The 57,671-nt window shown below is 43.8% G+C and carries 55 protein-coding genes (1 of these 55 running past the window's edge); 42 read left to right on the forward strand and 13 right to left on the reverse strand.

Going from position 1 to position 57,671, the window contains the following annotated elements:
- Position 1 precedes the first annotated feature (1 nt).
- Genes lepA through acpS form a run of 6 tightly spaced genes read left to right on the forward strand, consistent with a single transcriptional unit; the run spans position 2 to position 5,441 of the window.
- Entirely contained in the window at positions 2–1,783 is a 1,782-nt protein-coding gene (lepA, locus tag DKT73_RS15955) for a translation elongation factor 4 (RefSeq protein WP_232827906.1), read from the forward strand.
- A gap of 51 nt (positions 1,784–1,834) precedes the next feature.
- A complete protein-coding gene (gene lepB, locus DKT73_RS15960) occupies positions 1,835–2,659 on the forward strand; it encodes a signal peptidase I (RefSeq protein WP_111639550.1) in 825 nt (274 codons plus the stop codon).
- An 18-nt stretch (positions 2,660–2,677) separates the two neighbouring features.
- Positions 2,678–3,361, forward strand: a complete 684-nt coding sequence (rnc, locus tag DKT73_RS15965) for a ribonuclease III (protein WP_111639551.1) — start codon at positions 2,678–2,680, stop codon at positions 3,359–3,361.
- Complete coding sequence (gene era / locus DKT73_RS15970) at positions 3,354–4,256, forward strand: GTPase Era (RefSeq protein ID WP_111608047.1); 903 nt, start codon at positions 3,354–3,356, stop codon at positions 4,254–4,256. The genes rnc and era overlap by 8 nt, the downstream gene beginning before the upstream one ends.
- A 5-nt stretch (positions 4,257–4,261) precedes the next feature.
- Positions 4,262–5,002, forward strand: a complete 741-nt coding sequence (gene recO, locus DKT73_RS15975) for a DNA repair protein RecO (RefSeq protein ID WP_111639552.1) — start codon at positions 4,262–4,264, stop codon at positions 5,000–5,002.
- A 25-nt stretch (positions 5,003–5,027) separates the two neighbouring features.
- Positions 5,028–5,441 (forward strand): holo-ACP synthase, encoded by a 414-nt coding sequence (gene acpS, locus DKT73_RS15980; protein ID WP_111639553.1) that lies wholly within the window; start codon positions 5,028–5,030, stop codon positions 5,439–5,441.
- Here the strand turns inward: acpS and DKT73_RS15985 are convergent.
- Complete coding sequence (locus DKT73_RS15985; RefSeq protein WP_232827907.1) at positions 5,404–8,085, reverse strand: response regulator; 2,682 nt, start codon at positions 8,083–8,085, stop codon at positions 5,404–5,406. The two genes, acpS and DKT73_RS15985, sit on opposite strands and share 38 nt — an antisense overlap.
- Positions 8,086–8,576: 491 nt before the next feature.
- On the opposite strand from DKT73_RS15985, the gene cysM reads away from it, so the two are divergent.
- From cysM to DKT73_RS16035, 9 genes are all read left to right on the forward strand, one after another.
- A complete protein-coding gene (gene cysM / locus DKT73_RS15995; RefSeq protein ID WP_111639556.1) occupies positions 8,577–9,470 on the forward strand; it encodes a cysteine synthase CysM in 894 nt (297 codons plus the stop codon).
- 168 nt (positions 9,471–9,638) lie between these two features.
- Positions 9,639–10,955: a 23S rRNA (uracil(1939)-C(5))-methyltransferase RlmD gene (rlmD, locus tag DKT73_RS16000; protein WP_111639557.1), complete on the forward strand. Its 1,317-nt coding sequence runs from the start codon at positions 9,639–9,641 to the stop codon at positions 10,953–10,955.
- Positions 10,956–10,971: 16 nt separating this feature from the next.
- The gene (gene relA, locus DKT73_RS16005; RefSeq protein WP_111639558.1) at positions 10,972–13,221 is read left to right on the forward strand and encodes a GTP diphosphokinase; all 2,250 of its coding nucleotides are present in this window, start codon (positions 10,972–10,974) and stop codon (positions 13,219–13,221) included.
- Positions 13,218–14,021 (forward strand): nucleoside triphosphate pyrophosphohydrolase, encoded by an 804-nt coding sequence (mazG, locus tag DKT73_RS16010; RefSeq protein ID WP_232827908.1) that lies wholly within the window; start codon positions 13,218–13,220, stop codon positions 14,019–14,021. Before relA ends, mazG begins: the two co-directional genes overlap by 4 nt.
- A 59-nt stretch (positions 14,022–14,080) precedes the next feature.
- Positions 14,081–16,711: a phosphoenolpyruvate carboxylase gene (gene ppc, locus DKT73_RS16015; RefSeq protein WP_111639560.1), complete on the forward strand. Its 2,631-nt coding sequence runs from the start codon at positions 14,081–14,083 to the stop codon at positions 16,709–16,711.
- A gap of 227 nt (positions 16,712–16,938) precedes the next feature.
- Positions 16,939–17,595 (forward strand): adenylate kinase, encoded by a 657-nt coding sequence (gene adk, locus DKT73_RS16020; RefSeq protein ID WP_111639561.1) that lies wholly within the window; start codon positions 16,939–16,941, stop codon positions 17,593–17,595.
- 7 nt (positions 17,596–17,602) lie between these two features.
- Positions 17,603–18,310 (forward strand): tRNA (adenosine(37)-N6)-threonylcarbamoyltransferase complex dimerization subunit type 1 TsaB, encoded by a 708-nt coding sequence (gene tsaB, locus DKT73_RS16025; RefSeq protein WP_111639562.1) that lies wholly within the window; start codon positions 17,603–17,605, stop codon positions 18,308–18,310.
- A 4-nt stretch (positions 18,311–18,314) separates the two neighbouring features.
- Positions 18,315–19,115: an undecaprenyl-diphosphate phosphatase gene (locus DKT73_RS16030; protein WP_111639563.1), complete on the forward strand. Its 801-nt coding sequence runs from the start codon at positions 18,315–18,317 to the stop codon at positions 19,113–19,115.
- A 66-nt stretch (positions 19,116–19,181) separates the two neighbouring features.
- Positions 19,182–19,976 carry a class I SAM-dependent methyltransferase gene (locus DKT73_RS16035; RefSeq protein WP_111639564.1) on the forward strand — a complete coding sequence of 265 codons (795 nt, stop codon included), beginning with the start codon at positions 19,182–19,184 and terminating at the stop codon, positions 19,974–19,976.
- Between the two features lie 7 nt (positions 19,977–19,983).
- On the opposite strand, the gene DKT73_RS16040 is transcribed toward DKT73_RS16035, so the two are convergent.
- The gene (locus tag DKT73_RS16040) at positions 19,984–20,196 is read right to left on the reverse strand and encodes a SlyX family protein (RefSeq protein ID WP_111639565.1); all 213 of its coding nucleotides are present in this window, start codon (positions 20,194–20,196) and stop codon (positions 19,984–19,986) included.
- A 288-nt stretch (positions 20,197–20,484) separates the two neighbouring features.
- Here DKT73_RS16040 and DKT73_RS20430 point away from each other — a divergent pair, with 288 nt between their 5' ends.
- Positions 20,485–20,955, forward strand: a complete 471-nt coding sequence (locus DKT73_RS20430) for a cold-shock protein (protein WP_111639566.1) — start codon at positions 20,485–20,487, stop codon at positions 20,953–20,955.
- A 26-nt stretch (positions 20,956–20,981) separates the two neighbouring features.
- Positions 20,982–21,479, forward strand: coding sequence for a thiol peroxidase (gene tpx, locus DKT73_RS16050; protein WP_111639567.1), 498 nt, complete (start codon positions 20,982–20,984; stop codon positions 21,477–21,479).
- 94 nt (positions 21,480–21,573) lie between these two features.
- Here tpx and panD read toward each other — a convergent pair whose 3' ends face one another.
- Genes panD through dapE form a run of 4 tightly spaced genes read right to left on the reverse strand, consistent with a single transcriptional unit; the run spans position 21,574 to position 23,808 of the window.
- Complete coding sequence (gene panD, locus DKT73_RS16055; protein ID WP_111639568.1) at positions 21,574–21,954, reverse strand: aspartate 1-decarboxylase; 381 nt, start codon at positions 21,952–21,954, stop codon at positions 21,574–21,576.
- Positions 21,955–22,004: 50 nt separating this feature from the next.
- Positions 22,005–22,379: a hypothetical protein gene (locus DKT73_RS16060; RefSeq protein ID WP_111639569.1), complete on the reverse strand. Its 375-nt coding sequence runs from the start codon at positions 22,377–22,379 to the stop codon at positions 22,005–22,007.
- Between the two features lie 4 nt (positions 22,380–22,383).
- Positions 22,384–22,650 carry a hypothetical protein gene (locus tag DKT73_RS16065; RefSeq protein WP_111639570.1) on the reverse strand — a complete coding sequence of 89 codons (267 nt, stop codon included), beginning with the start codon at positions 22,648–22,650 and terminating at the stop codon, positions 22,384–22,386.
- 12 nt (positions 22,651–22,662) lie between these two features.
- Complete coding sequence (gene dapE, locus DKT73_RS16070; RefSeq protein ID WP_111639571.1) at positions 22,663–23,808, reverse strand: succinyl-diaminopimelate desuccinylase; 1,146 nt, start codon at positions 23,806–23,808, stop codon at positions 22,663–22,665.
- An 80-nt stretch (positions 23,809–23,888) separates the two neighbouring features.
- Here dapE and DKT73_RS16075 point away from each other — a divergent pair, with 80 nt between their 5' ends.
- Positions 23,889–24,092 (forward strand): hypothetical protein, encoded by a 204-nt coding sequence (locus DKT73_RS16075; RefSeq protein ID WP_111639572.1) that lies wholly within the window; start codon positions 23,889–23,891, stop codon positions 24,090–24,092.
- Here the strand turns inward: DKT73_RS16075 and DKT73_RS16080 are convergent.
- The 5 genes from DKT73_RS16080 to map form a co-directional block, all read right to left on the reverse strand.
- Positions 24,084–24,431 (reverse strand): ArsC family reductase, encoded by a 348-nt coding sequence (locus DKT73_RS16080; protein WP_111639573.1) that lies wholly within the window; start codon positions 24,429–24,431, stop codon positions 24,084–24,086. The genes DKT73_RS16075 and DKT73_RS16080 overlap by 9 nt on opposite strands.
- Positions 24,432–24,515: 84 nt before the next feature.
- Positions 24,516–25,553, reverse strand: coding sequence for a 2,3,4,5-tetrahydropyridine-2,6-dicarboxylate N-succinyltransferase (dapD, locus tag DKT73_RS16085; RefSeq protein WP_111639574.1), 1,038 nt, complete (start codon positions 25,551–25,553; stop codon positions 24,516–24,518).
- 29 nt (positions 25,554–25,582) lie between these two features.
- Positions 25,583–26,770, reverse strand: a complete 1,188-nt coding sequence (gene dapC / locus DKT73_RS16090) for a succinyldiaminopimelate transaminase (RefSeq protein ID WP_111639575.1) — start codon at positions 26,768–26,770, stop codon at positions 25,583–25,585.
- Positions 26,771–26,775: 5 nt separating this feature from the next.
- The gene (gene glnD / locus DKT73_RS16095) at positions 26,776–29,469 is read right to left on the reverse strand and encodes a [protein-PII] uridylyltransferase (protein ID WP_111639576.1); all 2,694 of its coding nucleotides are present in this window, start codon (positions 29,467–29,469) and stop codon (positions 26,776–26,778) included.
- Positions 29,470–29,562: 93 nt separating this feature from the next.
- Positions 29,563–30,420 (reverse strand): type I methionyl aminopeptidase, encoded by an 858-nt coding sequence (gene map, locus DKT73_RS16100; RefSeq protein ID WP_198666646.1) that lies wholly within the window; start codon positions 30,418–30,420, stop codon positions 29,563–29,565.
- Positions 30,421–30,750: 330 nt separating this feature from the next.
- Between map and rpsB the strand changes: the two genes are divergently transcribed.
- The 21 genes from rpsB to DKT73_RS16205 all read left to right on the forward strand — a co-directional run bounded on the left by rpsB (position 30,751) and on the right by DKT73_RS16205 (position 54,124).
- Positions 30,751–31,485 carry a 30S ribosomal protein S2 gene (rpsB, locus tag DKT73_RS16105; protein ID WP_012068986.1) on the forward strand — a complete coding sequence of 245 codons (735 nt, stop codon included), beginning with the start codon at positions 30,751–30,753 and terminating at the stop codon, positions 31,483–31,485.
- An 85-nt stretch (positions 31,486–31,570) separates the two neighbouring features.
- Positions 31,571–32,431 carry a translation elongation factor Ts gene (gene tsf / locus DKT73_RS16110; protein ID WP_111639577.1) on the forward strand — a complete coding sequence of 287 codons (861 nt, stop codon included), beginning with the start codon at positions 31,571–31,573 and terminating at the stop codon, positions 32,429–32,431.
- Positions 32,432–32,564: 133 nt separating this feature from the next.
- The gene (gene pyrH, locus DKT73_RS16115) at positions 32,565–33,287 is read left to right on the forward strand and encodes a UMP kinase (RefSeq protein ID WP_111639628.1); all 723 of its coding nucleotides are present in this window, start codon (positions 32,565–32,567) and stop codon (positions 33,285–33,287) included.
- A gap of 7 nt (positions 33,288–33,294) precedes the next feature.
- Entirely contained in the window at positions 33,295–33,852 is a 558-nt protein-coding gene (frr, locus tag DKT73_RS16120; protein WP_111608020.1) for a ribosome recycling factor, read from the forward strand.
- A gap of 49 nt (positions 33,853–33,901) precedes the next feature.
- Entirely contained in the window at positions 33,902–34,633 is a 732-nt protein-coding gene (gene uppS / locus DKT73_RS16125) for a polyprenyl diphosphate synthase (protein ID WP_111639578.1), read from the forward strand.
- Between the two features lie 2 nt (positions 34,634–34,635).
- Positions 34,636–35,439 (forward strand): phosphatidate cytidylyltransferase, encoded by an 804-nt coding sequence (locus DKT73_RS16130; protein WP_111639579.1) that lies wholly within the window; start codon positions 34,636–34,638, stop codon positions 35,437–35,439.
- Positions 35,439–36,614 carry a 1-deoxy-D-xylulose-5-phosphate reductoisomerase gene (ispC, locus tag DKT73_RS16135; RefSeq protein ID WP_198666648.1) on the forward strand — a complete coding sequence of 392 codons (1,176 nt, stop codon included), beginning with the start codon at positions 35,439–35,441 and terminating at the stop codon, positions 36,612–36,614. Before DKT73_RS16130 ends, ispC begins: the two co-directional genes overlap by 1 nt.
- Positions 36,611–37,957, forward strand: coding sequence for an RIP metalloprotease RseP (rseP, locus tag DKT73_RS16140; protein WP_111639581.1), 1,347 nt, complete (start codon positions 36,611–36,613; stop codon positions 37,955–37,957). The genes ispC and rseP overlap by 4 nt, the downstream gene beginning before the upstream one ends.
- Positions 37,938–40,283: an outer membrane protein assembly factor BamA gene (bamA, locus tag DKT73_RS16145; protein ID WP_111639582.1), complete on the forward strand. Its 2,346-nt coding sequence runs from the start codon at positions 37,938–37,940 to the stop codon at positions 40,281–40,283. Before rseP ends, bamA begins: the two co-directional genes overlap by 20 nt.
- Positions 40,284–40,312: 29 nt before the next feature.
- On the forward strand, positions 40,313–40,807 hold the full coding sequence (locus tag DKT73_RS16150) for an OmpH/Skp family outer membrane protein (RefSeq protein ID WP_111639583.1): 495 nt from the start codon (positions 40,313–40,315) through the stop codon (positions 40,805–40,807).
- A gap of 3 nt (positions 40,808–40,810) precedes the next feature.
- Positions 40,811–41,842, forward strand: coding sequence for a UDP-3-O-(3-hydroxymyristoyl)glucosamine N-acyltransferase (gene lpxD, locus DKT73_RS16155; protein WP_111639584.1), 1,032 nt, complete (start codon positions 40,811–40,813; stop codon positions 41,840–41,842).
- A gap of 6 nt (positions 41,843–41,848) precedes the next feature.
- On the forward strand, positions 41,849–42,286 hold the full coding sequence (gene fabZ / locus DKT73_RS16160) for a 3-hydroxyacyl-ACP dehydratase FabZ (protein ID WP_111639585.1): 438 nt from the start codon (positions 41,849–41,851) through the stop codon (positions 42,284–42,286).
- Positions 42,286–43,062 (forward strand): acyl-ACP--UDP-N-acetylglucosamine O-acyltransferase, encoded by a 777-nt coding sequence (gene lpxA, locus DKT73_RS16165; protein WP_111639586.1) that lies wholly within the window; start codon positions 42,286–42,288, stop codon positions 43,060–43,062. The genes fabZ and lpxA overlap by 1 nt, the downstream gene beginning before the upstream one ends.
- A gap of 65 nt (positions 43,063–43,127) precedes the next feature.
- Complete coding sequence (lpxB, locus tag DKT73_RS16170) at positions 43,128–44,288, forward strand: lipid-A-disaccharide synthase (RefSeq protein ID WP_111639587.1); 1,161 nt, start codon at positions 43,128–43,130, stop codon at positions 44,286–44,288.
- Complete coding sequence (gene rnhB, locus DKT73_RS16175; RefSeq protein ID WP_111639588.1) at positions 44,288–44,887, forward strand: ribonuclease HII; 600 nt, start codon at positions 44,288–44,290, stop codon at positions 44,885–44,887. The genes lpxB and rnhB overlap by 1 nt, the downstream gene beginning before the upstream one ends.
- A gap of 4 nt (positions 44,888–44,891) precedes the next feature.
- Positions 44,892–48,368 (forward strand): DNA polymerase III subunit alpha, encoded by a 3,477-nt coding sequence (dnaE, locus tag DKT73_RS16180; protein ID WP_111639589.1) that lies wholly within the window; start codon positions 44,892–44,894, stop codon positions 48,366–48,368.
- Positions 48,369–48,492: 124 nt separating this feature from the next.
- Positions 48,493–49,440, forward strand: a complete 948-nt coding sequence (accA, locus tag DKT73_RS16185; RefSeq protein ID WP_111639590.1) for an acetyl-CoA carboxylase carboxyl transferase subunit alpha — start codon at positions 48,493–48,495, stop codon at positions 49,438–49,440.
- 92 nt (positions 49,441–49,532) lie between these two features.
- Positions 49,533–50,840, forward strand: coding sequence for a tRNA lysidine(34) synthetase TilS (tilS, locus tag DKT73_RS16190; RefSeq protein WP_111639591.1), 1,308 nt, complete (start codon positions 49,533–49,535; stop codon positions 50,838–50,840).
- Positions 50,841–50,998: 158 nt separating this feature from the next.
- Positions 50,999–51,202, forward strand: coding sequence for a DUF1656 domain-containing protein (locus tag DKT73_RS16195; RefSeq protein ID WP_111639592.1), 204 nt, complete (start codon positions 50,999–51,001; stop codon positions 51,200–51,202).
- A gap of 4 nt (positions 51,203–51,206) precedes the next feature.
- Positions 51,207–52,067: an efflux RND transporter periplasmic adaptor subunit gene (locus tag DKT73_RS16200; protein ID WP_111639593.1), complete on the forward strand. Its 861-nt coding sequence runs from the start codon at positions 51,207–51,209 to the stop codon at positions 52,065–52,067.
- A gap of 20 nt (positions 52,068–52,087) precedes the next feature.
- On the forward strand, positions 52,088–54,124 hold the full coding sequence (locus DKT73_RS16205) for an FUSC family protein (protein ID WP_232827914.1): 2,037 nt from the start codon (positions 52,088–52,090) through the stop codon (positions 54,122–54,124).
- 35 nt (positions 54,125–54,159) lie between these two features.
- Here the strand turns inward: DKT73_RS16205 and DKT73_RS16210 are convergent, their stop codons facing one another.
- Positions 54,160–54,837, reverse strand: coding sequence for a nucleoside/nucleotide kinase family protein (locus DKT73_RS16210; RefSeq protein WP_111639595.1), 678 nt, complete (start codon positions 54,835–54,837; stop codon positions 54,160–54,162).
- Positions 54,838–54,964: 127 nt separating this feature from the next.
- On the opposite strand from DKT73_RS16210, the gene DKT73_RS16215 reads away from it, so the two are divergent.
- A complete protein-coding gene (locus tag DKT73_RS16215) occupies positions 54,965–55,261 on the forward strand; it encodes a DUF6482 family protein (RefSeq protein WP_111639596.1) in 297 nt (98 codons plus the stop codon).
- Between the two features lie 10 nt (positions 55,262–55,271).
- Here DKT73_RS16215 and DKT73_RS16220 read toward each other — a convergent pair whose 3' ends face one another.
- Positions 55,272–55,997, reverse strand: coding sequence for a GntR family transcriptional regulator (locus DKT73_RS16220; RefSeq protein WP_111639597.1), 726 nt, complete (start codon positions 55,995–55,997; stop codon positions 55,272–55,274).
- A gap of 278 nt (positions 55,998–56,275) precedes the next feature.
- On the opposite strand from DKT73_RS16220, the gene DKT73_RS16225 reads away from it, so the two are divergent.
- Both DKT73_RS16225 and DKT73_RS16230 read left to right on the forward strand, forming a co-directional pair.
- On the forward strand, positions 56,276–57,397 hold the full coding sequence (locus DKT73_RS16225) for an aromatic ring-hydroxylating dioxygenase subunit alpha (RefSeq protein ID WP_111639598.1): 1,122 nt from the start codon (positions 56,276–56,278) through the stop codon (positions 57,395–57,397).
- Between the two features lie 73 nt (positions 57,398–57,470).
- A protein-coding gene (locus DKT73_RS16230; protein ID WP_111639599.1) for a PDR/VanB family oxidoreductase crosses the window boundary here: on the forward strand, positions 57,471–57,671 show its start. The gene runs 756 nt beyond the window's last position; the window shows 201 of its 957 coding nt (coding positions 1–201); its start codon is at positions 57,471–57,473; its stop codon lies off the right edge, out of view.

Consider the following 57,671-nt stretch of genomic DNA (forward strand, 5'->3'; position numbering starts at 1 on the left):
CATACGCAATTTCAGTATTATCGCACATATCGACCATGGAAAATCGACGTTAGCAGACCGCTTCATTCAGGCTTGTGAAGGCTTGAGTGAACGTGAGATGTCTGCTCAAGTTCTTGACTCGATGGACATTGAGCGTGAACGTGGCATTACCATCAAGGCGCAAAGTGTCACCCTCGATTACCACGCAAAAGATGGACAAGTGTATCAATTAAACTTCATCGATACTCCTGGGCACGTGGATTTCTCTTATGAGGTATCTCGTTCTCTTGCGGCTTGTGAAGGTGCGTTATTAGTTGTTGATGCGGCTCAGGGTGTGGAAGCGCAGTCTGTCGCAAACTGCTACACCGCGATCGAGCAAGGTCTCGAAGTGATGCCAGTTTTGAATAAAATCGATTTGCCGCAAGCAGAGCCTGAGCGCGTCAGCGCCGAGATTGAAGAGATCATCGGTATAGATGCAATGAATGCTGTGACCTGTTCTGCAAAAACAGGCATGGGCGTTGATGATGTGCTAGAACGTCTGATTGCGACGATTCCACCACCAGAAGGCGATGTGGATGCTCCGCTTCAAGCGCTTATTATCGACTCTTGGTTTGATAACTACTTAGGTGTGGTTTCTCTTGTTCGTATCAAACAAGGTACTTTGCGTAAGAAAGACAAGATTTATATTAAATCTACCAAACAGTCTCATCCAGTTGATATGGCGGGTATTTTTACGCCAAAACGCAAAGAGACTGGCGTGTTGAGAGCGGGTGAAGTAGGTTTTGTTGTTGCAGGTATTAAAGATATTCATGGGGCACCAGTAGGTGACACCATTACTCATGCATCGACACCAGATGTTGCTCAGTTAGCGGGTTTCAAAAAAGTTAAACCACAAGTTTACGCCGGTGTGTTCCCTGTTAGCTCTGATGACTATGAAGATTTCCGCGTTGCTCTTGATAAGTTGACACTGAACGATGCCTCTCTGTTTTTTGAACCAGAAAGCTCTGATGCTTTGGGTTTTGGCTTCCGTTGTGGCTTCTTGGGTATGCTGCATATGGAGATCATTCAGGAACGTTTAGAGCGTGAATACGATCTTGATTTAATTACCACGGCGCCAACCGTAGTGTATGAAATTGAATTAAATAATGGCGATGTAATTAGCGTAGACAGTCCATCAAAAATGCCAGACCCTGGTACGATTAAAGAAATGCGCGAACCGATTGTGGAAGCGAATATTTTAGTGCCACAAGAATACTTGGGTAACGTCATTACTTTATGCGTGGAAAAGCGTGGTATCCAAAAAGACATGCTATATGTTGGCCGCCAAGTACAGTTGCGTTATGAGTTGCCAATGAACGAAGTGGTAATGGACTTTTTTGATAAACTAAAATCTTGTAGTCGCGGTTTTGCGTCTTTGGATTACAGTTTCTCCCACTTTAGTGCTGCGCCTTTATGCCGATTAGATATTTTGATCAATGGTGAGCGCGTTGATGCTTTAGCGCTCATTATGCACAAAGACAATGTGCAGTATAAAGGCCGAGCTTTGTGTGAAAAAATGAAAGATTTAATTCCTCGCCAAATGTTTGATGTGGCGATCCAAGGTGCGGTCGGCGCGAAAATTATTTCTCGTACAACGGTCAAGGCGTTACGCAAAAACGTTATTGCCAAATGTTACGGTGGTGACGTAAGCCGTAAGAAGAAATTGTTGCAGAAACAAAAAGAAGGTAAAAAACGTATGAAGCAGGTGGGCAACGTTGAAGTGCCACAATCTGCTTTCCTTGCCGTTTTGCAGCTGGATAGCTAAAGCCAGAACAACAACAGGCGTGCTCAGCACGCCCTGATGGAGAAATGAAGTATGGGTTTTGATTTCGAATTGATACTGGCCATTGCGTTTTTAGTGACAGGTGTCTTCTGGGTATATGATCGTGTTGTTTATTTTCCCAAGCGCAAAGCTGTATTGACAAATATGGCAACAGAAACGCGAAAGGCACTTAGTAAAGACGCTCAGCAGCGACTAGCGGAAACGCCTAAGTTCGTGGTAGAGGTAAAGTCTTATTTCGTTATCATTGCGGTCATTTTTGGTCTGCGGTCTTTTGTGGTGGAGCCCTTTCAGATTCCGTCTGGATCTATGCTGCCAACGCTAAAGATAGGCGATTTTATTCTGGTGAATAAGTTCGACTATGGCCTTCGTTTGCCTGTTTTGAATACGACCATTATTCCGACTACAGAACCAAAGCGCGGCGACGTGGTCGTATTCAAGTACCCACTAGACCCCAGTTTAAACTATATTAAACGCTTAGTTGGTTTGCCTGGCGATCAAATTCGTTACCAGAATAAAGTTTTGACGGTAAATGGTGAGCCCGTTAGTAAAGAGTTTTTAGCCAAATTGCCTGTGTCTCTGAATCCAAATCAAGAGCCTGTTGATGTATTTAGTGAACACCTAGGTAAGGCACAACACGAAATCTATAATAGTTATCGATTTACCCCGCACGAAGGTGAGTGGACTGTGCCTACAGGACATTATTTTGTGATGGGAGACAACAGAGACAACAGCGCTGACAGTCGTTTTTGGGGCTTTGTCCCAGATGAAAATATGAAGGGGCGTGCCTTTTATGTGTGGCTGCATTGGGATCAATTTTTCAGTATCCCAAGCTTTAAAAACAACGGTTTGATTGAATAAGTATTTTTTGGAGACATTTTGAGTTCATCGTATCAGAAGCTGAGTCAGCGAATAGGGTATTTTTTTGCTGACCTTGGACTGCTTGAACTGGCGCTAACGCACCGTAGTTTTGGTGGGAAAAATAATGAGCGCCTTGAGTTCTTAGGTGACTCTATCCTTAATTATGTGATTGCGGAAGATCTTTTTCACCGTTTTCCAAAGGCCAAAGAAGGCGAATTAAGCCGTTTGCGAGCGTCGCTAGTAAAAGGCGATACCTTGGCTGAATTAGCAAGAGAGTTTGAATTGGGTGATTATCTCAAGTTGGGCGCTGGAGAATTAAAAAGCGGTGGATTTAGGCGCGATTCTATTTTAGCCGATACGGTTGAGGGCATTATTGGTGGTATGTATCTTGATGCCGGCATGGAGGTGTGTCGTCAGCATATTTTAGCATGGTACAAGGAGCGCCTGGATGCGACATCATTAAAAGTGGTTACTAAGGATGCAAAGACGCGACTTCAAGAGTATCTTCAAGCCAGAAAGCATGCGCTACCTCAGTACGATGTTGTGAATATAGTGGGCGAGCCTCACGACCAAACTTTTTTTGTACATTGTCACATTGAACTGTGTGAAAGTGCTATAGAAGGTAAGGGTAACAGTCGTCGCATTGCAGAGCAAAACGCGGCTGCCAAAGCATTGAAAAAATTGGAAAAGAAAGATGTCTGACGTTGAAGTTACACACTGTGGTTATATTGCCATTGTCGGCCGCCCAAATGTGGGTAAGTCGACTTTGCTTAATCATATTTTAGGCCAAAAATTATCCATTACTTCGCGTAAGCCACAAACCACCCGTGATCAGATTCTTGGTGTAAAAACGGAAGGTCATGTTCAGGCTATTTATGTGGACACACCCGGTTTGCATTTGGGTGAAGCAAAAGCCATTAATCGTATCATGAATAAAACGGCTGCGGCGGCATTGAAAGATGTCGATGTGGTTCTATTTGTCATTGATGCGGATCGCTGGACGGAAGAAGATGAAGCGGTGTTGCAAAAAGTGAAGCACGCCCGTTGCCCCGTTATTCTAGTGGTCAATAAAGTCGACCAGCTGGATCAAAAAGAGGATCTTTTGCCGCGTCTGGCGAACCTAGCCGATCGAATGGATTTTGCACAAATTGTTCCCATATCAGCTCTGCGTAATAATAACTTAGACCGTTTAGAGCGCTTGGTTGAAAGCTACATGCCAGAGGGGACGCAATTTTACCCTGAGGATCAAATAACCAATCGCAGTTCACGCTTTTTGGCCGCCGAGATTGTTCGCGAAAAAATTACTCGTCAACTTGGGCAAGAAGTGCCTTATGAGGTCGCGGTACAAATTGAAGAATTTGTTTATGAAGAGTCTGCTATTCACATTAGTGCGTTGATTTTAGTTGAGCGAAATGGACAAAAACGCATCATTATTGGCGAGCGTGGCGACAAGATTAAGTTAATCGGTAAAGAAGCGCGAATTGATATGGAAAACCTATTTCAACATAAAGTGATGTTGAATCTCTGGATTAAAGTTCGTTCAGGCTGGTCAGATGATGAACGCGCCTTGGCGAGTTTAGGTTATCAGGAAGAATAGCTTTAATGCGCGTTTCTGCGTATGTCATTCACACCCGTCCCTTTCAAGACGGTAAGATCCTGCTTGATGCGTTAACGTTAGAGCAAGGATTGGTTCGAGGTGTTTGGCGATTACCCAAAAAAGAGGCTCGGATCATCCCCGGGCCTTTTTTATGTTATGAAATGGAGCTTTCGGGTCGTAGTGACTTAAAAACCGTGAAAAGTTTGGAGTCGGTAAAATCGGCGTTTGTGCTTGAAGGGTTGCCTTTGTACGCTGCTTTTTATGTTCATGAGTTGCTTGAAAAACTGCTACCTACCAATTTGCCTTTACCTGATGTTTTTGAATTGTATCAGTGGCTGATTGAGAGTTTGCATTCGGGAGTTCCCATCGCCCCTTTGTTACGTCGCTTTGAAGTAGGATTATTTTCAGAATTGGGTGTGGGCATCAACATGATATCTACCGGTCGTGGGGAGTCAATCGAGCCACGTCAGCTTTATCAATTCCATTATAAGTTTGGTTTGCGGCCGTATTATGGCGAAATACCAAAACAACTCCCCATGTTGTTTGTGGAAGGTCAGGTGGCATTGGATTACCACGCTGGTCAATGGATGGATAAGCAAGTGTTGAGCCTCGCTAAGGAATTGCATCGTAATTGGTTAGACAGTTTATTAAATGGTAAGCCTATTGTATCAAGGCGATTATTGCCAAAGCAGCCCTTTCAAGGCGATCGGCATATGGGGGTGCCGATTTTTCGGGCTTTGCGATGATTTATTCGATTAAAGAGGTGAGAAGTTGATTATAGGTATTGGAACGGATTTGGTTGAAATTGCCCGAATTGCTCAGTCAATTGAGAGTTTGGGTGAGCGTTTTATTGATCGCATATTAACGACTACCGAGAAAAAACGCTGGTTAGAAATCCGTAATGTGGATAAAGCCAATGCTTATGTAGCAAAACGCTTTGCGGCTAAAGAAGCTGCGGTAAAGGCGTTAGGAACAGGCATTGGTTCTGGTGTGAGCTTTCAGCATTTTAGTGTTGGTAATTTGCCTTCTGGTCAGCCTATTCTCTGCGTGGATGAGAGTATTACTGAGCGTTACAACTTTCCTGTGTCATGGCATTTAAGCCTAACGGATGAGAAAGTGTATGCTCAGGCGTTTGTTGTTCTGGAATCTAGGGAGTGGAGTCCAAAGATTGAGGCCAAGGAATAAGTTGCCTGTGAGTTAGAAGTTCTTCAATGGTTTCAATAAAGTCTTCGGCTACTCCGTCTACTTCTTCTAAACCTAATTCCTTTAAGTGTGTTTCTAAAAAGCCAGCATGGCGCGCGATATTAATGGTGCCTGTGTATTTGGAGGCACCATGAATTCTATGTACTACCTCTATTAGCTTTTCAGTGTCTTGGTTTTCTAGGTGGTGTTGAATCAGCTTTTTTTCAGCGTCCAGTGAATCTGCCAGCATATCAAACATCTCTTTTGCAATATCGGCCTTACCATCCACAACATCAAGTGCTTTTTCTAAATCGAAAATATTGATTAACTTATCATCCACTTGGTCTTGGAATGTTTTGGTATTATTGCGCCAAGTTTCAATCGTGTTAAATAGTAGCTCTTCATCGATAGGCTTGGTCAAATAAGCATTCATACCACTGGCGAGCATTTGTTGTTGTTCTGATCCCAGCGCATGGGCTGTGAGTGCAATAATGGGAATGTTTTTGCAGTGTTCTAATTGGCGTAACATTTGGGTTGTTTCCATTCCATCCATTTCAGGCATTTGAATGTCCATAAAGATCAAGTCGAATGTGTCATGAATGGCCATGTCTATGGCCTGTTGTCCGCTGTAAGCAGATGACACCACAACTCCAACGGGAGTTAGCCAATGATTAAGTAACTGGAGATTGATTGGTGAATCATCTACCGCCAATATCTTGAGGCCTTTAAAATGCTCGTAATTGGCTGGTTCGGGTGCCTTTGGCGGCGCTAAGTGGACGGAGGCTTTGTTGATGTTCGACAGCGCCTTATACAGTCTGTCTTGGCTGATGGGTTTAAGCAGTATGTCGCTGCATACGTTTTTTAAATCGGAGTGGTGAGCTATTTGACCCGGTGGCTGAACCATCATTATGCTGGGGATTGAATGTTGTTGCGCACAATAGTGAATGAGTTCACGGGCTTCAGCAATACTTTGATCGTCAGGATTGACGCTCAATAAAATGGCATGAATAGTGTCATTCCGTTTGTTTAATGTAGACACGATCTGCTCTATGTCTGAGCACGCCGTAGAGCGAACCCCAATACTTTCTAGGTAGTTAGTCAGGTAATTTTTATAGGCTGTACTGGGTTCGAGTAAAAGCACATGTCGATCCAGTTTTTGTATGTGTGGGCTTACCTTATTTGATTTTTTTAGAGTGATCGTAAAGCGAAAGGTTGAACCGATGCTTGGGTCACTACTGACTTCAATTTTCCCTTTCATTTGCTCAACCAGCTTCTTCGTGATGACCAGTCCCAATCCTGTTCCGCCAAATTGGCGTGTGGTACTGGTGTCTACCTGAGAGAAAGGTTTAAATAAACGGTGGATTTTATGTTCCGGTATGCCTATGCCAGTGTCGATAATGTGGAATGACAGGACGATTTCTTGTGAGGTCTGTGAGGCGATAGATACTTTGGTGCGCACCGATCCTTGGTGGGTGAATTTAATGGCATTACCAATGAGGTTTGTCAAAATCTGACGAATTCGAGTGCTATCACCAATAAACCATTCTGGGATGTCTGTACCAAACTCTGGAACCAAATCAATTTGCTTTTCTTTGGTGAGTAAATTGACACTGAGTATCTGATAAACGTCATCTACTAATGCTTTTAAGTTGAAGTGATTGTTTTCGAGATTTAATTTTCCTGCTTCGATTTTAGAAAAATCTAAAATATCGCCAATAATTGCCAATAGACTGTTTGTCGACTGTTCGATGGTGTCTATATAAAGTCGCTGCTGGGTGTCTACAATGTCTTTTTGCAGGGTTTTTGTGTAACCCAATATGGCATTTAAAGGGGTGCGAACCTCATGGCTAATATTGGCAAGAAATTGCGATTTTAATCGGTTTGACTCCATTGCTTCTTTATTGGCAATGTGAAGTTGAGCGCTTTTTTCCTCCATACTGTCCATACTACGGCGCATGTCTTCTGTTGATTGCTCTATGCCTATGATGAGTTCTTCGTGGTGGTGTTCTAACCTTTCCGTCAAATCAAGAAGATCCTTTTGGATGTCAGCGTATTCGGGTGGCAGCTTCATCAATTTAGCGGCTGAGAACTGACCTTTGACGAGTTTGTTTAACGCCACACCAAGCTTACTTATTGGTTGTGTCAGGTGTTTTGATACCTGGTACGTGGTCAAAATCGTCAGTATGTTGATTAGCATTAAAATAAAAATTATTAGGCTGGCGTACTGGTATTTTGCTATTTTTATCGCAGATTTGTTGGCCTCAATTTTAACCCAGCCGATTAAGTTACGTTGATTGCTTGGATTGAAAAGATCTGTTTGCGCATTGAATACACCGTCGAGTGAGTTGTTAGCGTAATGAATGGCGCTCATAGATTCTAAGTAGTCGTCATGCTCAAGAATCTGGCTTTCTTCCGCAAAAGATAGGTTGTTTTGTGTCGGAACACTGCCCAGCTCTGCAATGATTTTTTGTTCGCTGTTAAATAGTTGTACGCTGCTGATGTCATGGTGGCTAAGTGCATTTTGCAGTATTCGATACATCATGTTTTGATCAGAAAAAACAATGGCATATTCGCTAGAGGTGGCCACTTGTTCTGTTATTTGTTTGGTACGCTCATACAGCTGGTGATTTAAATCACTAAAGCGCATTGATAACAAAAAAAGGCTGGTGAGTATTGAAATGATACACACTGGTGTGAACAGCGCCCAAAAAAGTTTACTGCTTAAACTAAGGGGAGCGAGTTGCTTAAAAAAAGGCGATTTCATCTTAGTGTTAATCTGACTAATGGGTTAATAGCAGACCAAATTACCTTTGTCTTTGCGATCGTTGCATTCTTTTTCATATTGATTGCATATCTGTTTTTGGTTATTAGATGGGCTGCTTATGTAGGCACATTCACGCCACTTTTTCCTAAGCTCAATGGTATTTAGTTCTGTCGCATCTTGCATGGTTTTTTCGCAGCTGATGAGCGAAAATAGTAAAAAAAGCAGGATTAAAATACGTGTTACCAGCATACTGATACCATAGAATGTCAAATTGACACTAAGTTTATAACGCTTTTTTATTGTACTGTTTGCTCTTAGTGTTCTTAAATAGTTAAGTTTCATTCCCTAACTCATCAATGTCAACGAAGTTTTTTATGATCCAGTATCCTAGTATCGAGTCCTTAATTGGCCACACTCCTTTGGTTCGCTTGCAGCGCATCAATCCAAATCCAAGCAACACGGTATTGCTCAAATTAGAAGGTCAAAACCCTGCCGGTTCAGTAAAAGATCGTCCCGCTTTGAATATGATACTTCAAGCTGAGTTACGTGGAGACATAAAACCAGGCGACAGTTTGATTGAAGCAACCAGTGGTAACACGGGTATTGCACTTGCGATGGCGGCAGCGATCAAGGGCTATAAAATGCATTTAATCATGCCTGATAACATGAGTCAGGAACGAAAATCGGCGATGTCCGCTTACGGCGCGATTTTGCATTTGGTGACAAAAGAAGAAGGTATGGAACGAGCACGAGATTTGGCTCAAGAGATGCAGAGTCAGGGGCTTGGTAAGGTGCTCAATCAATTTGCAAATCAAGACAACCCTAATGCTCATTATCTGACGACAGGGCCAGAAATTTGGCAGCAAACACAAGGTACGGTCACGCATTTTGTGAGCTCTATGGGGACGACTGGAACCATTATGGGCGTGTCACATTATTTAAAAGAGCAAAATAAAGACATTCAAATCATAGGCCTGCAACCGCAAGATGGATCAAGTATCCCCGGTATTCGTCGTTGGCCTAAAGCCTATCTGCCTTCTATTTTTGACGAAGCTAGGGTAGACACTATTATGGATGTTTCACAAACGGATGCCGAAATTACAATGCGCCGCTTGGCCAAAGAAGAAGGGATCTTTTGTGGGGTTTCTTCCGGTGGGTCGGTTGCCGTAGCCATGGCTTTATCTGAAAAGCTCTCTAATGCTGTCATTGTAGCGATTGTTTGTGATCGTGGAGATCGTTATTTGTCCACTGGGGTTTTTGACGTATAGACGCTTTTTCACGGCTGTTTTTTCTTGTTTCCCTCTCTCTAATGTGAGGTGGACAAAGATCTTAAGGGCTTTTACTTGTTAAGGGCTGGCTTTCGCGTACTGTTCTATGGACATATGCTGTAGAATACTACGGCGTTTATTTTAGACTCTGGATAAAGAGAGCGACCTTTGAGAAGAAGAACACCCCCGCGCCGCGCCGCGAAGCCTCAGTCGATGGGCCCAGTGCAGACTTTTGTTGTAGACGGCCTGACTCACGAAGCAAAAGGCGTTGCTCGTTTGCAAGGAAAAGTGACCTTTATAGAAGGGGCTTTACCTGGAGAGACGGTCACAGCGCAAGTGACTAAGGTTGGTCGTCGTTTTGATGAAGCGGTTTTAACTCATATCATCGAGGCAAGTGACCACCGAGTGGAGCCTGATTGTTTGCATTTTCATGCTTGTGGCGGCTGCAGCTTTCAGCATCTGATAAGTGAAAAGCAACTTTCTGCAAAATCGGATTGGCTGAAAGGCCAATTGCGTAATCTTATCAACACGCAACCTCTTGAATTACTCTCGGATAAGTCCATTGGTTATCGTCGTCGAGCGCGTATAGCCATTGATCATAAAAATGGTCGAATGATGTTGGGGTTTCGTGGTAAAGCGTCAAACGATATCGTTTCGATTGATCGTTGTGTTGTGCTGACAGAGAAGCTTCAGGCGATATATCATTCTTTGAAACAAGCATTATCAAGCAGCAATTTGGCGACCCAACTTGGGCATGTAGAGCTATTGGAAGATAGCAAAGGTGTTTCGGTTTTATTTCGCTTAACCTCCGAGCTATCAGCAGAAGGTCAAAGTGGCTGGAAGGATTGGGCAAAAAAACAGAATGCAGCGCTTTATTGGCAAGCACCGAAAGCGAGCAGAGCGGACGTAAGTGCTGAGGAAATGCGCTATTATGACCTAGGGGATTTGAGGTTGAAATACCATCCTCAAGACTTTATTCAAGTCAATGACAGCATGAATCAAAAAATGGTGATGCAGGCAATGGATTGGTTAAAGCCGAATCAACAGGATGTCATAATGGATTTGTTTTGTGGTGTAGGGAATTTTTCTTTACCTTTGGCGCAACAGGCACAAGCGGTTATAGGGGTAGAGGTACAGGACAGTATGGTGGAAGCGGCTAGGGAGAACGCGCGCCTTAATGGTCTTGATAATGTCTCCTTCATCGCAGCGGATTTGACTAAGCCTGTAAAAAATGAACTTTTAACGCAACAGATAACCAAAGTACTGTTGGACCCACCTCGTGCTGGTGCGTTTGAGTTTTTAGATAGCATAATAAAAATCGGACCCATGCAAATTTTGTATGTTTCTTGCAATGCTTCTACTTTAGCGAGGGATGCCGAGTATTTAGTTGCAAAAGGATATCGTGTTTTACGTGTCAGTTTGATGGATATGTTTCCGCAAACATCTCATGTAGAAACCATGATGTTATTGCAAAAAAAGAAGTAAATTGAAGGGCGGATAAATGGTAACGGTAAGAAAAGATCATCCTGTGTTAGATGATGGCAGTGTTGATATTGATGCTTGGATGTGGCAGTTTTCTCATCTGGTCGATGACAGTGCTCGTGTTCCTTTGCGTATGGCTTGTGAGTTGGCTCGCCAATCGGAGTTGAAAAGTGCCAGACCGTCTTATTGGGGGGCTCAGGCAAGTACTTTTCGTGCTGGATTAGAGATGGTCGAAATACTGTCTGGTTTTCGGGCGGACCAAGATTCATTGGTCGCAGCCGCTTTATATCGTGTGGTACGAGAAGACCAACTGCCCATTTCCCGTGTAACCGAGATGTTTGGTCGTAAGGTGTCTTCGATTATAGAAGGCGTAATGCGAATGGGAGAGGTCTCTAAAAACCTCACCGCGGATTCTGCGGCCGAAGTGCTGGGCAGCAGTGAAAACCAGCTAGAGTCTTTGCGCAAAATGTTGGTTTCTATCATTGATGATGTGCGTGTTGTGCTGATTAAGCTAGCAGAGCGCGCTTGTGCTATCAAAGAGGCCAAACACCAGAGCGAAGAGCGTCGTGTTGCTGTCGCACTTGAAGTGCAGAGTGTTTATGCCCCTTTAGCGCATCGCTTGGGCATTGGTCATATCAAATGGGAATTAGAAGACCTTTCTTTCCGCTATCTTTACCCCTCAGACTACAAACGAATTGCCACCTGGTTAGATGAAAAACGCCTCGATCGTCAGCAGTATATTGATGATGTTATTGCCTTATTAGATGAGCGTTTAAAAGGGATTAACATTCATGCTGATCTAATGGGGCGAGCCAAGCATATCTACAGTATTTGGCGAAAAATGAAGAATAAAAACATTGGCTTTGATGAAGTATACGATGTCAGAGCGGTGCGGATTCTAGTGGATGAGCCCATGGAATGTTACGGCGTTCTTGGGATAGTTCACAATTTGTGGCGGCCCATTCCCCATGAATTCGATGACTATATTAGTAACCCCAAATCAAACGGTTATCAGTCACTGCATACGGCGGTGATCGGGCCTCAAGGTCGAGCACTTGAAATCCAGATTCGTACTCACAAAATGCATGAAGATGCCGAGTTGGGTGTGTGTGCACACTGGAAGTATAAAGGAACGGATTTAAGCTCAAATAGCACCAGTTATGAAGAAAAGCTTCAATGGCTTAGAACCATTCTAGATTTTCATGAAGTACAAGGGGACTTAGAGTCCTTATCTGAGCAAGTTCGCAGTGACATAGAGCAAGATCGCATATACGTTTTTACCCCCGACGGACACGTAGTGGATCTGCCGATCAATGCCACACCAGTTGATTTTGCTTATCGAGTGCACACCGAGATTGGTCATCGATGCCGCGGCGCCAAGGTAAATGGCAAAATTATATCGCTGGTAACGCATTTAAAAACCGGCGATAAGGTTGAAATTCTGACGACCAAAGAAGGCGGTCCTAGCCGCGATTGGTTGCATCCTACTTTAGGTTATGTGCAAACCAACCGAGCCAGAGCAAAAATTCAAAATTGGTTTAGAAAAGAAGACAGAGAGAAAAATTTAGACGCGGGTAAGCACCTGCTTGATAAACAGTTAAAGCGTCTTGGTATTGATGATAATCGCATTGATCTACAAGCTATTTCTTCTCGATTTAACTTTTCTTATGCAGAGGAAGTGTATGTGGCGCTTGGCGCTGGAGACATCCAATTAGCGCGAGTGTTGCGTGTTATTGATGATTTTTACAGCCTCAATGGTGAAAGTGCGCCTGCGCGTCCTATTCGCTTAAAGAAAAGTCGTCATAAATCGTCAGATAACGACATTCATATTTTAGGCGTAGGGAAGTTGCTGACGCAGATGGCAAAATGCTGCTCGCCTATTCCTGGCGATGACATCGTTGGTTTCATTACTCAGGGGCGCGGTGTCTCCGTGCACAGACAGGATTGTATTAACATTGTTCAGCTTGGGTTAGATGAGCCAGAAAGAATCATTGATGTTAGTTGGGGGGAGGAATTAGACAATCAGTACCCAGTGAACATTCAGGTGGAGGCTTATGATAGAACAGGATTGCTCAACGACATTACCAGTTTGCTGGCGAATGAAAAAGTCAATTTGTTGTCGATGAACACGTTATCCGCAAAAGAAAATCATACGGCAAACATTCGCTTTACTATTGAAGTGGGTGAATTAAGTGTATTAAGTAAGTTGTTACATCGTATTAATCAGCTACCCAATGTGCTTAATGTATTCAGAGAGAGGGATTTTTGAGTAACGCAATGAAGCAATTGCAGTATCTAATGCGTTGTCTGAGAGACGAGGCGTTTGGCTGTGCTTGGGATAAAAAACAAACGTTTAAAAGTATTGCTCCTTATACATTAGAAGAGGCGTACGAAGTCGTTGATGCTATTGAACGAGAAGATTTTACACATCTAAAAGAAGAGCTAGGAGATTTGCTTTTTCAGGTTGTTTTTTATGCACAAATGGCTGAAGAAGCACAGCATTTTACCTTTGATGATATTGCTGCCGGAATTGTTGAAAAAATGTTGCGTCGTCATCCTCATGTTTTTCCTGACGGTGACATGACGCGCTTTGGTGAAGTAACATCGCTTACTGAGCAAGAAATTTCCGCGCAATGGCAGCAAATCAAAGCGCAAGAAAAAAATCAATCTGATCAGAGTTTGCTAGCCGATGTGCCCGTTTCCATGCCAGCCTTGATGCAAGCAGTAAAACTCCAACAAAAAGCGGCTAAAGTGGGCTTTGACTGGCCAAATGTGGCGCCTGTGTTTGATAAAATTCGAGAAGAATTGGATGAACTTGAAGCGGCCATGAGAGAACAAAACGCTTCTCATACGGAAGAGGAAATGGGGGATGTATTGTTTGCTGTCAGTAATTTGGCCCGTCACCTCAATATTTCTCCGGATGTGGCGCTGAATAAAACCAATATAAAGTTTCGTCGTCGCTTTGGTAGAATAGAAACCTTAGTATCGGCACAGAATAAAAAATTAGCAGATTGTTCTTTAGAGGAGTTAGACCATCATTGGGAGCAAGCCAAACACGAAGGCTTGTAACCTGCAGGATAGGTTAAAGAACACCTTTAGCGGATATTATTAGCAATTAGGAGGGTGAAGTGAGTGATCGTCAGGCGTCATTACGTGAGAATGTTAGGTTGCTGGGAGATTGTCTTGGTGAAAGCATGAGCAATCATTTGGGAGCCGAGTTTCTGGAAAAAGTAGAAAATATTCGATTACTTTCAAAAGATGGGCGTCAGTCTGGTGATTCCGCCGCGCTTATTGCCGCCCTAGAAGCGTTAGAGGATAAAGAAATTGTGCCTGTTGCAAGGGCGTTTAATCAATTTTTGAACCTGTCTAATATCGCGGAACAATATCATCGGGTACACCGTCGTCGTACCAATGAAAGTTTAGGGGTTTATCACAACCCTATCGGTGACCTTCTGGCTCGACTTGCAAAGCAAAATTTTACGCCAGAGCAAATGATTGCCTCCTTGCAATCCCAATCAATTGAGCTTGTGTTGACGGCTCACCCAACGGAAGTGGTTCGCCGTTCTTTGATTCGAAAATACGACAACATTTCGAGTGAATTAGAAGCACTAGACAAAGACAATATTTTACCTCTTGAAGAAACTAAGCACATTCGACGACTGAAAGAAATCATCACTCAAGCTTGGCACACGGATGAAATTCGTGAAGAAAGGCCAACTCCTGTTGATGAAGCCAAATGGGGGTTTGCAGTGATTGAGCAATCTCTGTGGCAAGCCGTGCCGCGATTCTTTCGTCAATTAGACGAACAGTTCAGTGCGTTTTCCAGCGACGAACGTTTGCCTCTCGATTTGGCGCCGATTCGTTTTGCGACCTGGATGGGGGGCGACCGTGATGGTAATCCAAATGTTACCCATAAGGTGACGAAAGAGGTGACGTTATTGGCTCGATGGATGGCTGCTGACCTCTATATTAAAGACTTGAATGTTTTGCGTTCCGAGTTTTCTATGACGCAATGTAATGCGGCATTGCGAGAGCGAGTGGGCGACAGTGCGCAACCCTATCGTGAAGTGTTGCGACATTTAGAAAATAAAATGTTGGCCACTAAGAATTGGGCAAAGGCTTGTTTAGATGGAAAGCCCGTTCCATCTGACGATATTTTCCTAGACATTCAGGAGCTGATAGACGATTTGGTATTGTGTTATCAGTCTTTGTTAGATTGTGGAATGAAGGTCATTGCCAATGGCTCTCTACTGGATCTTATTCGTTGCGCCGCTACGTTCGGTGCCACTCTTGTGCGCTTAGATGTTCGTCAAGATGCGTCTCGTCATATTGATGCTTTATCAGCGATTACACGTTTTTACGGATTGGGTGACTACGCTGAATGGGATGAAGCGTCTCGACAGGCTTTTTTGCTGACAGAATTGAATTCCAAACGGCCACTCTTGCCGATGGAATGGACACCCACCGCAGAAGTGAAAGAAGTACTTGACACTTTTACCATGATTTCGAAAGGTCAGAAAAACTCTTTTGGCTCTTATGTTATTTCTATGGCGAGTGCGCCATCGGATGTTTTAGCCGTTGCCCTGATGCTAAAAGAGTCTGGCGTGAGCTTTCCTATGCGCATTGTTCCTTTGTTTGAAACACTCGCAGATTTAGATAATGCTGAGCCTATTATTGAGCAATTGTTTTCGATCCCTTGGTATAAGGCCTACATAAACGGCCATCAAGAGGTCATGATTGGTTACTCGGATTCAGCGAAAGACGCTGGACAGATTGCTGCAACTTGGGGGCAATATCGTGCTCAAGAGGCGTTAACACGTCTCTGTAAGAAACACGGTATTCATCTGACGCTTTTCCATGGTCGTGGCGGCACTGTTGGTCGTGGCGGCGGTCCTGCTCATGTGGCGATTTTGTCGCAACCTCCGGGTTCGGTGAATGGTGCTATTCGGGTAACTGAACAAGGTGAGATGATTCGCTTTAAATTTGGTATTCCTGACATAGCGGTACGCTCTCTTGAGCTATATTGCTCGGCGGTGATGGAGGCCTCTTTGATACCGGCTTCACCACCAAAAGAAGAATGGCGTGCCATTATGGATGAAATGGCAGAAGTGGGAATGAATCAGTATCGTTCAATAATACGTGGGCATGAAGACTTTGTGCCTTATTTTAGAGCGACAACCCCTGAGCAAGAGTTGGCCAAATTGCCCTTAGGTTCACGTCCTGCTCGTCGACGTTCAGACGGCGGCGTTGAAAGTTTAAGGGCGATACCTTGGATTTTTGCTTGGATGCAGATTCGTTTGATGTTACCTGCATGGCTGGGAGCTGAGAGCGCATTACAGCAAGGCGTTGATTCTGGTAATTTGGAAAAATTACGAGAGATGCATAAAAAATGGCCATTCTTTGGGGCCTATTTAGACATGCTGGACATGGTGTTGGCAAAAGCCGAACCGGAAATTGCTGAATATTATGAAAAGCGTCTTGTTGGTGAGGAATTACAAGGCTTAGGACGTTTGTTGCGGGGCAAATTGAAGCAAGTGAGTGAGCTTGTGAAGTTGCTTAAAAAGCAAGAGCGTCTTATCGAGGATAATAAAACCATTCGTCAGTCGATCGATGTTCGAAACCCCTATATTGATCCATTGCACTATTTGCAAGCTGAGCTTTTGTATCGTAGTCGAAAAGACGAAGAGAATGCGGAAGTGAACAAAGCCCTAATGATTACCATGGCGGGTATTGCCAGTGGTATGCAAAATACAGGCTAATGTGATTATACGGTTAAGAAATGCTCAGTATGAGTAAGAAAATGATAAAAAAAGACACGTAAATTTGCATAGTGAAGGGCTGCTTGGGTATGCTTGGCGACCATTCAATTTTTTAGTATGCAAATGGTTTGCCTGAACGCCTCGTTGCCGTGCATATCGTACGTTAATGATTCGCTGTGTCAGTCACCCTTGCTATTCAGTTTACGTCGTTTTTTTGGAGACTTTTTATGCGAGTAATATTATTAGGCGCACCAGGCGCGGGTAAGGGCACTCAAGCTCAATTCATCACGGAAGAGTTTGGCATTCCTCAAATCTCTACTGGAGACATGTTGCGTGCTGCCGTTAAAGCCGGAAGTGAGATGGGGCTAAAAGCGAAAGCGGTTATGGACGCGGGTCAATTGGTGTCTGATGACATTATCATTGGTTTGGTCAAAGAGCGCCTGACTCAAGACGATTGCGCTAATGGTGCTCTTTTTGATGGTTTTCCGCGCACTATCCCTCAGGCGGATGCATTAAAAGACGCTGGTGTTAAGATCGACTATGTTGTTGAAATTGATGTTGCCGATGAAGAGATCGTAAAACGCATGAGTGGACGTCGTGTGCATGAGGCGTCTGGCCGCACTTATCATCTGGTTTATAATCCTCCTAAAGTGGAAGGCAAGGACGATGTTACAGGTGAAGATCTTGTACAGCGAGCAGATGATGTTGAAGAGACCGTTCGTTTACGTCTTGGTGTCTACCACGAACAAACTGCGCCGCTTATTGGCTACTATCAAGAGTGGTTAAAAGCAGACAGTGCAACGGCTCCGAAATTCGTTAAAGTAAATGGCGTTGGTGATTTGAACGAGATCAAGCAAAGTCTATTAGCATCGTTAAAGGCTTAAATACGCAATGACGGTTATTTTAGCATTAGATACTTCAACGCCAGCTTGTTCAGTGGCGTTGTATATGGATGGTGTTGTGTTGGAAGATTTCCGCATGGCGCCTCGTCTTCATAATGATCTTATCCTACCTATGGTAGATCAAATACTAAGCCAAGCTGGATTGACACTGACGAACCTGGACGCTATCGCGTTTGGGCGGGGACCTGGGTCCTTTACGGGGCTTAGAATCAGTGCGGGTGTGGTTCAAGGGCTTGCTTTTGGTGCAGATCTGCCTGTTATCCCAGTGTCAACTCTTGCGGCTTTGTCGTTGGAGGGATTTCAAAAAACAGGTAAAAATAATTGGTTGGCTGCGCTTGATGCCCGTATGGGAGAAATCTATATGGGCGGCTATTGTGTCAATAAGATAGAAGGTCGTTATCAGGTCGATCTATTGGTTGATGAATGTGTCGTAAAGCCTGCTAGTTTGTCTGCTTTTTCAACCCATTTTGATGGCGTTGGTTCTGGTTGGTGTTATGAGGATATTTTTACCACACTGCTTCCTGTTCCAGCGGAGCACGTTTTGGTTGATTTAGCGCCTCGTGCTGCTTGCATTGCTGAACTTGCACTGTTGTCCTTTCAGAGAGGTGATATGGTTCGTGCGTACGATGCAATTCCAACCTATTTAAGAGATGAAATTACTTGGGAAAAACAGGCTCCTCGCATAGGGAAACGTTAATTATATGTTGTGGTATCAAATTGTTTTCTTGGCGGTTATTCAAGGGTTAACGGAATTTTTGCCAATATCGAGTTCTGCTCATTTAATTTTGCCTGCCCAGTTACTTGATTGGCCAGATCAAGGGTTGGCGTTTGATGTCGCTGTTCATGTGGGAACACTGATTGCGATTGTCAGTTATTTTAGAAGAGACATTATGCAAATTATTGTGGCATGGTGTGTTTCTATTAAAGACAAACAATCGACACCCAATAGCCGCTTAGGCTGGTGGATTATTTTGGCGACCTTGCCTGCTTGTGTTGCTGGTTTGGTGTTTGATGGCTTTATTGAATCGCATTTGCGTTCTCTAGAGGTGATTGCCTATACCACCATTGGTTTTGGGGTATTGCTTTGGTTGTCAGACCGATATGGTACCACGACGAAAACAGAGCACGAGCTTGGTGTAAAAAGTGTGCTTTTTATCGGGTTTGCTCAGGCGCTTGCACTCATTCCTGGGACCTCGCGATCGGGTATTACGATGACGGCAGCTCGTTTTATGGGGTTTAGTCGAGAAAGTGCTGCGCGATTCTCTTTTCTTTTGTCTATTCCTCTTATTCTTGCGGCAGGTGGCCTAAAGTCAATTGAGCTTGTCTCATCGAACATGCTGGTGGACTGGGAAGGAATATTTATGGGCGTTGTTTTGTCTGCCCTGAGCGCTTATTTTTGTATTTATTTATTTTTAAAGTGGCTTAATACTATAGGCTTTTTTCCCTTTTTTGTTTATCGGTTGATTTTGGGGCTAGTACTTTTAGGGATTGTTTATCTTTAATGCCTTTGTTTTTAGATATGGTTGAGTGTGTAAGGCGTTTTACACTATTTTGGAGAGAGGTTCTCTTTGCTTCATTCTATTGCGGTTGCAACAACAGATAAGTTTTTAGAGCCTGATGCTCGATTGTCAGCTCAATCACTGGATCTGCCTTTCTTATCACTGACTGGACCGATAAAGTTTGTTTCTAATTACGATTATCTCTTGCTCTACACTCCCGATGGTATCGCTGTAGCAAAGACGGGTAAAGCAGCCCCTAAACCCGTTTATGTGGATTTTACGTCGGGTGCTGTGGATCACAGAAGACGCTTTGGTGGTGGTAAAGGGCAAGATATTGCGAAAGCGGTTGGGTTAAATAAGGGGGCTAATTTATCTGTATTGGACGCTACGGCTGGTTTAGGTCGAGATGCGTTTGTGCTTGCTTGCTTGGGGTGTTCGGTGTCTCTTTGTGAGCGTGTGGGGTTTGTTAGAGCCATGCTGCAAGACGGTCTATATCGAGCATCCTTGCATCATGAGGTTGCGGGCATTGTTGCCAAAATGTCGCTATTAACAACAGACATAACGAATCTGTCTCACAATGCTATGTTTGATGTGGTGTACTTGGACCCCATGTATCCGCACACAGATAAATCATCAGCAGCGGCTAAAAAGGAAATGGCTTTTTTTAGAGATCTCGTTGGCAAAGACGATGATGCTGATGCATTGTTGCCGGCAGCCATGCAGCTGGCAGAGTACCGAGTTGTGGTAAAACGTCCAAAAGGTGCTACCTTTTTAAATGATGCACAACCAACGTATCAATTAGAGGGGAAGTCTGGGCGATTTGATGTGTATGTTCTCAAATCGCTGGATTCCCTTGCTGTTTAGTTTTTCATTAATAATGTGGTGGTCTTTCTGCTTCAAAGTTAGGTTGCTGTTGGCGATAAGATTCAAGCTGTTTTCCTAATATAGCGAGTTTCTCTTTCATTAGTAGCATATCTTTTTGTTGGCTGATCAGCGCTTGGTTTAAACTATCGATCGTATCTTCTTGAAATTGTAGTTTGAATTCTAGTTCGTCGATGCGTTGGTTGATTTGTGAGGTGTTCATGGATACCTTCTATGTGTTAACCTTAACAAGCTAAACTCATATTTTATGAGCTCTTCTATAAAAATATATGACGCAAGTATCGGTCATTTAAAATGTAAGAGTGGCGTGAAAATTGCTCTCAAAAGACGATGTGTATTCTACTACTATCTTCTTTTGCTTCGCACGGTGATTTTAGAAAGAGTTTAGTAAAATATTCATTTATTCACTTTTGCACTAATACGGAGTCTGTTTTCTTTGAAATTGGCTTCGCTTCACAATAATATTTAATTTGATAAGAGATATACTGTTATGAATGATCATCAGGATAATGTTTCGCGTAATAAAGAATCTTCTGTTGGTTCTGCTTTTTTCTCGTTGCGCACGTTTATTGTTAGCCTTGTTATTGCTTTGATTGTGCCTTTGCTTATGGCAGGCGTATTGCAAGAAGAGATCGGCCAATATTTTCTTGTGTATTTTGGTTTTATACTGGTGTCTGTTTATGTTGGTGCCATGGTGAGTCAAGTCGGTTCTGTTGGCGATGATTCTGAATCTGAAGAAGATGAAGACGACGATCGTGAGCAGGGCACTGTAAAATGGTTTAACTCATCAAAAGGCTTTGGTTTCTTAACGATGGAAAACGGTGATGATGTGTTTGTTCACTATCGTGCTATCCGTGGTCGTGGTCGTCGTTTTTTGGTTGAAGGACAGCTGGTTCGCTTTTATGTCACCGAAGGTGAAAAAGGCAAGCAAGCAGAGAATGTCTCTATTATTCGCGGTTAATTTTTCTTATTTTTAAAGAGGTATTTATGGCAACGGTAACACTAAAAGGTAATCCTTTTGAAACGGCTGGTTCTCTTCCTGCAGTGGGTTCTACTGCGCCGGCTTTTGAGCTTGTTAAAACGGACTTATCTGTCACCACGTTGGCGGATTACAAAGGTGCCAAGTTGGTATTGAATATCTTTCCTTCTGTTGACACACCTACTTGTGCGATGTCTGTACGTAAATTCAACGAGTCAGCGGCAGCATTAAAAGGCGTTAATGTGCTTTGTGTGTCAGCTGATTTGCCTTTTGCTGCGGCGCGTTTTTGTGGTGCGGAAGGAATCGATAATGTTGATACTGGATCGACTTTCCGTTCTACGTTTGGAGAAGACTACGGTCTTGTTTTCACGACAGGCCCATTAACTGGCCTATTGTCACGTGCTGTTGTTGTATTGGACGAGAGTGGCTCAGTGATCTACACAGAGCAAGTGGCTGAAACGGCTGATGAGCCTAATTATGAAGCAGCATTGGCTGTATTAGCGTAATTTATCATCATTAAAAAAGGCCGCTTAACTGAGTGAATCAGAAGCGGCCTTTTTTTGTTTCAAATGCAGAGCTTTTGTGTAAAAGCTCTTTTAATTAATCTTTTTGTACTGGAATGGTGTTGGTCGTGCGTTCAACGATGTTGTCTTTGTTTAGATAGACTAACTTAGGTTTAAATTCATCCGCTTCTGCCGCGCTCATTTGTCCATAAGCGGCAATAATTACGCGATCACCTACTTGTACTTTTCTTGCCGCGGCGCCATTCATTGAGATGGTTCCTGAGCCTGATTCTGCTAAAATGACATAGGTGTGAAAACGTTCACCGTTATCAACGTTATAGATGTCAATCTGTTCAAACTCTCTGAACCCCGCTAGCTCTACAAGGTCTTTATCTATGGCGCAGGATCCGTCGTACCAAAGCTCTGCTTGGGTGACGCTGGCCATGTGAAGTTTGCCTTTTAGAAGTGTAATTTGCATCTGTAAAATCTCTATTAATGTGTCTATGGAGCGTTTTTTTGAAAAGGGGGTTAGTTCCAAATAAATGGGCCTTCACCATGATGGTTAATACGCCACCACAGATCTGGGTCCTGATTGCCTTCTTCTTCCCATCCTTGGAAATTGCAACGTACTTCACAGTCTAGTGCTTCGAACACTTGTTTTGCGCAGGCTATGTCATTTTCCCATGGCGTCTTGTCTGAGTCGAACCAAATAGAGGTGAAGCGCTTTCCTGCTGCCTGCTCAAGGATGGTTGCTTCTAGCTCATTACCTTGCCAAAGAAGAGTGAGTTTTGCACAGAGTGGTCCATGTGCTGTTTTTTTGACCAGAGTGAACGATGTTTCTAGCCAAGCAATGATGTTTTCTGTTGGGCAAGACAATACATATACTTCAATGTCTGTTTGCATTACCTTAATCCTTTTTTTTGATCATGTGATAAATTCTAAGGACACTCATGGATAAGTAGCCGACGAATGTCCATAGTACGCCGCATCCTGCCAGTATTAATCCAAATAGTGCAATGATTTCTTGCGAAAAGGATTCTGCGAGAACACGATCTGCCACCATAAGCATCAAAATACCGAAAACGAAAACCAAGCCGCCTTGGATCATTTTGATAAGCGCCGATCTTGGGTTATTCCCTAATCTCATGGCGAGTTTATGTATGGTGTTTTTCATTGATGTATAAATCTAAGCGTTACTGGCAAATAGGTTGGTTAAAATGCGAGCGTAGATTTCAGAAAGGCGATTAAGGCTTTCTGCTTCAACGCATTCGTTAATCTGATGAATAGTGGCGTTAATAGGGCCAAGTTCCACAACTTGCGTTCCCATTTTGGCAATGAATCGACCATCAGATGTGCCGCCGGAAGTTGATAGTTCTGGTGTCACGTTGACCGTTGCCTGTACGGCTTCCACAATCGCATCGACCAGTTCACCCGGACGTGTTAAAAATGGCAAGCCATTATATGTCCACTCAATATCATAGCGTAAGTTGTGTTTATCTAAAATTTCAATGACCCGGAGTTTAAGGGCATCAAAGTCTAGTTCAGAGGAGAATCGAAAGTTAAACTGAGCGTTTAGTTTACCTGGGACGACGTTGGTTGCGCCTGTACCTGCATGGATGTTGGATACTTGAAAGCTAGTGGGTGGGAAGAAATCATTTCCATTATCCCAATGAGCGCTTGCCATTTCAGCCAGTGCTGGTGCCGCTAAGTGAATGGGGTTTTCGGCGAGATGTGGGTAAGCGACATGTCCTTGTTTACCATAAACGGTTAAGTCGCCACTAAATGAGCCGCGGCGTCCATTTTTAATAATATCACCAAGTGTTTTGGTGCTTGAAGGTTCGCCAACGATACACCAATCGATTTTTTCTTGACGTTCTATCAATGCATCAACAACGCGAGTTGTACCGTCTACGAAAGGACCTTCCTCGTCGCTGGTGATTAAAAAGGAAATTTGTCCATTGTGATCGGGATGCTTATCAATAAAATCTTCAACCGCGGTCACCATAGCGGCAAGACTGCCTTTCATATCGGCAGCACCACGACCGAATAACATACCATCGACAATTTTTGGTGAGAACGGTGGCACTTTCCATTCTGTTTCAGGCCCGGTAGGGACTACGTCTGTGTGCCCTGCAAAACAAAGATTGGGACCAGATGTGCCGCGTTTGGCATAGAAGTTTTTCACATCGCCAAAGGGCATGTATTCGATTTCAAAATCTAATTTTTTCAATCGTTCTATCATGAGGTCTTGGCAGCCAGCATCTTCAGGAGTAACAGATGGGCGAGAAATAAGATCCATGGCAAGTTTTAGTGTGGGTGACAAGTCAGACATTCTTTACCTTTGCGTTGGTTTTCGCTACCTTAGATAAAGATTCTGTTACTATAGCAGTAGATTCTTATAAAGGTGGCGTTATGAAATTGGGTGTCGTTGTTTTTTTGGGTTTACTTGGTTCTGGTTGTAGCCTTTTCCAGCAGCCTGTTGTTCAAGAGTCGTACTTTGTTCCTGTCATTCGCTCGGATGTGTCTACTTCGGGATATGTGCCGAGTGTTACCCCTGTTGTACCACCTAAGTCTAACAAAGAAAGGCCTCGACTTTACACGCCTATTTTACGCTAAAAAAATATTAGCGTACTCTTCTGCGCTAAAGCCTAAATAAATAGAACCTTTAGCAACTACTAAAGGTCGCTTAATAATAGATGGTTGGGCAATCATAATGTAAATGGCATTGTCGTCATTCATGGTGTTTTTTGTTTCTTCATCTAATTTGCGCCAAGTGGTACCGCGTTTATTAATGATGTTTTCCCAGCCCATGGTTTCTATCCATACTTTTGCCGTTGCTTCGTCTAGAGCTGATTTTTTATAGTCGTGAAAAGAGTATTCGATATTATTGTCATCTAGCCAACGAAAAGCTTTTTTCATCGTATCGCAGTTTTTGATACCAAATATTTGAATCATAGTCTTATCCGCAAAGCACCATATTGAATTAAGCATTTCAACATGGTGCTTGGTTATTGATTAATCGGGACGTCGAGTCCTAGTCTAGTTGTGAGCGTGCAGCATTTCGTTTAATGCTATGGCGTTTTTATTGGTTTTACATTCAATGGCGCCTGTTGCGGAATTGCGACGGAACAATAGGTCTGATTGTCCAGACAGCTCACGCGCTTTTACGGTAGAAACAACTTGGTTGTTTTCATCCAGAACGGCTACTTTGGAGCCGGCTGTGATGTAAAGTCCCGACTCAACGATGCAACGATCACCAAGGCCAATACCGATGCCAGCATTGGCTCCGATTAGGGATTGCTCACCAACGGCAATGACGATGTTTCCGCCACCAGACAGTGTTCCCATAGTGGAGCATCCACCACCGAGGTCTGAACCGTTGCCAACCACAACGCCAGCAGAAATTCGACCTTCAACCATGCTATTGCCAAGTGTGCCAGCATTGAAGTTGACAAAACCTTCGTGCATGACGGTGGTGCCTTCTGCTAAGTGGGCGCCCAAGCGAACACGAGCCGCATCACCGACTCGTATGCCTGTAGGAACGACAAAGTTAAGCATTTTAGGGAATTTATCGACGCTGAATACTTCGATTGTTCGTCCTTCCATCCGAGCACTCAATTGACGATCAGCGAGTTCGCGAACATCAATCGGCCCTTCGCTTGTCCAGGCGGTATTGATCAGTAAGCCAAACATGCCATCCAAGACGGTGTTATGTGGCTTAACTAAACGATGAGAGATTAGTTGAAGCTTTAGGTAGACCTCAGCCGGATTGGTTGGGGCTTCGTCTGTTGCCAATACGCAAAGAATAACGGGCTTTGTTGACGCTTTTAAACGAGAAGCGAGTTCTGCTTGCTCTATGTTGCCCGCTTTTAATAGGCTCATATGTAGGCGATTTAGATCGCTTTCATCTAGCTCTAGTGTGCTATTGCCGCCTTCATAATTGGTGCTTTCTAGGAGTGCATCTACTGTGCTTTTTTCTGTGTTGAGGCTTGGAGAGGCATAAAAAACTTCTAGCCAATTGCCTTCTTTGTTTTGTGTGCCGATGCCAAGACCGAACGCGAAAATGGTATTGCTCATATTATTTCTCCAACTAAGAGCTAAGGGGATTATCTGCGACTAAGGAAGTCTCTGATTCTTTTTGCTGCCTCAACGCATTCAGATTCTTCTGCGACCAGTGCCATGCGAACATGATGGCTGCCTGGGTTAATGCCTTCTACTGCTCGTCCTAAATAGCTGCCAGGCAGAACCAAAACCGATTCTTCTTGATACAGGGCTGTGCAAAAATCTTCATCTGTCATCGTGAGCTTAGGCCAGAGATAGAAGCCCGCTTCTGGTTTCGATATCGGCATGACAGGCGATAATATGTCTAACACGGCATCAAATTTTCTCGTATAAATTTCACGATTTTTAATGACATGATCTTCATCATCCCAAGCGGCAATAGAAGCATCTTGGTGATGGATCGGCATGGCACAGCCTTGATAGGTGCGGTATAGCAAGAAGGGTTTCATGATCGAGGCATCGCCAGCGACAAACCCTGAGCGTAGTCCAGGCATGTTCGAGCGTTTTGACAGTGACTGGAATATCAGGCAGTGCTGGTAATCTTTGTTGCCTAATATTTGGCACGCTTCTAATAATCCCAAAGGAGCTTGATCGCCAAAGTAGATTTCAGAGTAGCATTCGTCTGCCACGATCGTAAAGTTGAAGGTTTTGGCTTTTTCAATGAGAAAGGCGTATTCCTCTAGCGTTGTGATGCTGCCACTGGGGTTGTTGGGAGAGCACACAAATAAGACTTCACAGCGCTGCCAAACATCGTCACTTACCTTGTGATAGTTAACTTTGTAATCAGTTTCCGCGCTACAGGGAAGAAGGTGCATCTCAGCTCCCGCAAGAATGCCAGCACCTTCGTAGATTTGATAAAAAGGGTTCGGACTGACAACTAACGCGTTTTGTTTTTCTCCTACCAAGGTTTGAGTAATGGCAAACAGCGCTTCTCGTGTTCCGGTTACGGGTAAAATTTGCGTATCAGGATTGAGGTTTTCCAGTGTAAAGCGTCGTTTTGCCCATTTGCTGATTGACTCTCTTAATGGAAGCTCGCCTTTTGTACTTGGGTACTTGCTGATGCCACTTAGGCTTTTAGCAAGGGTGTCAAGAACAACGGCGGGGGCGTCGTGTTGCGGCTCTCCTATGGTGAGCTTGATAACGGGTTTTGTCGGGTTAGGTGTTATCCCTTCAATAAGCTCAGCAAGCTTTTGGAAAGGATAGGGGTGCAAAGAATGTATAAGAGGGTTCATTGTCTTTAGTCCATCGCTTGAGAAAAACGGTCAATTTTCTCTTTTAAAAGGGTGCAAATCTTATTCATGCTCTCTTCGTCAGTAATAAGATCGCCATTTTCTTCAGTAATGTAAAAGGTATCTTCCACCCTTTCGCCCAGCGTAGCGATTTTGGCTTTATGTAGCATGATATTGTTGTTCATAAAGAACTGCCCAATGAGCGCCAGCAATCCAGGCCTGTCGGGGGCGGTTATTTCAAGTGCTGACCACACTTCTTCCGGTTGGCTGACGAAATGAGCAGTGGCTGGGGAGTTAAATATCTTTAAGATTCGTGGTGTGTGACGCTGCACAACGCTTTCATAAAGAGAGGGGGTTTCAAGTTGTTCCATTAAGGTTTTGCGTATTAGCGTAATGCGCTCTTTGTCGAGGTGCAAATTGGTATCACTGTCATTGCTGTCCATGACCACAAAGCTGTCTAAGCTATAGTTATCTGTTGTATGGCTTATTTTAGCATCCAGTATGGTAAGGCCAAGCTGTTCAAAAGTGGCTGCAGTGACGGCAAACAGATGTTTGCTTATCAGGGTGTAAATAAAGATCTTGCTGGCGCCAGAAAAATTACGACCGCCAAGTGGTGTAATGGCGATCAGTGGTTTATCGCTTGGGCGATGACGCAGTATGGCTTCCGTGTTCCACGCAATTTCGTCGCCATTTGAGCGAATGAAATACTCTTCTTCAATGGTTTCCCAAATGGCTTCGGCTTCCATGATATCAACATTACGCTCGATCATGATTTCTAAGGCGCGTTGTTTATGTTCATCGCTTATCATGTCTGCATCAATAGGGAAGTCCAGCCCACGACGAAGAGCGCGTTTTGTTTCCAGATAAAGTTGACGCATTAACGAGGCTCGCCAGCTGTTCCACATGGTTGGATTTGTCGCGTTTATGTCGGCAACGGTTAGGATGAACAAATAATCGAGATGTTCTTGGTCTTTTACGTAGCTGGCAAATTCCCAGATCACTTCAGGGTCTGAAATGTCTTTGCGTTGTGCTGTGACAGACATAAAGAGATGGTTTCTGACTAGCCAAACGACGAGCTCAGTGTCGCGTTTTGATAGTCCGTGGCGTTCGCAAAAAGCTTGGGCATCCACGCAGCCTAGTTCGGAATGGTCACCACCTCGGCCTTTTGCAATGTCATGGTATAGGCCCGCAATGTAGAGCAGTTCGACTTTTGCAACGTGGCGAATAGCCTGAGCAGAAATGGGGAATTTTTGTTTGAATTCGGGTAGCCACAGGCGGCGCAAATTTTCAACCAGTTGCAGTGTGTGAGCATCAACCGTATAAATATGAAAAAGGTCGTGCTGCATTTGACCTATTATCGCGCCAAATTCAGGCAAATAACGTCCAAGCAATCCTAGATGTTTCATGGACCTTAAAATGCTGGTAAGCCGGTATCGACTCGAAATAATGTCTAGAAACAGGTCGGTATTTTTTTTGTTGTTTCGAAACTCATCGTCCACTAAGTCGAGATTGTCTCGCAGTTGTCTCATTGTGTTGGCGCGAATGCCCTTAATTTCCTCATGGGAGCCCAGTAGAACATAGATTTCCAGCATGCTCGAAGGGTTATCTTGAAACAAGGTGGTGGAGCGCGCTTCTAATTGTCCGTTAACCGTTTGGAAGTGGTCGTTGATTACTTCAATGCTGTTTATGGCGTCTTTGGTTAGAAAAGACTCTTCAAAATGTTGTAGCAGCAAATCATTAAGCTGTTGAATGGCGGCGACGCTTTGGTAATAGCCTTGCATAAAGCGTTCAACGTTGCGTTTTAAATCGTCATCGTCGAACCCAAATAACTTGGCTAACGTTCTCTGGTGGTCAAAGAGTAAGCGGTCTTCTTTGCGCCCTGCGACCATATGTAAGGCCCAGCGAATCCGCCATAAATGACTGACAGCGCCTTTTAATTGGATATATTCGTCTTCCGATAAAAAATGCTTTTCAATCAAAGCGCTCAGTCGATGTGTGTGTAAATGGCGTTTTGCTACCCAGTCAATGACCTGCATGTCTCTGAGTCCACCAGGGCATTCTTTTAAATTGGGTTCTAGATTGTAGGCTGTGTTTTGATACTTAGCGTGACGTTGCTTTTGTTCTGCGAGTTTGGCTTGATAAAATGAGTGGCCATCCCACATTTGTGAGATATCAATGTGTAACTTAAGTGTTGCCAATAAATCGACTGGGCCTGTTAGTGTACGTGACTCAATTAAATTGGTAATAATGGTGATGTCTTTTGCGGCCATTTCAGTGCATTCGTCAATGGTACGAACACTGTGACCAACATCTAAATTGATATCCCACAAAAAAGTGATAAAGGCCTCTATTTTATCTTTTGGGGCAAGTGTTTCGTTGCCGAGTAAAATAAGTAAATCTATATCAGATTTTGGGTGTAGTTCACTCCGGCCATAGCCTCCTACAGCAACAAGACTGACGTTGTTTTCAATATCTAGTCCTTTTGCTGTCCATGCGGCTAACAGGATTTCATCGTAAAAGGAGGATAGCCCTTTCACGAGTTTTTCTATTGGATGCAGAGAGTGAAAAAAATCGTTATAAAGGTGAGTCTTTTCTTCAATAATGGCTCTGTAGCGTGATATCGAGCAGCCAGGTTTGGCCAGCTCTTGTTTTTCTTCTTGCGTGAGAAGTGGCGGAGCGTCTGGAAAAGCAGGGAAGTCCATACAAAAGCCTCGAAGAATAAGTGATTAGGTTAGTGCTATTGGATTTATTTGGGTGCTACATAACGATAAACCAAAAAAGATACGGCGCTTCAATTAAGAGAAGCGCGTTTCTTCTGGGCGACGAGTGAGCACTTCGACACCATTTGCGGTAACGAGTAAGGTGTGCTCGTATTGTGCAGACAATCGGCCGTCTTTGGTTTTGGCAATCCAGTTATCTGGGCCTGTGTGTTTGACTTGTTTTTTTCCGGCGTTAATCATTGGCTCGATAGTAAGGGTCATGCCTTCTTCTAGCATCACACCCGTACCAGGCTTGCCATAATGGGCGACCTGTGGTTCACCGTGAAAAGTTGTGCCAACACCATGTCCGCAATATTCTTCCACAACGGAATAGTGATGCTTGTGCGCATGAGCGGAAATGGCGGCACCTATGTCACCTAAGCGCGTGCCAGGCTTAACCATGTCTATGGCAAGGTAAAGGCACTCTTGAGTGACTTGTGCTAAACGTTCTGCGTGAGGCAGGGCTGGACCGGCAAAAAACATTTTGCTGGTATCGCCATAATAACCATCTTTGATGATGGTAATATCAACGTTGACGACATCGCCCTTTTTTAATGGCTTATCGTTTGGAATGCCATGACAAATGACATCGTTTACCGACGTACAGCATGATTTTGGGAAACCATGGTAGTTTAAGGGGGCTGGAATGGCACCTTGAACTTCAACGATGTAGTTGTGGGCAATAATATCAATTTGTTCTGTCGTCACACCAGGTACAATAAACTCTTCAAGCATGACTAGAACATCTGCTGCTAATTTGCCTGCGGTTCGCATGCCTTCAATGTCGCTGATGTCGGTGAAGCGTGTTGCGGCAGGTCGAGGCGTCCAGCTTGGCACATCAATGCGGCCATTTTGGGTTAGTGCCTCAACTTTCTGTAGTATTTCATTGCTCATAATGTGGGTGTCTTAGATAAGTTTATGTCTATATTGAGAGTAAGTTGCGAGATATTCTACATGACTTGGGCGTTAGAATCGCCTCTCTAAGCGAAAAAAACGCGCTTCAAATGAAGTGTAAAAACACGTTCAAGTCTTTTGGTTTGATGTTAAATGTGGTATAAAACGCCCGCTTGTTAGGATTGTACCTAAAATAAGCATTTTTTTAAAATCAACGATCTTGCCGCAGTCAAATAAAAGTGTCTTGGGTGTCTTAGGTTGCTTTAAACCTTGTTCGATTGACGCTTTTAGCTGGTAAGCACATATAACCCAAATTTAAAGGATAGTAAAATGCCTACAGTTTCTATGCGCGACCTATTATTGGTTGGTTCACACTTCGGTCACCAAACTCGTTACTGGAACCCAAAAATGAAGCCTTTCATTTTCGGTGCTCGTAACAAGATCCATATCATTAACCTTGAGCACACAGTTCCAGCGCTTAACAATGCTCTTGAGCTTGTTAAAAAAATGGCTGAGAACAAAAACAAGGTTTTGTTTGTTGGTACTAAGCGTGCTGCATCTAAAACGATCAAAGAGCAAGCTGCTCGCTCTGGTATGCCATACGTTAACCACCGCTGGTTAGGTGGTATGTTGACTAACTACAAAACCATTCGTGCATCTATCAAGCGCCTTCGTGAGCTTGAAACACAAATGTCTGATGGTACATTCGATAAGCTGACTAAAAAAGAAGCTTTGATGCGTACTCGTGAGCTTGAAAAATTAGAGCTTTCTATGGGTGGTATCAAAGATATGGGCGGTCTTCCAGATGTATTGTTCGTAGTTGACGTTGATCATGAACGTATCGCTATTAAAGAAGCAAATAAATTAGGTATTCCTGTTATCGGTATCGTTGATACAAACAGTAATCCAGATGGTGTTGATTACATTATCCCTGCTAACGATGACGCTATTCGTGCTGTTCAGTTGTACGTTGGTGCTTTTGCTGATGCGGTTCTAGAAGGTCGTAATGCGACAGCTGGTACTGCTGATGAATTCGTTGAAGTAAGCGAAGCGACTGAAGCGTAAGCAAACTATTTAGTTTGTTCTGGTTTCTAAAGGGAGGTTTCTTACCTCCTTTTTTAAATTTGAATTGTTATAAAGAGGATTTAACATGGCCGCAGTATCTGCAGCATTGGTAAAAGAGCTACGTGAACGTACTGGCCTTGGCATGATGGAGTGCAAAAAAGCACTTGTCGCTGCTGACGCTGACATTGAAGTGGCGATTGAAGAGCTACGTAAATCAAGTGGTATGAAGGCTGCTAAAAAAGCAGGCCGAATTGCAGCGGAAGGTACCATCGTTATGCGTGTAGCAGACGATGCTTCTTACGGAATCTTGGTTGAAGTTAACTCTGAAACTGACTTTGCTTCTCGCGATGAAGGTTTTATCGCGTTTGCAAACAAAGTCGCTGACGTTGTTTTTACAACGAAAGAAACTGATATGGAAGTGTTGCTTGCTGGTGATATTGGTCAAGCGCGTGAAGCATTGGTTCAGAAAATCGGCGAAAACATCTCTCCACGTCGCGCTGTGATTGTTGAGGGTGGTTTGGTTGGTGGTTACCTTCACGGTAACGGTCAGATCGCTGTGTTGACTCAATTGGAAGGTGGTTCTGAGGAACTGGCTAAAGATGTTTCTATGCACATCGCCGCTGTTTCTCCTCGCGTTGTTCGCGGTGAAGATATGCCAGCTGAAGTTCTTGCAAAAGAAGAAGAAATTGTTCGTGCGCAGCCAGACATGGCTGGTAAGCCAGCAGAGATCGTTGATAAAATGATCGTTGGTCGTATGAAGAAATTCTTGGCTGAAAATAGCTTGACTGAGCAACCTTTCGTTAAGAATCCAGACGTTAAAGTTGGTCAGTTAGTGAAAGATGCTGGCGCAACAGTGACTTCTTTTATTCGCCTAGAAGTGGGTGAAGGTATTGAAGTGGCTGAAGTTGACTTTGCCGCAGAAGTAGCAGCACAACTTAGAGGTTAATTCTAAGTTGTAGTGTCTTGCAAAAAAAAGGGGCAGCTTGACTGCCCCTTTTTATGAGAGATAGGTTCGATGAGTGTCGGTGATAGGATTGACCTCAGTGAGTGAAGAAAGAAAACCATTGCCGGAGGTTGATATGTCAAAAGAAAAGAGTCCAAAATACAAACGAATTTTGCTTAAGCTAAGCGGCGAAGCCTTAATGGGTGATGAGTCCTTCGGTATTGATCCTAAGGTGTTGAATCGCATAGCGCTTGAAATAGGTCAATTACGCGGTATTGGTGTTGAGGTTGGTATCGTAATTGGTGGTGGTAACTTGTTTCGTGGTCAAGCGTTGAGTCAGGCGGGTATGGACCGTGTGACGGGCGATCATATGGGGATGTTAGCGACGGTAATGAACGCATTAGCAATGCGAGACGCCTTGGAGCGTGCCAATATCGCTACTCGTGTTATGTCGGCAATTACTATGACAGGTATCGTTGAGCCTTATGATAGACGCCGTGCCATGCGTCTAATGAAAGAAGGCGATGTGCTTATTTTCTCTGCTGGAACAGGTAACCCTTTCTTTACGACGGACTCTGCTGCTTGTTTGCGCGGTATTGAGATTGATGCTGATGTCGTACTGAAGGCAACAAAAGTGGATGGCGTCTATTCTGCGGATCCAATGAAAGACCCTACCGCGGTGAAATATGATACATTAGGCTACGATGAAGTGCTTGAAAAACAGTTGGGCGTCATGGACTTAACCGCCATTTGTTTGACTCGTGATCACGCTATGCCGATACGTGTGTTTAATATGAATAAGCCGGGAGCCTTGGTTAATATCATGGTTGGTGGCAATGAAGGTACACTGATTAAGTGAGGAAATTATGATCAACGAAATTCTTAAAGATGCAGAAGACCGAATGAATAAGGCGGTTTCTTCTGTTGAATCTGCGTTTAAAAAAATCCGTACAGGTCGTGCGCACCCAAGTATATTAGATCCAGTTAAAGTGAACTACTACGGTACAGAAACGCCTCTTAACCAAGTTGCTAACATCACGGTAGAAGATGCGCGTACATTGGGTATTTCTCCTTGGGAAAGTAACCTTGTACCCGAGATTGAAAAGGCGATTTTCAAATCCGATTTGGGGCTTAATCCTTCCACTAGCGGTGGTCTTATTCGTATCCCTATGCCTGCTTTAACGGAAGAGACACGTAAAAACTACTTCAAGCAAGCGAAGAATGAAGCGGAAAATGGTCGTATTGCGATTCGCAATATTCGCCGTGACGCTAATGGTAGCCTGAAAGATTTAGTGAAAGAGAAAGAAATTTCTGAAGATGAAGAGCGTCGTGCTCAAGATCAAGTTCAAAAAATAACCGATAAGTATGTGGCTCTGGTTGAAGAGCGCCTTGCTGCAAAAGAAAAAGACTTGATGGAAATATAATAAAGAAGGCGGGCTTCGGCTCGCTTTTTTTATCGACTAGGGTGACGCTATGTCTGAATTAGATGGCGCTGATGTTGATTCAGTTGTCGGGCCTGCGCATGTTGCTATTATTATGGATGGCAATAATCGTTGGGCAAAGAAAAAACACCTTCCGAGTATTGCTGGTCATACAGCGGGTGCTTCAGCGGTCAGGCGTGTGGTTGAGGCTGCCGCTAAAGATGGCGTTAAGGTATTAACTCTATTTGCTTTTTCCAGTGAAAATTGGAAGCGACCAAAACTAGAAGTAGATGGTCTGATGGCGCTTTTTATGCGCTCTTTGAAGAAAGAATTGAAGCGATTAAATAAGCATAAAATAAGACTTAGAGTGATTGGTGATCTTTCTGGTTTTAGCCAAGGGTTGCAGAAGCAAATTGAGAGCGTTGAAAAGGCAACCGCTAGTCATGAGCAGATGACATTGGTCATTGCTGCGAACTATGGTGGCCGTTGGGATATTACTCAAGCGGCAAAGTCGATTGCCGAGCGAGTTGCGTTGGGTGAGCTTGTTTTAGAGGATGTTGATGAGACGGTATTAGGTGAACACATGCAGTTGGCAGATTTGCCACCACCTGATCTGTTGATTCGTACCTCTGGAGAAGAGCGTATTAGTAATTTTCTACTTTGGCAAACCGCGTACTCTGAGTTTGTCTTTCTTCCGGTGTTATGGCCGGACTTTGAACAGCAGCATTTTGATGAAGCGATTCAAATTTATCAAAATCGTCAACGTCGTTATGGTGGTCGATAACCATGTTACTCCCTCGAATTTTAAGTGCCATCGTAATGGCCGTTTTGTTTGTTTGTGCTGTTTTTGTTCTGAGCGCTGCTAATTTTATTTTTGCCATGGCGGGTGTGGTTGTTTTAGCGGGTTGGGAATGGGCGCGTTTGTCGGGTGTTCGTAATCAGTTGGGGCGCGTTTTATTTGCGATTCTTATTGGTATTCTTTGTTTTTTCGCTCTGAACTTAAGTGTTCACGAAATGTCACTTTATGTGAGCCCGATTTTATGGGGTGTGGCATTGTATTGGGTTATGCGTTATCCCGCGCTTCTGTTCTGGCAGCATGTGTTGAGTCGTTTATTGTTTGGTGTGTTGGTGCTGGTGACGACTTGGTCAGCGTTGGTTGTGTTAAGGCAGTCTGATGATTTTTTTGTGTGGGTTCTGTTGTTGATGGGGCTTATATGGGGAGCGGATACAGGCGCTTATTTTGTTGGTCGAGCCTTTGGTAAAAGAAAACTGGCCCGTTTTGTGAGTCCTGGTAAGTCGTGGGAGGGTGTTGCAGGTGGTTTGGTGCTCACTCAGATCGGTTTGGTTGTTTTTTCTGTGTTGAGTGGTTTTTCGCTTGCGCAATGGGGAATGTTATCGCTCATCGGTCTGTTAACATCCTCGGTGTCTGTATTGGGGGATTTGACCGAAAGTCTTTTTAAACGCCATGAGCAGTTAAAAGATTCAAGCCACTTAATTCCCGGACATGGAGGTATTATGGATCGTGTTGATAGTTTAACAGCCGCTGCACCTATTTATGTTTTATTGTTAAGTTTGACTGGATGGCTTTGATGCAAGGTATTTGTTTGTTGGGGGCGACAGGTTCAATTGGCCAAAGCACTCTAGATATCATTTCGTTACATCCAGATAAATTTACTCTGGTCAGTGCGTCTGCCAATGAGAATGTGGATAGAATGGCAGAGATATGCCACCGTTTTAAGCCCCAGCGTGCGGTGATGGGATCTGAAAACGCGCGTGATCAGTTGGCCTCAAAGTGTCAAGGTTTGCCAACCTCATTTGAGTGGGGGGCTGAGGCCCTTGATAGTATTGCTGCGGACGCGGAAGTGGATCAGGTAATGGCTGCCATCATGGGGTTTGCGGGGCTCAAACCTACGCTGGCTGGTATACGTGCGGGCAAGCGCATATTGTTGGCAAACAAGGAGTCTTTGGTGACAGCGGGCAAATTGTTTATGGATGAAATTGCTAAGCATGATGTTGTGTTGCTGCCGATTGATAGCGAACATAATGCGATTTATCAAAGTTTGCCCCAAAGTACTGCTGGCGCGCACAAAAAAGATGTTTCTAAAATCATACTCACCGCTTCTGGGGGGCCTTTCAGGACTTGGTCTTTAGACAATATGGCCACGGTGACACCAGAGCAAGCCTGTAAACACCCGAATTGGTCTATGGGGCAAAAAATCTCGATTGATTCGGCAACCTTAATGAATAAAGGGCTGGAACTTATTGAGGCATGTTGGTTGTTCGATGTCACACCTAATGACGTTGATGTTGTTGTTCATCCTGAAAGTATTATTCATTCTATGGTTTCTTATGTCGATGGCTCTGTGCTTGCACAGATGGGGAATCCTGATATGAAGATTCCTATTGCCTATGGTATGAGTTGGCCGGATAGGGTTGAAACGAGTGTGGCACCATTAAGCCTTGTTGATATTGCGCGCTTGAATTTTGAAGCGCCTGACTTAGTGCGCTTTCCAAATTTAAAATTAGCGGCTGATGCTTGGTTTACTGGTGGTACGGCTATGGCGGTATTGAACGCTGCGAATGAAGTGGCAGTAGCGGCTTTTTTAAAGCGACAAATTGGCTTTTTAGATATTGCTCGAGTTAATGCTTTAGTACTTGCTGATGCCAATATTGTAACCGTTAATGCCCTTGAGGATGTTTTTGAAGCAGATCAATATTCTCGTCGTTTGGCTCTTGATGTAATCACTCGCGGTCAATTTTTATGATATTAAATATTTTGTCTATTGTCGTTGCCTTGGGTCTTCTGATTACTTTTCATGAATTCGGACATTTCTTTGTTGCCCGTCGTTGCGGTGTGAAGGTGTTGCGATTTTCGGTGGGTTTTGGAAAGCCGATTTATCGTTATGTAGGAAAAACTGGAACGGAATATACGCTGGCAATGATACCTCTTGGAGGGTATGTGCGCATGTTGGATGAGCGGGAAGGCAATGTTCCTGAATCCTTGCGTAGCCAGGCGTTTAATACAAAATCCGTCTGGCAGCGTATTGCCATTGTGGCAGCGGGGCCGATTGCCAATTTTATTTTGGCGATGGTTATTTATGCGCTAGTCGCTTTACTCGGTATTCAAGCGCTGGCGCCTAAAGTTGGCACTGTGGCGGCAAATACGCCAGTGGCGCAGACTCAGATGCAGATGGGAGACGAGCTTGTTTCTATTGCAGATCAAGCTGTTGTTTCTTGGGAAGATGTAAATTTAGTGCTAGCAGGCTTGATCGGAAAAACAGGAACCATTATCGTTCGTTATCAAGTGGATGGTAGTGATTATCAGCGAGAAGAGGCTATCCAATTAAATCGCTGGTTAGTTGGTGAGGAGCCTAATAACTTAATTCAAGCATTTGGTGTCACTCCATGGCAGCCTGAGGTGTTGCCTATTATTGCGCAGGTGGTAGAGGGAGGGGCTGCAGCGAGTGCGGGTTTTCAGATTAATGACAGAATTCTTCGTGTAAATGATCAGTCGATATCAAATTGGCAGCAAGTCGTCGCCCTAGTGCAAGCCAGTCCAAATATGGCGCTTGATGTCGAGGTTCAACGAGGGCAAGACTTTGTTAAATTATTATTATTGCCCAAATCTACTGAGCAAAATGGTAAACTGATAGGGTATGCTGGGCTAGCTGTTGTTCCACCGCAATGGGACGAGAGTCTTGTCAGAGAGCGCCATTATGGTCCATTTGAGGCAATCTTATATGGTGTTGAGCAAACGTATAAGATGGTATCTTTGACTGTGTCTTCAGTCGGTAAGATGTTACAAGGTTTAATTTCGGTTGATAATTTATCTGGGCCGATCACGATCGCCAAGGTGGCGAGCGCCTCTGCAGATTCTGGGGTGCAGTCTTTTTTGAAATTCATGGCTTACCTAAGTGTCAGTTTAGGGGTGCTTAATTTGTTGCCTATTCCCATGTTAGATGGTGGGCATTTGGTATTTTTCGGCATTGAAGCTATACGTCGAAAGCCAGTCTCTGAAAAAATTCAGGCAATGGCTTATCGGGTTGGTGCTTCTCTTTTATTTGCTCTAATGGCTGTTGCCATTTTTAATGATATTGCCCGCTTGTAGAGAGGTATATGTGAAAGTCGTTTCAGTAGTATTTTTGGCTTTAATAAGCGTGCAGAGTGTTGCAAAAACGGTAGAGGATGTACGAATTGATGGCTTGGTTCAAATGCCATCAGCGAGAGCATTTGATGTAATCGGCTTCGATAAAAGCGAGTCCTATGATTCGGATAAGGTTTATCAAGCAATTAGTTCTCTTTTTAACACTGGTTACTTTAGTGACATTGATGTTTATGAAGACAACAATGTGTTGGTTTTTGATGTTGAGGAGCGCCCTTCGATTGGAAACTTGACCATTGAAGGAAATGAGCTAATAAAAACGGAAGATTTAGAGCGAGGCTTGAAATTATCTGGCTTGGAAATTGGTGAGATATACAAACCAGAAACATTGAATCAAATCGTTCAAGAGCTTCAGCGACAGTACTATGCGCTTGGTCGTTATAGCGCTAAGGTTGATATATCGGTTGAGGATATGCCGCGTAATCGTACTGCTATTGTCATTAATATCGATGAAGGCGATACGGCCAAAATCGTTCACATCAATATTGTCGGCAACGAAGATTTTGATGAAGAAACCTTAACCAAAGACTTTGAATCAAGAGAGACAGGTTCTTGGAATCCTTTTAGCTCTGCTGATGAGTACGCTAAAGCGAAAATAGAGGGTGACATTAATACCCTGAAAAGCTTTTATTTAGACAAAGGCTATTTGGATTTTAATGTGGTTTCTAGTCAGGTGAGCTTGTCTGCGGATAAACGTGATGTCTATATCGTAATTAATGTCGAAGAAGGTAAGCCTTATAACATTAATAATGTCTCGTTAAGTGGCAGTCTGCCGATCGCGGAAGACCGTATTTGGAAACAAATTACGCAGAAAAGCGGTGATGTTTTCTCTCGTAGTGAAGTAACAAAAATCATTGAGGGTATCTCAACGGAACTTGGTGATGATGGTTACTTATTCACCAACGTCAATGTTATCCCAGAGAAGCTAGATAATCATACCGTAAACCTGAGCTATCAAATTGCACCAGGTCCAAAGGTTTATGTGCGTCGTATTACTTTTAGCGGCAACAGTGAAACACAAGACGAAGTATTGCGTCGTGAAATGACACAGTTTGAAGGTGCTTTGGCGACTCATTCAAAAATTCAATCTTCTAAGCGCCGTATTGAACGACTAGGCTTTTTTGGCAACGTTGACTTAAGAACTCGACCTGTTGCTGGCACCTCAGATCAAGTAGACCTAGATGTGGTGGTTCAAGAGCAGGCTTCTGGAAGTATTCAAGCGAGCATTGGTTACTCTCAAGAAGATGGTACGGTTTTGGGTTTTGGTATTTCTAAGCGTAACTTCTTGGGGACAGGTAATAAGCTGTCTTTCAATGCGTCTCGTACGAATCAAACGGAAGATTATTCGATTAGTTATGATAACCCCTACTTTACAGTTGACGGTGTGAGTCGTGGTTTCCAAATATTTTATAAAACCAGTGATCACGCCGATGACGATGTTGAGGATTATGACCTTGACTCTATTGGTGCGGGTGTCACTTATGGTTATCCTATTTCGGACACTCAGCGCTTGGCTTTTGGTGTAACGGTAAAAGAAAGTACGGTGAAGTTAGGTTATGACCCTTCTAACGAAACAAAAGACTATGTAGATACTCATGGCGATAATTATGATGATGTTATTGCCAGTTTAACGTGGAGTGACAGCGACTTAGTGGGGGGGGTGTTGCCAACAGATGGTTATTCAACCAGAGCGACCTTAGAGGTTTCTTTACCGGTGGGTGATCAAGAGTACACCAAGCTTGGTTTAACGTCTCAACGCTACTGGAGTATGACTGAATCTAATTTGTGGTTATTCCGCCTGAAAGGTCGTTTGGGTTATGGTTCTGGGTATGGCGATACAGATACTTTACCCTTCTTTGAAAACTACTTTGCTGGCGGCTCTTATTCAGTTCGTGGCTATGGTGCGTCTTCGTTAGGACCGAAAAACTCTTATGATGCTAGCTCAACAAACAGCAGTTCTGCATTGGGCGGTAATATTTTGATGACAGGGACCGCGGAGTTGATTTTCCCTTTACCTATGGTAGAAGATCACAAATCGGTCAGAACAGCCTTGTTTTTAGACGGCGGTAACGTATTTACTGATACTTGTTTAGCCAGTAATACTGAGTGTAATGAAGGTGTAGATTTGGCTGAGATCCGTTACAGTGTTGGTTTAAGTTGGACTTGGATCACGCCAATTGCGCCACTGTCATTTAATTTTGCAAAACCTTTGAACTCAAAAGACGGCGACAAGACAGATTTCTTCCAGTTTCAGCTAGGCACTACTTTTTAATTTAGATGGCTTTTTTAGTAGGATTTAAAATGAAAAAAACAGTAATGATTATTTTTGCTTTATGTTTTATAGGCAGTGTACAAGCAACAGAAGTGGCTGTGGTCGACTTTAGAGCGGCCCTTTTGCAAAGTAGCATTGGTCAAGAAGCGGCTAAGGAGCCTAAACAAAAAGTAGCGGCTATGGATGCTCGTTTGAAAAAAGAGCAAGAAGATCTTGAAGCGTCAGCGCAAAACTTAAAACGTGATGAATTGACTTTGTCTGAAGACGAATTCAAGAAACGTCGTCAGCAATTAGGAGAGCGTCAAAATCAGGTGCGAGCGTTGGCGGCTAATATGCAGCGCCAAGCAAAAGAGCTTGAGCAGCAACTTATACAGTCTTTGACGCCAAAAGGCGAAGCGGCTCTAAAAGCTTTGATTGAAGAGCGAAAACTGGACTTAGTATTAAATAGGCAGCTAAGTTTATATGCTAACGCGGATGCAGACATAACTGACGAACTCGTAAAACGTATTAATAAGGACAATTAATCTATGAGTTATACTCTAGGGCAGTTGGCAGCCAATGTTCACGGTATGGTGAAAGGTGATGAAAGCCTTGTTATCGAAAAGTTAGGAACGCTCGAGAAAGCCACTGAGCAGGAATTGAGCTTCCTAGCAAACCCTAAGTACCAGAATCATTTAGCGACTACCTCCGCAGGAGCCGTACTCGTTAAGACAGAAGAGCTGGCTCAATTAGTGGATAATGCCATTATTGTTCCAAATCCTTACCTAGCGTTCGCTCAGTTGTCACATTTATTTGTTCCTGCTACACAGTGTTGGTCTGGTGTTCACCAGAGTGCCGTGGTGTCATCGAATGCGTCTTTAGGGAATGATGTAACAATAGGTCCTAACGCCGTCATTGATGATGGTGCTATCATTGGCGATGGCTGCGTTATCGGTGCTGGTTGTGTTATCGGGCGAGGCGCTGTAATAGGCCAAAATACGCGTTTATATCCAAATGTTACTCTCTATCATGATGTCATGATTGGAGAATCTTGTATCATTCACAGTGGTACTGTAATTGGTGCTGATGGGTTTGGTTTTGCACCTGATCAGGGGCGCTGGGAAAAAATTGACCAACTAGGCTCTGTGATTATCGGTCATCGTGTTGAGATTGGCGCGAATACAACAATTGATCGCGGAGCCATTGAAAATACGCTAATTGGTAATGGGGTTATCATAGATAATCAAGTTCAAATTGCTCATAACGTTATAATTGGTGATAATACGGCAGTTGCTGGGTGTGTCGGTATCGCTGGCAGTACAAAGATAGGTGCTTTTTGTACCATCTCTGGGGGCGCTGGCCTTGCTGGGCATCTCACTATAGCGGATCACGTTCATATTACCGCGATGACTATGGTAACTAAGTCTATTTCTGAGGCCGGCTCATACTCTTCAGGTATGGGTATGGAGCCAACCGCTAAATGGCGACGCTCTGCCGCAAGATTTAGAAGAATTGATAGTATGGCGAAGCAGATTTCGAAATTGGAACAACAAATTAAAAAGCTTTCAGATAAAGGTTGATGTTTAATGATGGACGTAAATGAAATTCGTCAGTATTTACCTCATAGGTACCCATTTTTACTAGTAGATCGTGTTGTTGAGATAAATCTGAACGATTCCATTATTGCCTATAAAAATGTAACAATAAATGAGCCTTTTTTTAATGGCCATTTTCCCAATCACCCAGTGATGCCAGGTGTGCTTATTATTGAAGCCATGGCACAGGCTGCTGGTATATTGGGCTTTAAAACAATGGATAAGAAGCCGGAAGACGGCTCTATTTATTATTTTGTTGGTGCTGATAACACACGTTTTAAACGTCCTGTTGTGCCTGGGGACCGTTTGCAATTAGAGGCAAAGATCGTTGCTGAAAAGCGTGGTATTTGGAAGTTTGAATGTAGAGCAACCGTTGATGGACAGTTGGCTTGCTCTGCGACTATTTTGTGTGCAGACAGGAAAATATAGTGGCGATACATCCAACTACTTTAATCGATTCGAAAGCAGAGATTGATCCCAGTGTGGAGATTGGTCCTTTTTGTGTGATCGGGCCGAATGTAAAAATTGGTGCTGGTAGTGTTATTAAGTCTCATGTTGTTATTAATGGTCACACAACAATCGGATCTAATAATCAAATTTATCAGTTTGCCTCTGTTGGAGAGGCGAACCAAGACAAAAAGTATAAGGGTGAACCGACACAGCTTGTTATTGGTGATAGTAATGTCATCCGTGAAAATGCAACGATTCATCGTGGCACCATTCAGGATAAAGGTATTACTGTGATTGGTAGCCATAACTTGTTTATGGCAAGCACGCATGTTGGGCATGACTGTATTGTGGGAGACCATAACATAATGGCTAATTTTGCGGCATTAGCAGGTCATGTTCGAGTGGGCGATCACGTGATTCTGGGTGGTTATACGGGAATTCACCAGTTTTGTCAGGTTAACTCTTTTAGTATGTGTGGCATGGGGTCTATGGTTTCCAAAGACGTACCTCGGTACATCATGGTTTCTGGTAGTCCAGCAAAAGCTCATGGAATGAATTTTGAGGGGATGCGACGTAGAGGCATGTCAGCAGACGTTATTCGAGCGTTGCGCACAGCATACAAGACAGTCTACCTCAAAGGTTTGACCCTAGAAGCGGCATTGCGGGAGTTGGAAAAAGAAGGTGTGTTTAGCATCCCTGAGGTCGTTGATTTCACCCTGTCAATTCGGCAGTCAAAACGTGGCATCGTCCGATAGACGTCATATTTTTTAAAAGAAAACCCCGGACTGTTTCGGGGTTTTTTATTATAGAGGTTAGATAAATGCAAGTGACGTCTGTAACACGTTATGTATTGGTGGCTGGTGAAGCATCGGGTGATATTTTAGGTGCTAACTTAATAGCGCATCTAAAGGCGTTGCAGCCAGATGCTACATTCGAAGGGATTGGTGGGCCGTTAATGGAAGCGCAAGGCTTTAAAAGCTTGGTTCCAATGGATCGTCTTTCTGTGATGGGGTTAGTGGAGGTTTTGGGGCGTTTACGAGAATTGCTTGGTATTCGAAAACGTTTGTACACTGCTTGCTTGCAGAACCCACCAACGGCTTTTATAGGGATAGATTCTCCTGACTTTAATATGCCTTTAGCTCGTAAGCTTAAACAGGCAGGCATACCAACAGTACATTATGTTAGCCCTTCAGTATGGGCATGGCGCCAGAAGCGCATTTTTAATATTAAAAAATCCATTGATCTGATGTTAGCTTTGTTTCCCTTTGAACTGCCTATTTATCATCAACATGATATTCCTGTTGTTTGTGTTGGTCATACACTAGCGGATGACATTCCCTTTGAAAGTGACGCAGGTGCTGCGAGACAAGTCCTGGGATTGGAAGGGATTAATAAGGGACCAGTATTTGCTATTTTACCGGGTTCTAGGGAAGGTGAAGTCGCGCGTTTGGCTCCTTTGTTTATAGAAGCGATGAAGCTCATTAAACAAAAGGAGACGAATGCTACTTTTTTAATACCGGCTGCGAACGCTGAACGACGATTACAGATAGAAGCCATATTGCAAGAAGCCAACGCTGAAGCCATTTTAATCAATGGTCAGTCCAGAACCGTAATGATGGCTGCAGATGCTATTTTATTGGCTTCTGGAACGGCTGCGTTAGAAGCTATGCTGGTTAAACGGCCGATGGTTGTTTCTTATCGAGTGAATAAACTCACCTACGCTATTATGAAAAGAATGGTGAAAGTACCCTATGTTTCGTTGCCTAATCTGCTGGCCAACGAGACGTTGGTGCCAGAGTTGTTACAAGATGCTGCGACGCCTGCTAATTTAGCAACGCGTTTATTGCAGACTTGGCGCTCTTTTACCGGTGATAAAGCGATTCAGGCTAAGTATCTAGATTTGCATAAATTGCTGCGTAGGGATGCGGGTGAGCAAGCCGCTCAGGCTATTATTTCTATGCTGAACAAAGAGGCAAAATAATGGAGCCTTTTGTTAGTCAGGTATACTTTGGTGATTTGTTGGCTGGTGTGGATGAAGCAGGCCGTGGGCCATTGGCAGGCGAGGTCGTTGCCGCGGCGGTGATTTTAGACCCAGCACGTCCTATTAAAGGGTTAGCGGATTCAAAAAAGCTCAGTGAAAAAAAACGTGACGCTTTATTCGTTGAGATAAAAGAGAAAGCTTTAGCGTATGGTATCGCCAGTGCCACGATAGAAGAAATCGATACGATCAATATTCTTCATGCCAGCATGTTAGCCATGTCTCGAGCCGTTGCTTTGCTTTCGGTTGTGCCAGAGCACGTTCTTGTTGATGGTAATCGTATACCACTAAATTTACCTTGTTCAGCGGAAGCGGTTGTGAAAGGCGATGCGCGACAGGCAGCGATTTCAGCGGCGTCTATTTTGGCAAAAGTCACTCGAGATAGAGACATTACTGAAGCCGCAGACATTTACCCACAATATGGTTTTGAAAAGCATAAGGGTTACCCGACAGCCTTGCATTTAGACGCAATTCGAAAGCATGGTATCACGCCGATTCATAGACGTAGTTTTGGCCCAGTTAAGAAGATTTTAGAGGGATAATATTTTGTCCACATCATTTATACATCTGCGAGTCCATACGGAATTTTCTCTAGTCGATGGCTTGGTAAAAATCAAAGGCTTACTTGGTACAACCGAGTTCATGTCTATGCCTGCTGTTGCCATTACGGATGAGAATAACCTTTGTGGTTTTGTGCGTTTTTATAAAGGGGCGATGGAAAAAGGCATCAAACCCATTTGTGGTGCCGATGTCATGGTGGCTGAAGATGATGAAGTGGAAGCGCGATACCGCTTTACTCTATTAGCAACCTCTAATAAAGGTTATAAAAACATTATTGCCATTATTTCAAAAGGTTATCAGCTAGGGCAAGTTGAAGGGCGCCCGATTATCCAGCGTGAATGGATCGAGTCCCATAGTGAAGATGTAATTGCCTTGTCTGGTGCGGGGTTTGGCGACATTGGATATTTACTACAGAAAGGTCGTTATGAGCAGGCTAAAAGCAGAATGGCCCATTGGATGTCTGTATTTCCTGATCGTTTTTATATTGAACTACAACGTACCAGTCGTCCGGGAGAAGAAAGTTATATACACGCGGTAGTGCCTTTGGCAAGTGAGCTTGATTGCCCTGTTGTGGCCACTAATGATGTGCGCTTTTTAAAACGTGAAAACTTCGAAGCACATGAAGCTCGTGTGTGTATTCATGATGGCGTGACCTTGGATGATCCACGCCGCAAGCGTCGTTATTCCGAAGAGCAATACTTCAAAACGCCAGAAGAAATGGCGGAGTTATTTCAAGACATTCCTGAAGCATTAGAAAATACGGTAGAAATTGCTAAGCGCTGCAGTGTTGATGTGCTGTTAGGCGAGTATTTTTTGCCAGACTATCCTGTGCCTGAAGGCATGACAATGGCAGAGTTTTTTAGCAAAATTTCTTATGACGGTTTGGTGGAGCGCTTTAATTTCCTGACCAAAAAATACGGTGAGCGAATTGAAAAACGTCGTCAGGAGTATTGGGATCGTTTGGATTTTGAGTTAACCATCATTAATCAAATGGGGTTTCCTGGTTATTTTTTAATCGTAATGGACTTCATTCAGTGGGCGAAAGACAACGGCATACCGGTGGGTCCTGGTCGTGGTTCTGGTGCTGGCTCGTTGGTCGCTTACGCACTTAAAATTACAGACCTTGACCCACTCGAATATGACTTACTATTTGAGCGATTCTTGAACCCAGAACGGGTCTCTATGCCGGATTTTGATATCGATTTTTGCATGGATAATCGTGATCGCGTGATTGATTATGTGTCTCGCACTTACGGTCGAGATGCGGTCTCTCAGATCATTACTTTTGGTGCGATGGCGGCAAAAGCGGTAGTGCGAGACGTCGCTAGGGTGCAGGGCAAGCCCTACAGTTTGGGCGATAAATTATCGAAGCTGATTCCGTTTGAAATTGGTATGACGCTTAAAAAAGCCTTGGAAGAAGAACCTGCGTTACCAGAGTTTTTAGCGGGTGATGAAGACGCCGCAGAAGTGATGGAAATGGCCATTTCTTTGGAAGGTGTGGTGCGTAATTTTGGTAAGCATGCTGGTGGTGTGGTTATTGCTCCCACTAAACTCATTGATTTTGCGCCACTTTATTGTGAAGAAGATGGCTCGGGTCTGGTTACTCAATACGATAAAAACGACGTTGAAGAAGCGGGTCTCGTAAAGTTCGACTTTTTGGGTCTTAAAACCTTAACCGTTGTCGATTGGGCCGTTAAAAACATTGATACCATTAACGCGTTAGAGGGTAAGCCACCGCTCGATATTTCTTTGATCGACTTGGAAGATAGGTCCACCTATGACCTACTGAAACGAGCTGAAACTACTGCGGTATTCCAGCTGGAATCCCGCGGCATGAAAGAGTTAATTAAGAAGCTTTTGCCATCGCGCTTTGAGGACATTATCGCCTTGGTAGCCTTGTATCGTCCTGGGCCTTTGGGTTCTGGCATGGTGGACGATTTTATCAACCGTAAGCACGGTCGAGCCGAGTTGGCTTTCCCGCATCCTGATTATCAGCATCAAGACTTGATACCTGTGTTGGAGCCAACCTACGGCATTATCTTGTATCAAGAGCAAGTAATGCAGATTGCTCAGGTGTTGGCTAAATTTTCACTTGGTGGTGCCGATTTGTTACGTCGTGCCATGGGTAAAAAGAAACCTGAGGTTATGGCCGAGCAGCGTTTGATCTTCATGGAAGGCGCGCTTAAAAACAATATTGATAAAGATCTGTCAGGTAACATCTTTGACTTGATGGAGAAGTTTGCCGGTTATGGTTTTAACAAGTCCCACTCGGCAGCGTATGCCCTTGTTTCTTATCAAACCGCTTGGTTGAAAAATCATTATCCAGCGCCTTTTATGGCCGCGGTTTTGTCTGCAGATATGCAAAACACCGATAAGATCGTTATCTTCATTGAAGAATGTCGATCTATGGCGCTCGCGCTAGAACTGCCTAACGTGAATGAGTCTGTTTATAAATTTACCGTTAATCCGAAAGGCGCCATCGTTTATGGCCTTGGTGCGATTAAAGGCGTGGGTGAAGGACCAATTGAAGCGATCGTTGAGGCTCGTAAAGAGGGGCCATTTGAGCATATTTTTGATTTCTGCCAACGTGTCGGTAAAAAGGTAAACAAGCGTGTCATGGAAGCGTTAGTGCGTTCTGGTGCCTTCGATACCATAGGTCCGAATCGCGCTACCTTGTTTGCTTGCATAGATGAAGCGCTGAAAAGAGCCGTGCAGGATGCAAAAAACCAAGACGCTGGTATGATGGACTTATTTGGTGTTGCGGTAGAAGAAAATGCGCAGGACGCTTACAAAGAAATAGGCATTCAGCATGAATGGACGCCGCGTCAGCGTCTTGATGGTGAAAAAGATACGCTTGGCTTGTATGTGACAGGTCACCCGATTGATGAATATGAGAAAGAGATTCGTCGCTTTGTTCGTTCAAAAATTGTGGATTTACAACCTAAGCGTGGTGATACACAGATTATGGCGGGTTTGATCGTAGACTTGCGTATTACCAAGAGTAAAAAAGGTGGTAACATCGCCTTTGTGACATTGGATGATCGTTCCGCTCGCATTGAGGTGACAGTATTTCCTGATAACTATGACTCTTTCAAAAACGTTATTGTGAAAGATGAAGTGGTGGTTGTCGAAGGGGAAATTACGGTTGATGAGTTTCGTGGTGGTCAGAAAGTGATTGCACGCAATATTCTGGATATCGCTCAGGCGCGTATTCGTTATGTCGAAGCGTTGCGGATTACTTGGACGTCTGAAACTGTCACGCCAAAAGAAATCCAAGCTCTGGCAAACTCGATGGCGTCCTATCGTGGTGATGGTTGTGATGTGGTGATTGGCTTTGATACGCCCCAAGCGTGTGGTGATATTCGTTTAGGAAGTGGTTGGAAAGTTCGCCCAGATGATGAATTAATTCATCAACTTCAGAAACAATACGGTAAACAAAATGTTCAGTTAGTGTATACTTAGTCTCATTTAATAGTTTTGGCAATGGAATGCGGCGTTGAGACGCGCCTAGCAGAGCTGTGGGGCAAGAGGCTAATGGTCTTTTGTCGTTGAATTTGATGGCAACCAAACAGTAGTGTAATTAAACATGAATTTAAATTATCTCCCTTTTGAGCAGCCGATTGCTGAGCTCGAACAAAAAATTGAAGAGTTGCGTTTAGTCGGCAATGACAATGAACTCAACATAAGCGATGAAATCAGTCGTCTTGAAGATAAAAAAATAGCGTTAACCAAGAGCCTATTTAGTAATTTAGGGGCATGGGAAGTTTCTCAATTAGCGCGTCACCCAAAGCGCCCATATACTCTTGATTATATAAAACATGCTTTTACTGATTTTGAAGAAATGCATGGTGACCGTCATTATGCGGATGATCGCGCGATCGTTGGTGGTGTTGCTCGTTTAGATGGCCGCCCTGTAATGGTGATTGGTCATCAGAAGGGTCGTGAAGTAAAAGAGAAAGTGTTGCGTAATTTTGGTATGCCTCGTCCAGAAGGTTACCGTAAGGCATTGCGTCTTATGCAAACAGCAGAGCGTTTTAATATGCCAATCGTGACTCTTATCGATACACCAGGAGCTTATCCTGGTATTGGCGCGGAAGAGCGCGGTCAAAGTGAAGCGATCGCCTTCAACTTGGCTGTCATGTCTCGCCTTAAAACACCGATTATTTCTACCGTTATTGGCGAAGGTGGTTCTGGTGGTGCTTTGGCTATTGGTGTTTGCGATGAGCTAATGATGCTGCAATACGGTACCTACTCAGTTATTTCTCCTGAGGGCTGTGCGTCTATTTTGTGGAAGAGCGCAGACCGTGCGTCTGATGCAGCAAAAGCCATGGGGATTACGGCTCAGCGCCTTCAAGAATTAGGCTTTGTGGATACTATTATTCAAGAGCCGCTTGGTGGTGCGCACATTTCTCATGAAGAAATGGCTAAAAGTTTAAAGAAAAATGTCTTAGCGGCATTGGATCGTATGGAAGCGTTAACGACGGAAGAGCTATTGGCTCGTCGTTATAACCGTTTGATGTCCTACGGTTTGTAAAGCGCTTTTGCTTCTACAAAAAGCCTCCTATAGTTAGGGGGCTTTTTTGTCTCTTATACCTATGTTTTGGGTATTTTTCTAAAGAGTTTGCGATGACCCATTCTACATTGAAGCCATTATCCTCTTTGTCCCCTCTTCGCTTTAACGAGGCGTGGATCAATGCTGTGTTTTCCTCTGCAAAGGGGACCGTGTGGGTCGGCTTTAGTGGTGGGGTTGATTCGCATGTATTATTGCATGCTTTGGTTAGCCAAGTGTCGAGTGAACAGAAGCAAAAAATGGCGGCTATTCATGTTCATCATGGTTTAAGCGTGAACGCGGATGACTGGCTTAAACATTGTGAGCTTATCTGTGAAGGGCTCGGTGTGCCTTGTGTTACTGAGCGAGTGCAATTAGAGGTTCAGGCTTCGTTGGAAGACTCGGCTCGTAAGGCTCGTTACCAAGCTTTTCAAACCGTAATGGGGGAGCAAGATGTCATTCTGCTGGCTCATCATGCGGGGGACCAAGTTGAAACCGTATTGTTTCGTTTGCTGCGTGGCACAGGCGGAAAAGGGTTAGCTGGTATTCCGCCAGAAAGAGGGCTTGGTAACGAAAAGTCTCGTTTGATTCGTCCTTTTTTAACCGCATCGAAAAAGCATATTGAGGATTATGCTCAGCAGCATGGTCTTGTTTGGATTCATGATGAGTCTAATATTGATGAGCGTTTTACACGTAATTTTCTTCGTCAAAGTGTTGTGCCTATTTTGCAAGAGCGTTTTTCTAACTTGGAGCAAAGCATTACCTCCTGTACTCAGCGGATAGCCATGGATTATGCGATGCTTGACCAGTTTGCTCAGCAGCAGCTCGCTGTTTGGTGTAATGAATTTGGCGGTTTGAATTTATCTTATCTTTCTAAAAAAACAACTGACGAACGGCTTTTCTGGTGGCGATATTTTTTACTGGGGCACGCGGTTTCATTGACACAGTCTCAGTTGGAAAGTGTGGATATGATGTTTTTCAGTGCAGAAGATAAACAGCCTGAATTTACATTTTTACATGGAAGAATAATGCGCCACCAAAATGCCGTTTATCTTTTGCCAATAGACGAAGAGGTTAAGTTGGCGCGGTTAGTATCGGATGAAATCTTGATACGTCCATTTGATTGTATTGGTATCAGTGGCGGCGATGATTTTGTCTTAAAGGCTCGACCGTTAGGGGAAAGTCTCATCATGCCCAATGGTAAAACCCGAAAAATTAAAAAATGGCTTAATGATCAAGGTATTCCAAGCTGGTGGCGAGATCATTTACCTTACCTTTATCAGGGGGATATTTTGGTGGCGATTGGCGATCTTTGGCGTCATCCTCACTATTTAGATATCCACATCAAATGGGAGGTCAGAAAAAAACTGCCTTTTCCAAGGTAAACCTTTCGAGGTAGCTTGTTGTTATGAATGTATTTTTATTTGGCTGTTAACTGCACATTTATTTTGCGTTATTTCGATATAATTCTATTCTTAATTCAGGATGATACTGGTTAGTTTATTTACACAGCCTGCCTTCTTAATATGACAGGGTATTTCTCATGCTTCAGACGGTTGTTTTTGGTGGGTTAGAATTTAGCCCATTGGTTATCTATTTCCCGATTGCTTTTTTATTGGCTGCGCTGACACGTTTTATTCTTCACCGTTTGGATTGGCATGATCGTATTTGGCGAGTGGCTTGGTTTGAAGTGTCTTTGTTTATTTGTTACTTAGCATTCACTGTGTATGTATTAGATGGAAGGTAAATCAATGGCAAAATATCTGCGTATTCTTTTGACTGTGTCTATCGTGATCATCGCTGTCTTTGCGGGGCGTTGGGTGTGGAATGAGTACATGCACTCACCTTGGACAAGAGACGGTCGTGTACGCGCCGATATAGTGACAGTCGCACCAGATGTCTCTGGATGGGTGACACATCTGAATGTCATTAATGATCAAACGGTTAAAAAAGGCGATGTACTCTTTAGTGTTGATCCGCAGCGTTATCAAGCGGCTCTCAACCAGAGTAAAGCCAACACAGAAAACGCCTTATATTCTTGGCAGTTGGCTAAGCATAAATACGAGCGCCGTACTGCGTTGCGTGATCAGAATGCCATCAGTGATGAAGATTTAGAGTCAGCACGAATCAGTACCGATATTGCGAAAGCGAACTACGATTTGGCGTTGGCGCAAGAAATGACCGCACAGCTTAATTTTGATCGAACGCAAATACATGCCCCTGTGTCAGGGCAGATCATTAATCTGAACTTGCGCCAAGGGAATTATGTTTCTCAAGGCGGCGCGGTTTTTGCCATTGTGCAGTCCGATTCCTTTTATGTGACGGGGTATTTTGAGGAAACTAAAATTCCCTTGGTGCATTTAGAGCAGCAAGCCAAGATCGCCTTATTAAGTGGTGGTGAGCCTTTAATTGGTCATGTGGTCAGCATTGGCAAAGCGATTGCGAATACCAATACGCAGAGCAATGGGCAGCTTCTCCCGCAAATTCAACAAACTTTTAATTGGGTGCGTTTATCCCAGCGAATCCCAGTTGATATAAAATTAGATTCTCTGCCTGACGGTATTCAGTTGAGTGCAGGTATGACCGCTACTATTCATCTTACTGAGAAGTAAGGGAGATCGTCTTGGAAGTCGTGCTTCGCAATCTGTTGTTGCCAGAAAGGCAGGCGGTTATTTTTGCGCTGAAAGGCGTTATTGCAATGGCAATGGCGTTGACAATAGCGCTTTCTTTAAACCTTGATCGTCCCTATTGGGCTTTGGTTTCCGCTGTGTTTTTGCAAATGCGGCCTGAAAGTGGTCTGGTGATTGAGAAGGCCATTTGCCAAATTATCGGCACGATTATTGGTGGCTTGTTTGGTATTTTGTTGTTGACGCAATTTATGCCTTATCCCTATCTGGCACTGGGTATGCTGGCGTTATGGTTGGGATTAAACGCTGCTTTATCTGCGATGGTTCGTCAGGCGAATTTTGTTTATGCTTTTGCTATGGCGGCTGTGACCGCTGAAATCATTGTACTGATGGTAATGGTGAGTCCATCAACGGCGGATAGTCAGGCGGTTTTTGCTGTTGCGCAAGCTCGAGTCAGTGAAATTGTTATAGGCTCCATTTGTGCGGGTGTCGTTAGCCATATGTTTTGGCCTGTCAAAGTCAAAGACAGTCTGCAGCGGCAAGCCCGATCGGTGATTAATCAGACATTGCAATATTTAGTCACGGAATTGGACAAGTCTGGCACTCATGAAAATCGCCATAAGCAAATAGATAGCATCATGGCGACTTTGGGGATGGTCAGTGAAGATTCCAGTGCGGTCAGTTACGAAGGGCCAAAAGGCCCCGGTCGTTCACGAGCAGCAAATCAATTGGCTCAAAAAGTGTTGTCTTTGTTGGCATTAGTGCAAATCTTTGGTCGTTTACAGCGTCGTCATACCGAGCTGATGACGCCTGTTTTAACCCAACTTCTTGATCGATTGAGAGACGCGTTTGGGCGTATTGCAGAATCCGATGATTTTGACTATTGCTTAGAGCAAGTTAAAGCACTACGAAGTGATCTTAATGATTATCGCTCGAATCATGATGCAGACGTGCCTTTTGAATCTCATATGCTAAATGTGGGGGCGGAAATTACCTCCGAGTTAACGATATTGTTGCGGGCTTTTCGAGCGTTAGAAGAGCGTGACAGCACTTTATTGAATGCGCCAAGCATGTTGACTTATCAAGACCCTTTAGCGGGATTGATTATTGGCATTCGAACCACGATAGTGTTTTTAATTGGTGCTGCAATTTGGGTTGGAACGGGCTCCACTGCGGCCTTGATGATTATGATTTTGCCCGTTATTTTTTCCATCATGTTAGCAAGATTGCCCCTCATGATTTTGAAAGTGGTTCTGAAAAGGCTGCTCGTTGGTGTTGTTGTGGCGTCGTTTGTGGCGATTTTCTTCGCGCTCAACTTATTATCGCAAAGTTCTGGGCAATTGGAGATTTTATTGCTGATTTTGGCTGGGCCGTTTTTTATTGGTCTATTGCTTTTAGCGGATAGGCAAACTTTGCCTTATGGGTTGGGTTTTTGTATCCCTTTCTCCATTCTTGTCAGTCCCAGCAGAGATATGAGTCGGACTTTCTCCATCGACTACACACTAAGTTCTGCCATGGCGATTTTTGCCGGAGTGTGTATTTTATTTTGGGTATTCCATCTCATTACCGGACCGAGTGTTCAGTTGTTGGTTCATCGTATTTTTAAAACGACGTATCACGACTTATTAGAAATCAATCAGCATGCTAGCCCAACGGCTTGGTATAACCGGCGTATGGCAGATAGATTGTTGCGCTTAACCAACTATGACCAAGGTTCTAAGTCGCGAGCCATAACCGACTTGGCTTTAACGGCGCTGAATCTTGGCCATGTTTCTATTCGCTTGCGCTCGATTTGTGAAGGCTTAGCGGGAAATTCTTTGTCATCATTGCAGCATTGGCAGGTGTCTTTGGCGAATGCTTTTTTATTGGCAAGTAAAGGCCGCTATGATGATGGTTTTGAGAAAGCGTGCAACTCTTTATACCATGAGTTGATTCGCCTTGTGGGGGACTCGAATCAGGTTGAAGCCATACAAGGTATGTTCTTGCGTATCAACCTGACGTTTGAAAGAAGCGCCGACGCTATTGCCGCTCAAAGAACGTAACAAAACAACACGATATGCGAGAGTCTAGATAAGCTCTAGACTCTTAACAACCAATCAGCCTGATCTTTGTATGTTGCGACCAATTCTGCGTTTAGTCCATCGCTTTGATGAATTCTCTCCATCGCTTGTTGATGATTGAAATTCCATGCCTTCATATGGCGTTTTGCCAAGCGTTCAATTGCTACGTCAACGGGAACATCTAAAAACCAATGCTCACTGAATAAGGCTTGGGACGCTTGCCAGCCGTCATGTTGATGCAGCAAATAGAGCCCTTCAATTAATATGACCTTTGTTTCTTTTCGAATAGTTAAGTCATCTTCCGTCGGATCTCCGAGCGCATGATCAAAGCTTGGCCATAAAATGTCTTCTTGCTGATAGCCGTGTTTAATGCGCTTAACGCGTTCTACAAAGGCAGCACTGTCGAATGTCCATGGAGCCCCTCGTCTTGCAAATGCTTCATCTGCATTGGGTAGGGCGCTAAGTTGAGCCTTTGATAGATGAAAACCATCCATTGAAAGGCAAATGACCTCAATGTTTTGCTGTTTGCTGAAATGACTCAGTAAATAATCTGCTAGGGTGCTTTTGCCTGAGCCTGGGCCTCCTGTTAAACCGATTAAAGTTCGGTTTGGTTGATTTATATAGGCTTGGATTTTCGCTAAGGCGTTTTTAACGTCCGCTGAGTCTGTATAACTATCATGTACTGCTGGGATCATAATTTTTCCTGTTATTGTTTTCTATCGCAATACTCTAGCATGAACTTATTCGGCAGGTTCGCCATTTTATGTGAACTAAGCGATGGTTGGATCCGTACTTAATGAAAAACCACGAAGGTGTATTGTTATGCAATTAAAAGAGCTTAAAAAAATCTCTCATATTGATAAGGTGAAGCTGCATTCTTTAGAGTCAAATTTGTACCAGCTGTCAATTGTTATCGGAGAAAAAGAAGAGTACATAAAAACCAATGAAGGGCGTTTTTTAACCAGTCATAACAAGTTAGATCTACAAGCTTTGTTTAAAGGCAAGAGTGTTGGGGCCATGGTGTTGTGTCATCAGAGCGCTTATGACGAGATGGTAGGTCAACCTATTGGTGTCAGTAACGCTTTAGAAGTGCCGCTTGGAAATACGGAATTATCATGAGTCATTGAGTTTACATTGTTGCGTTTACATTGTTAAGCACGTGCATTTTTTCGCCGCTTTCTTCCATTTGAGAGAAAATTTTTGCATAGCCGTGGGTCGCGTTAGCATGCTCCCGCATGATAGCTTCAGCTCGGCTGCCTTGTCCGTGACTGATGGCGTCAAATACGGCATGATGCTGCATATGAGCAAAGTTGAAGCGGCGATATTCTTGGGCTAGGTTGTTTCTATCAAAGGCCAGAGCGCTAACAGAGGCAAAAGGAAGATGTTCGTTTCTACTTAAGGCTTCTGCAATGGCGGGATTTAAACTGGCTTCTATGATGACCTGATGAAAGCGCTGATTCATGTCGTGGTATATCGCGAGGTCTTGCTCTGTAATGTGGCCTTTGGCAAATAATTCGTCGCCTTGTTTCAGTAGGTGTAATAGTTCGGCAGTTTGAGACCTAGATAAGGTATTTTCTGCTGCTTGTCTAGCCGCTAATCCTTCCAATACACCTCGAACTTCAATAGAGCCGCTAATCTCAGCCTGCGTTACCTGACGTACCATGTAGCCACGTCCTGATAGTTTTGTCAGTAGACCTTCTTGCTCTAAGTTGCGAAAAGCAATGCGAACCGGTGTCCGTGATACGCCGAGTTGCTCTGCGGTGGGGATTTCCGCAAGACGCTGTCCTGATTCCAGTTCACCAGACAAGATCATTTGTCTTAAGCGACTGATTACCTGTTGTCCGGGTTTGCTCATTGGGAAGTGCTCATTGTCCAGCCTTTGAAGATTTTGTAAAAAATCATAATAACGTAAATATAGATGAAAAAATAATGTATTGGATCCAGTCGTGCGTTTTGCCTGTCATGGTGTGCAAGCATTGCTTTTAAAGAAGCTTTTATTTATCAATTGTTTAGCTCATTAGCTATTATTCATTATGTACTAAATGGATCCAATAAATGCATAACTATATTGTTTTATGATTTATTTTGTCTATATTGGATCCAATGAATAAAAATAAAAGCAGGAGAGTTCCAATGAGTCAGCAAACTTATCCCAAAAATGCGTGGTATGTTGCCGCCATGTCTGAAGAGGTCGCGGGCAGCAAACCTCTTGGTCGTAAAATTTGTGGTGAAAACATTGCTTTTTATCGTTCTCACGAAAATGAAATTGCTGCGGTATTAGACTTTTGTCCGCATCGTGGTGCCGCTTTGTCGTTAGGCTATGTGGAAGACGGGCTTTTGGTCTGTGGTTATCATGGTTTAAAAATGGGCGCGGATGGCAAAACCAAAGAGATGCCTTTACAACGAGTGAAAGGCTTTCCTTGTATGAAGTCTTATGCGGTTGAAGAGCGTTATGGTTTTATTTGGGTGTGGCCTGGCGATCAATCTCAAGCGGATAAAGAGTTGATTCCCTATCTAGAGTGGGCGGTAAGTCCAGAGTGGGCTTACGGTGGCGGTTTGTATCACATCCATTGTGATTACCGCTTGATGGTCGATAATCTAATGGATTTGACGCATGAGACTTATGTCCATGCCAGCAGTATTGGTCAGAAAGAAATTGACGAATCGCCTGTTTCTACCACTGTGGAAGGTGATAAAGTGATTACCAGTCGTTTTATGGAAAACATTATGGCGCCGCCATTTTGGCAAGCGGCGTTGCGAGGCAATGGGTTAGCTGACAATGTTCCTGTAGATCGTTGGCAGATTTGTCGCTTCAGTCCGCCTTCCCATGTGATGATTGATGTAGGGGTGGCTCATGCAGGTAATGGTGGTTTTGATGCACCCGCAGACAAAAAAGCCAGTAGTACTGTAGTGGATTTTATCACTCCAGAAACGGAAACCTCGATTTGGTATTTCTGGGGGATGGCACGTAACTTCAAGCCTGAAGATCAAGCATTAACCGATACCATACGTGAAGGACAGGGCAAGATTTTTGCGGAGGATTTAGAGGTATTAGAACGCCAGCAACAAAATCTTTTAGCCTTCCCAGACTACGACCTATTGAAATTAGATATTGATGCTGGTGGTGTGCAGTCAAGACGAATTATTGATCGTCTTATCTCTAAAGAAATAGCGGCTAAAGAACGTACTGTGAAAGAGCAGATGGACACATCATCTTCACAAGGGAATGGGCCGTTGCAAACGGTGTCATTTTAACGCATTGAGTGATCACTAGATTGGCGCTGGGTGTCCTTTCTAGTGTCTCAAAATAATCGTTCAGGAGAACCAAATGATTCCGGTAGTCGTTAGAAATGTTGTTACCGAAGCGCAAGGTGTGGTTCGGCTTGTGTTAGGTTCTGTCGATGGCTCAGCACTGCCAGCTTTTGACGCGGGTGCTCACATTGATATTCATTTACCAAGCGGTTTGATTCGTCAATATTCATTGTGTCGGTTGCAATCTGATGCACAGTATTATGAGATTGCTGTGTTA

This window comes from Marinomonas shanghaiensis, from assembly GCF_003259175.1.
In the GTDB taxonomy this organism is placed as follows: Bacteria; Pseudomonadota; Gammaproteobacteria; order Pseudomonadales; family Marinomonadaceae; genus Marinomonas; species Marinomonas shanghaiensis.

What these genes read in the sequence shown, in the direction of transcription:
- DKT73_RS16220 (WP_111639597.1), bottom strand. Translation starts at nt 55,997, where the DNA reads ATGAGCAAACCCGGACAACAGGTAATCAGTCGCTTAAGACAAATGATC.
- lpxD (WP_111639584.1), top strand. Translation starts at nt 40,811, where the DNA reads ATGAGTTATACTCTAGGGCAGTTGGCAGCCAATGTTCACGGTATGGTG.
- DKT73_RS15985 (WP_232827907.1), bottom strand. Translation starts at nt 8,085, where the DNA reads ATGCGCTTTAGTGATTTAAATCACCAGCTGTATGAGCGTACCAAACAA.
- rpsB (WP_012068986.1), top strand. Translation starts at nt 30,751, where the DNA reads ATGCCTACAGTTTCTATGCGCGACCTATTATTGGTTGGTTCACACTTC.
- DKT73_RS16065 (WP_111639570.1), bottom strand. Translation starts at nt 22,650, where the DNA reads ATGAAAAACACCATACATAAACTCGCCATGAGATTAGGGAATAACCCA.
- DKT73_RS16080 (WP_111639573.1), bottom strand. Translation starts at nt 24,431, where the DNA reads ATGATTCAAATATTTGGTATCAAAAACTGCGATACGATGAAAAAAGCT.
- cysM (WP_111639556.1), top strand. Translation starts at nt 8,577, where the DNA reads ATGATCCAGTATCCTAGTATCGAGTCCTTAATTGGCCACACTCCTTTG.
- frr (WP_111608020.1), top strand. Translation starts at nt 33,295, where the DNA reads ATGATCAACGAAATTCTTAAAGATGCAGAAGACCGAATGAATAAGGCG.
- DKT73_RS16150 (WP_111639583.1), top strand. Translation starts at nt 40,313, where the DNA reads ATGAAAAAAACAGTAATGATTATTTTTGCTTTATGTTTTATAGGCAGT.
- recO (WP_111639552.1), top strand. Translation starts at nt 4,262, where the DNA reads ATGCGCGTTTCTGCGTATGTCATTCACACCCGTCCCTTTCAAGACGGT.
- glnD (WP_111639576.1), bottom strand. Translation starts at nt 29,469, where the DNA reads ATGGACTTCCCTGCTTTTCCAGACGCTCCGCCACTTCTCACGCAAGAA.
- dapE (WP_111639571.1), bottom strand. Translation starts at nt 23,808, where the DNA reads ATGTCTGACTTGTCACCCACACTAAAACTTGCCATGGATCTTATTTCT.
- dapC (WP_111639575.1), bottom strand. Translation starts at nt 26,770, where the DNA reads ATGAACCCTCTTATACATTCTTTGCACCCCTATCCTTTCCAAAAGCTT.
- tpx (WP_111639567.1), top strand. Translation starts at nt 20,982, where the DNA reads ATGGCAACGGTAACACTAAAAGGTAATCCTTTTGAAACGGCTGGTTCT.
- DKT73_RS16060 (WP_111639569.1), bottom strand. Translation starts at nt 22,379, where the DNA reads ATGCAAACAGACATTGAAGTATATGTATTGTCTTGCCCAACAGAAAAC.
- ispC (WP_198666648.1), top strand. Translation starts at nt 35,439, where the DNA reads ATGCAAGGTATTTGTTTGTTGGGGGCGACAGGTTCAATTGGCCAAAGC.
- adk (WP_111639561.1), top strand. Translation starts at nt 16,939, where the DNA reads ATGCGAGTAATATTATTAGGCGCACCAGGCGCGGGTAAGGGCACTCAA.
- DKT73_RS16075 (WP_111639572.1), top strand. Translation starts at nt 23,889, where the DNA reads ATGAAATTGGGTGTCGTTGTTTTTTTGGGTTTACTTGGTTCTGGTTGT.
- map (WP_198666646.1), bottom strand. Translation starts at nt 30,420, where the DNA reads ATGAGCAATGAAATACTACAGAAAGTTGAGGCACTAACCCAAAATGGC.
- DKT73_RS16215 (WP_111639596.1), top strand. Translation starts at nt 54,965, where the DNA reads ATGCAATTAAAAGAGCTTAAAAAAATCTCTCATATTGATAAGGTGAAG.
- lpxB (WP_111639587.1), top strand. Translation starts at nt 43,128, where the DNA reads ATGCAAGTGACGTCTGTAACACGTTATGTATTGGTGGCTGGTGAAGCA.
- bamA (WP_111639582.1), top strand. Translation starts at nt 37,938, where the DNA reads ATGATATTGCCCGCTTGTAGAGAGGTATATGTGAAAGTCGTTTCAGTA.
- era (WP_111608047.1), top strand. Translation starts at nt 3,354, where the DNA reads ATGTCTGACGTTGAAGTTACACACTGTGGTTATATTGCCATTGTCGGC.
- rseP (WP_111639581.1), top strand. Translation starts at nt 36,611, where the DNA reads ATGATATTAAATATTTTGTCTATTGTCGTTGCCTTGGGTCTTCTGATT.
- lepB (WP_111639550.1), top strand. Translation starts at nt 1,835, where the DNA reads ATGGGTTTTGATTTCGAATTGATACTGGCCATTGCGTTTTTAGTGACA.
- pyrH (WP_111639628.1), top strand. Translation starts at nt 32,565, where the DNA reads ATGTCAAAAGAAAAGAGTCCAAAATACAAACGAATTTTGCTTAAGCTA.
- DKT73_RS16040 (WP_111639565.1), bottom strand. Translation starts at nt 20,196, where the DNA reads ATGAACACCTCACAAATCAACCAACGCATCGACGAACTAGAATTCAAA.
- tsf (WP_111639577.1), top strand. Translation starts at nt 31,571, where the DNA reads ATGGCCGCAGTATCTGCAGCATTGGTAAAAGAGCTACGTGAACGTACT.
- DKT73_RS16195 (WP_111639592.1), top strand. Translation starts at nt 50,999, where the DNA reads ATGCTTCAGACGGTTGTTTTTGGTGGGTTAGAATTTAGCCCATTGGTT.
- panD (WP_111639568.1), bottom strand. Translation starts at nt 21,954, where the DNA reads ATGCAAATTACACTTCTAAAAGGCAAACTTCACATGGCCAGCGTCACC.
- DKT73_RS16030 (WP_111639563.1), top strand. Translation starts at nt 18,315, where the DNA reads ATGTTGTGGTATCAAATTGTTTTCTTGGCGGTTATTCAAGGGTTAACG.
- DKT73_RS16225 (WP_111639598.1), top strand. Translation starts at nt 56,276, where the DNA reads ATGAGTCAGCAAACTTATCCCAAAAATGCGTGGTATGTTGCCGCCATG.
- uppS (WP_111639578.1), top strand. Translation starts at nt 33,902, where the DNA reads ATGTCTGAATTAGATGGCGCTGATGTTGATTCAGTTGTCGGGCCTGCG.
- accA (WP_111639590.1), top strand. Translation starts at nt 48,493, where the DNA reads ATGAATTTAAATTATCTCCCTTTTGAGCAGCCGATTGCTGAGCTCGAA.
- DKT73_RS16200 (WP_111639593.1), top strand. Translation starts at nt 51,207, where the DNA reads ATGGCAAAATATCTGCGTATTCTTTTGACTGTGTCTATCGTGATCATC.
- relA (WP_111639558.1), top strand. Translation starts at nt 10,972, where the DNA reads ATGGTAACGGTAAGAAAAGATCATCCTGTGTTAGATGATGGCAGTGTT.
- fabZ (WP_111639585.1), top strand. Translation starts at nt 41,849, where the DNA reads ATGATGGACGTAAATGAAATTCGTCAGTATTTACCTCATAGGTACCCA.
- DKT73_RS16130 (WP_111639579.1), top strand. Translation starts at nt 34,636, where the DNA reads ATGTTACTCCCTCGAATTTTAAGTGCCATCGTAATGGCCGTTTTGTTT.
- dapD (WP_111639574.1), bottom strand. Translation starts at nt 25,553, where the DNA reads ATGAGCAATACCATTTTCGCGTTCGGTCTTGGCATCGGCACACAAAAC.
- rnhB (WP_111639588.1), top strand. Translation starts at nt 44,288, where the DNA reads ATGGAGCCTTTTGTTAGTCAGGTATACTTTGGTGATTTGTTGGCTGGT.
- DKT73_RS20430 (WP_111639566.1), top strand. Translation starts at nt 20,485, where the DNA reads ATGAATGATCATCAGGATAATGTTTCGCGTAATAAAGAATCTTCTGTT.
- tsaB (WP_111639562.1), top strand. Translation starts at nt 17,603, where the DNA reads ATGACGGTTATTTTAGCATTAGATACTTCAACGCCAGCTTGTTCAGTG.
- DKT73_RS16210 (WP_111639595.1), bottom strand. Translation starts at nt 54,837, where the DNA reads ATGATCCCAGCAGTACATGATAGTTATACAGACTCAGCGGACGTTAAA.
- tilS (WP_111639591.1), top strand. Translation starts at nt 49,533, where the DNA reads ATGACCCATTCTACATTGAAGCCATTATCCTCTTTGTCCCCTCTTCGC.